At 52.4% G+C, this 57,671-nt stretch carries 47 protein-coding genes and 3 pseudogenes (2 of these 50 cut by a window edge); 17 read left to right on the top strand and 33 right to left on the bottom strand.

Going from position 1 to position 57,671, the window contains the following annotated elements; genetic code table 11:
* The 12 genes from ACLJRH_RS16940 to ACLJRH_RS16995 all read right to left on the bottom strand — a co-directional run.
* Positions 1-1,207: the 5' portion of a type II secretion system protein GspD gene (locus ACLJRH_RS16940; RefSeq protein ID WP_410958080.1), read on the bottom strand. The gene continues 167 nt to the left of window position 1, outside the view; 1,207 of the gene's 1,374 nt are visible here — the first part of the coding sequence; its start codon is at positions 1,205-1,207; its stop codon lies beyond the left edge, outside the window.
* A gap of 270 nt (positions 1,208-1,477) precedes the next feature.
* Entirely contained in the window at positions 1,478-2,737 is a 1,260-nt protein-coding gene (locus ACLJRH_RS16945; protein ID WP_410958081.1) for a zonular occludens toxin domain-containing protein, read from the bottom strand.
* A 267-nt stretch (positions 2,738-3,004) separates the two neighbouring features.
* Complete coding sequence (locus tag ACLJRH_RS16950) at positions 3,005-3,421, bottom strand: hypothetical protein (protein WP_410958082.1); 417 nt, start codon at positions 3,419-3,421, stop codon at positions 3,005-3,007.
* Positions 3,422-3,436: 15 nt separating this feature from the next.
* Entirely contained in the window at positions 3,437-5,188 is a 1,752-nt protein-coding gene (locus ACLJRH_RS16955; protein ID WP_410958083.1) for a hypothetical protein, read from the bottom strand.
* A gap of 66 nt (positions 5,189-5,254) precedes the next feature.
* The gene (locus tag ACLJRH_RS16960; protein WP_410958085.1) at positions 5,255-5,551 is read right to left on the bottom strand and encodes a hypothetical protein; all 297 of its coding nucleotides are present in this window, start codon (positions 5,549-5,551) and stop codon (positions 5,255-5,257) included.
* 212 nt (positions 5,552-5,763) lie between these two features.
* Positions 5,764-6,087, bottom strand: coding sequence for a hypothetical protein (locus ACLJRH_RS16965; RefSeq protein ID WP_410958087.1), 324 nt, complete (start codon positions 6,085-6,087; stop codon positions 5,764-5,766).
* Between the two features lie 2 nt (positions 6,088-6,089).
* Positions 6,090-6,431, bottom strand: coding sequence for a hypothetical protein (locus ACLJRH_RS16970; RefSeq protein WP_410958088.1), 342 nt, complete (start codon positions 6,429-6,431; stop codon positions 6,090-6,092).
* Positions 6,432-6,487: 56 nt separating this feature from the next.
* The gene (locus ACLJRH_RS16975) at positions 6,488-6,793 is read right to left on the bottom strand and encodes a hypothetical protein (RefSeq protein WP_410958090.1); all 306 of its coding nucleotides are present in this window, start codon (positions 6,791-6,793) and stop codon (positions 6,488-6,490) included.
* Between the two features lie 2 nt (positions 6,794-6,795).
* On the bottom strand, positions 6,796-7,233 hold the full coding sequence (locus ACLJRH_RS16980) for a hypothetical protein (RefSeq protein WP_410958091.1): 438 nt from the start codon (positions 7,231-7,233) through the stop codon (positions 6,796-6,798).
* Positions 7,234-7,268: 35 nt separating this feature from the next.
* Positions 7,269-9,407, bottom strand: coding sequence for a replication endonuclease (locus ACLJRH_RS16985; protein ID WP_410958093.1), 2,139 nt, complete (start codon positions 9,405-9,407; stop codon positions 7,269-7,271).
* 160 nt (positions 9,408-9,567) lie between these two features.
* Complete coding sequence (locus tag ACLJRH_RS16990; RefSeq protein ID WP_410958095.1) at positions 9,568-10,395, bottom strand: DNA-binding protein; 828 nt, start codon at positions 10,393-10,395, stop codon at positions 9,568-9,570.
* A 76-nt stretch (positions 10,396-10,471) separates the two neighbouring features.
* Positions 10,472-11,455, bottom strand: coding sequence for an IS110 family transposase (locus ACLJRH_RS16995; RefSeq protein WP_410958097.1), 984 nt, complete (start codon positions 11,453-11,455; stop codon positions 10,472-10,474).
* 137 nt (positions 11,456-11,592) lie between these two features.
* On the opposite strand from ACLJRH_RS16995, the gene shdA reads away from it, so the two are divergent.
* Positions 11,593-16,653: a fibronectin-binding autotransporter adhesin ShdA gene (gene shdA, locus ACLJRH_RS17000; protein WP_410958099.1), complete on the top strand. Its 5,061-nt coding sequence runs from the start codon at positions 11,593-11,595 to the stop codon at positions 16,651-16,653.
* Between the two features lie 163 nt (positions 16,654-16,816).
* Here shdA and xseA read toward each other — a convergent pair whose 3' ends face one another.
* Complete coding sequence (gene xseA, locus ACLJRH_RS17005) at positions 16,817-18,166, bottom strand: exodeoxyribonuclease VII large subunit (protein WP_000953173.1); 1,350 nt, start codon at positions 18,164-18,166, stop codon at positions 16,817-16,819.
* Between the two features lie 160 nt (positions 18,167-18,326).
* Here xseA and guaB point away from each other — a divergent pair, with 160 nt between their 5' ends.
* Positions 18,327-19,793: an IMP dehydrogenase gene (gene guaB / locus ACLJRH_RS17010; RefSeq protein ID WP_000944174.1), complete on the top strand. Its 1,467-nt coding sequence runs from the start codon at positions 18,327-18,329 to the stop codon at positions 19,791-19,793.
* Positions 19,794-19,861: 68 nt separating this feature from the next.
* On the top strand, positions 19,862-21,439 hold the full coding sequence (gene guaA, locus ACLJRH_RS17015; RefSeq protein ID WP_000138296.1) for a glutamine-hydrolyzing GMP synthase: 1,578 nt from the start codon (positions 19,862-19,864) through the stop codon (positions 21,437-21,439).
* A gap of 315 nt (positions 21,440-21,754) precedes the next feature.
* On the opposite strand, the gene ACLJRH_RS17020 is transcribed toward guaA, so the two are convergent.
* The 4 genes and pseudogenes from ACLJRH_RS17020 to ACLJRH_RS17035 form a co-directional block, all read right to left on the bottom strand.
* Entirely contained in the window at positions 21,755-22,159 is a 405-nt protein-coding gene (locus ACLJRH_RS17020; protein ID WP_000154266.1) for a DUF2251 domain-containing protein, read from the bottom strand.
* Between the two features lie 175 nt (positions 22,160-22,334).
* Positions 22,335-22,913: pseudogene (locus ACLJRH_RS17025) on the bottom strand (tyrosine-type recombinase/integrase).
* A 120-nt stretch (positions 22,914-23,033) separates the two neighbouring features.
* On the bottom strand, positions 23,034-24,497 hold the full coding sequence (locus tag ACLJRH_RS17030; RefSeq protein WP_023136454.1) for a DUF1254 domain-containing protein: 1,464 nt from the start codon (positions 24,495-24,497) through the stop codon (positions 23,034-23,036).
* A 14-nt stretch (positions 24,498-24,511) separates the two neighbouring features.
* Positions 24,512-25,990, bottom strand: coding sequence for a DUF1254 domain-containing protein (locus ACLJRH_RS17035; protein WP_023136453.1), 1,479 nt, complete (start codon positions 25,988-25,990; stop codon positions 24,512-24,514).
* 368 nt (positions 25,991-26,358) lie between these two features.
* Here ACLJRH_RS17035 and ACLJRH_RS17040 point away from each other — a divergent pair.
* Positions 26,359-26,694 (top strand): annotated as a pseudogene (locus ACLJRH_RS17040) (ATPase); the annotation flags it as partial.
* 67 nt (positions 26,695-26,761) lie between these two features.
* Here the strand turns inward: ACLJRH_RS17040 and ACLJRH_RS17045 are convergent.
* The 3 genes from ACLJRH_RS17045 to ACLJRH_RS17055 all read right to left on the bottom strand — a co-directional run bounded on the left by ACLJRH_RS17045 (position 26,762) and on the right by ACLJRH_RS17055 (position 28,252).
* Positions 26,762-27,301 carry a DUF5384 family protein gene (locus ACLJRH_RS17045; RefSeq protein WP_023136451.1) on the bottom strand — a complete coding sequence of 180 codons (540 nt, stop codon included), beginning with the start codon at positions 27,299-27,301 and terminating at the stop codon, positions 26,762-26,764.
* 15 nt (positions 27,302-27,316) lie between these two features.
* The gene (locus ACLJRH_RS17050; RefSeq protein ID WP_001009636.1) at positions 27,317-27,832 is read right to left on the bottom strand and encodes a glycine zipper 2TM domain-containing protein; all 516 of its coding nucleotides are present in this window, start codon (positions 27,830-27,832) and stop codon (positions 27,317-27,319) included.
* Positions 27,833-28,060: 228 nt separating this feature from the next.
* Positions 28,061-28,252 carry a YfgG family protein gene (locus tag ACLJRH_RS17055; protein ID WP_000075924.1) on the bottom strand — a complete coding sequence of 64 codons (192 nt, stop codon included), beginning with the start codon at positions 28,250-28,252 and terminating at the stop codon, positions 28,061-28,063.
* Positions 28,253-28,430: 178 nt separating this feature from the next.
* Between ACLJRH_RS17055 and ACLJRH_RS17060 the strand changes: the two genes are divergently transcribed.
* Entirely contained in the window at positions 28,431-28,568 is a 138-nt protein-coding gene (locus ACLJRH_RS17060; RefSeq protein ID WP_001640907.1) for a hypothetical protein, read from the top strand.
* Between the two features lie 96 nt (positions 28,569-28,664).
* The gene (locus tag ACLJRH_RS17065; RefSeq protein ID WP_000773652.1) at positions 28,665-30,878 is read left to right on the top strand and encodes a sensor domain-containing phosphodiesterase; all 2,214 of its coding nucleotides are present in this window, start codon (positions 28,665-28,667) and stop codon (positions 30,876-30,878) included.
* Between the two features lie 35 nt (positions 30,879-30,913).
* Here ACLJRH_RS17065 and ppx read toward each other — a convergent pair whose 3' ends face one another.
* The 4 genes from ppx to purM form a co-directional block, all read right to left on the bottom strand.
* Positions 30,914-32,455 carry an exopolyphosphatase gene (gene ppx / locus ACLJRH_RS17070; protein WP_001123324.1) on the bottom strand — a complete coding sequence of 514 codons (1,542 nt, stop codon included), beginning with the start codon at positions 32,453-32,455 and terminating at the stop codon, positions 30,914-30,916.
* Positions 32,456-32,459: 4 nt separating this feature from the next.
* The gene (gene ppk1 / locus ACLJRH_RS17075; protein ID WP_000529555.1) at positions 32,460-34,526 is read right to left on the bottom strand and encodes a polyphosphate kinase 1; all 2,067 of its coding nucleotides are present in this window, start codon (positions 34,524-34,526) and stop codon (positions 32,460-32,462) included.
* Positions 34,527-34,714: 188 nt separating this feature from the next.
* A complete protein-coding gene (gene purN / locus ACLJRH_RS17080) occupies positions 34,715-35,353 on the bottom strand; it encodes a phosphoribosylglycinamide formyltransferase (RefSeq protein WP_001028588.1) in 639 nt (212 codons plus the stop codon).
* Complete coding sequence (purM, locus tag ACLJRH_RS17085) at positions 35,353-36,390, bottom strand: phosphoribosylformylglycinamidine cyclo-ligase (protein ID WP_000130477.1); 1,038 nt, start codon at positions 36,388-36,390, stop codon at positions 35,353-35,355. The genes purN and purM overlap by 1 nt, the downstream gene beginning before the upstream one ends.
* A gap of 413 nt (positions 36,391-36,803) precedes the next feature.
* On the opposite strand from purM, the gene upp reads away from it, so the two are divergent.
* The 3 genes from upp to ACLJRH_RS17100 all read left to right on the top strand — a co-directional run bounded on the left by upp (position 36,804) and on the right by ACLJRH_RS17100 (position 39,603).
* Positions 36,804-37,430 carry a uracil phosphoribosyltransferase gene (gene upp / locus ACLJRH_RS17090; RefSeq protein WP_000706208.1) on the top strand — a complete coding sequence of 209 codons (627 nt, stop codon included), beginning with the start codon at positions 36,804-36,806 and terminating at the stop codon, positions 37,428-37,430.
* Between the two features lie 87 nt (positions 37,431-37,517).
* Positions 37,518-38,807 carry a uracil permease gene (gene uraA, locus ACLJRH_RS17095; RefSeq protein WP_000198344.1) on the top strand — a complete coding sequence of 430 codons (1,290 nt, stop codon included), beginning with the start codon at positions 37,518-37,520 and terminating at the stop codon, positions 38,805-38,807.
* Positions 38,808-38,901: 94 nt separating this feature from the next.
* Complete coding sequence (locus tag ACLJRH_RS17100) at positions 38,902-39,603, top strand: DnaA inactivator Hda (protein WP_061835882.1); 702 nt, start codon at positions 38,902-38,904, stop codon at positions 39,601-39,603.
* 26 nt (positions 39,604-39,629) lie between these two features.
* On the opposite strand, the gene arsC is transcribed toward ACLJRH_RS17100, so the two are convergent.
* Complete coding sequence (arsC, locus tag ACLJRH_RS17105) at positions 39,630-39,989, bottom strand: arsenate reductase (glutaredoxin) (RefSeq protein WP_000132650.1); 360 nt, start codon at positions 39,987-39,989, stop codon at positions 39,630-39,632.
* 39 nt (positions 39,990-40,028) lie between these two features.
* Entirely contained in the window at positions 40,029-41,492 is a 1,464-nt protein-coding gene (gene bepA, locus ACLJRH_RS17110; RefSeq protein WP_000489635.1) for a beta-barrel assembly-enhancing protease, read from the bottom strand.
* 207 nt (positions 41,493-41,699) lie between these two features.
* On the opposite strand from bepA, the gene ACLJRH_RS17115 reads away from it, so the two are divergent.
* Positions 41,700-42,767, top strand: coding sequence for an AI-2E family transporter (locus tag ACLJRH_RS17115; RefSeq protein ID WP_000892056.1), 1,068 nt, complete (start codon positions 41,700-41,702; stop codon positions 42,765-42,767).
* 221 nt (positions 42,768-42,988) lie between these two features.
* Positions 42,989-43,315 (top strand): annotated as a pseudogene (locus tag ACLJRH_RS17120) (glycerate kinase); the annotation flags it as partial.
* Between the two features lie 49 nt (positions 43,316-43,364).
* Here ACLJRH_RS17120 and bcp read toward each other — a convergent pair.
* Entirely contained in the window at positions 43,365-43,835 is a 471-nt protein-coding gene (gene bcp / locus ACLJRH_RS17125) for a thioredoxin-dependent thiol peroxidase (RefSeq protein WP_001068686.1), read from the bottom strand.
* Complete coding sequence (locus tag ACLJRH_RS17130) at positions 43,835-44,407, bottom strand: glycine cleavage system transcriptional repressor (protein ID WP_000189061.1); 573 nt, start codon at positions 44,405-44,407, stop codon at positions 43,835-43,837. The genes bcp and ACLJRH_RS17130 overlap by 1 nt, the downstream gene beginning before the upstream one ends.
* Positions 44,408-44,552: 145 nt before the next feature.
* Between ACLJRH_RS17130 and dapA the strand changes: the two genes are divergently transcribed.
* From dapA to tmcA, 5 genes are all read left to right on the top strand, one after another.
* Positions 44,553-45,431, top strand: coding sequence for a 4-hydroxy-tetrahydrodipicolinate synthase (dapA, locus tag ACLJRH_RS17135; RefSeq protein ID WP_000494020.1), 879 nt, complete (start codon positions 44,553-44,555; stop codon positions 45,429-45,431).
* 16 nt (positions 45,432-45,447) lie between these two features.
* Complete coding sequence (gene bamC, locus ACLJRH_RS17140) at positions 45,448-46,482, top strand: outer membrane protein assembly factor BamC (protein ID WP_000331877.1); 1,035 nt, start codon at positions 45,448-45,450, stop codon at positions 46,480-46,482.
* Positions 46,483-46,656: 174 nt separating this feature from the next.
* Positions 46,657-47,370 carry a phosphoribosylaminoimidazolesuccinocarboxamide synthase gene (purC, locus tag ACLJRH_RS17145; protein WP_023223182.1) on the top strand — a complete coding sequence of 238 codons (714 nt, stop codon included), beginning with the start codon at positions 46,657-46,659 and terminating at the stop codon, positions 47,368-47,370.
* Positions 47,371-47,500: 130 nt separating this feature from the next.
* Entirely contained in the window at positions 47,501-48,364 is an 864-nt protein-coding gene (locus ACLJRH_RS17150) for a neutral zinc metallopeptidase (protein WP_001267519.1), read from the top strand.
* A 15-nt stretch (positions 48,365-48,379) separates the two neighbouring features.
* Complete coding sequence (gene tmcA / locus ACLJRH_RS17155; protein WP_023136448.1) at positions 48,380-50,398, top strand: tRNA cytosine(34) acetyltransferase TmcA; 2,019 nt, start codon at positions 48,380-48,382, stop codon at positions 50,396-50,398.
* A gap of 26 nt (positions 50,399-50,424) precedes the next feature.
* On the opposite strand, the gene ACLJRH_RS17160 is transcribed toward tmcA, so the two are convergent.
* From ACLJRH_RS17160 to ACLJRH_RS17170, 3 genes are read right to left on the bottom strand one after another with little or no spacing between them, the layout of a single operon-like run.
* Positions 50,425-50,625: a YpfN family protein gene (locus ACLJRH_RS17160; RefSeq protein WP_000383842.1), complete on the bottom strand. Its 201-nt coding sequence runs from the start codon at positions 50,623-50,625 to the stop codon at positions 50,425-50,427.
* A 27-nt stretch (positions 50,626-50,652) separates the two neighbouring features.
* A complete protein-coding gene (gene dapE / locus ACLJRH_RS17165; RefSeq protein WP_001277825.1) occupies positions 50,653-51,780 on the bottom strand; it encodes a succinyl-diaminopimelate desuccinylase in 1,128 nt (375 codons plus the stop codon).
* Positions 51,781-51,783: 3 nt separating this feature from the next.
* On the bottom strand, positions 51,784-52,140 hold the full coding sequence (locus ACLJRH_RS17170; protein WP_000631923.1) for an ArsC family reductase: 357 nt from the start codon (positions 52,138-52,140) through the stop codon (positions 51,784-51,786).
* A 412-nt stretch (positions 52,141-52,552) separates the two neighbouring features.
* Here ACLJRH_RS17170 and ypfM point away from each other — a divergent pair, with 412 nt between their 5' ends.
* The gene (gene ypfM, locus ACLJRH_RS17175; protein WP_001386977.1) at positions 52,553-52,612 is read left to right on the top strand and encodes a protein YpfM; all 60 of its coding nucleotides are present in this window, start codon (positions 52,553-52,555) and stop codon (positions 52,610-52,612) included.
* A 101-nt stretch (positions 52,613-52,713) separates the two neighbouring features.
* Here the strand turns inward: ypfM and acrD are convergent, their stop codons facing one another.
* Complete coding sequence (gene acrD / locus ACLJRH_RS17180) at positions 52,714-55,827, bottom strand: multidrug efflux RND transporter permease AcrD (protein ID WP_023136447.1); 3,114 nt, start codon at positions 55,825-55,827, stop codon at positions 52,714-52,716.
* 184 nt (positions 55,828-56,011) lie between these two features.
* Positions 56,012-57,671, bottom strand: partial view of a nitrate/nitrite two-component system sensor histidine kinase NarQ gene (gene narQ / locus ACLJRH_RS17185; RefSeq protein ID WP_023223131.1) — the 3' portion only. It continues 41 nt past the right edge of the window; the window shows 1,660 of its 1,701 coding nt (coding positions 42-1,701); the start codon falls outside the window, past its right edge; its stop codon occupies positions 56,012-56,014.

Consider the following 57,671-nt stretch of genomic DNA (forward strand, 5'->3'; position numbering starts at 1 on the left):
TAACCGTGGTCGTTATCTGGCGGTTGGTGAAGGTCGGGGAGTTGTTAACTCCCGTTGTCGTCTCCGAATAATCGCTCAGTTGCTCGTTAATGTTCATGCTGATTAAGTCCTGAGTGATAACGGGACTGACCTGTAGTGTCACCCCGGTGTTACGGTACGCTACTGACTGCACAGGCGTGCCGTTCTCATAGCTGACAGAGCCGAGCGTGGGAACACTCGCACCGCCCGCCAGCGTGGCAGAACTGCCGGAGACAACCTGAGAATGCGCCCCCGTCACCAGTGAGAAGCGGTTATCCGTGCGGAACAACTCATACAGCGCATCAAGAGAGCCGCTGGAGAACTGTATGAAACTGCCATAGCCCTGACGGGTACCCGTGCTGATACTGAAATGACCGTTCAGCAGTTTAGCCGCCAGCGCCAGCCCGGAGCCGTTGCGCTCATCGGTGTTCACCTCATACACATAGGCCGTCACGTCCACCTGCTCAGGCCGGGTGTCAATGGCAGGCATCAGGGCGCGAATCTGCGCGATTTCCGACGCCGTACCCCGGTAGAGGAACGTATCCCCGGACTGACTCATAAAATGACCGTCCGCTGCGGGCAGGGTGGCGGATGATGTCGCCTGACCATTCCCGCCCTGAAGAGACGCACCGCCCCCGGTGGAGAATCCGCCGCCCGTTGCTCCGCTACCCATGCCGCCGACACCGTCAGAGGAACCACTCAGCACCCCGGCGATATAGGACACAGAGCGATAGCGGGGCGTGTAGACGTAAGATTCAATGCGCGGCTGCGGCACTTTCGGTATGTAGGGGGCGATGTAGTCCACCCCTTTACGGCTGTATACGCGTATGTGCATGTTATCAAGGTATCGGGTGATGAACTGGCGCTCATCGTCAGCCGGAAAGATATGCAGCGTCACCAGCCGGGAATCAGCAGCCAGTTCCGGCGCCAGCATGAAGGGCGTATGCAGCACCTCGCCCCACAGTAAAGAGATGGCGTCAGACAGGGGCATCCGCTTTACGTCAAAATCCGTGCCCTTTGCACTGGCTGCGCGGGCGAACAGCAGCATCATAAGCGCCAGCAGCGCCAGCAGCGCATACAGCCAGAGCGTGACATGCCGGAACAAATCCGGCTCAGGGGGACAGACGTAACCATCATGGCGGTCTGTATGACAGCGGTCTGCATGATTACTTTGGCATTTGTGGGACATGGGTAACTCCTCCTCAATAACACGGGCAACGGTGCGTAAGTGCTTTCCTGTCAGAGCGGGTGAAATTGCGCCTCCTCGATGAGACAGACTCGCCAAAGCTTCGCAATGGCTCCCTAATCTCATTCTGCGGCGGGCGCTGCCTCCTCTCTCTCCGGGCTGCAGGCTCTTTGTGCGGGTAATGGCTTTACAGTTGCCTGTGAGTAAGTTTGTTTAGTTAGTTTGTTGGTTTATTTCTTTTGTCTGTCAGAGTGGCGGGCGTCCCGTTCAGGGTCAGTGCGCGGCATCACCCATCCCCAGCGCGGACAGTACCGGGGCGGCGGCAGTGGAAAGCGGGCTTCCCCCGCCGCCCTGACTGCCCGGCGCGCGGTCGGCTCCCGTCCAGAACGTCACCCGCTCGCCATCCACCAGTATTTCGCTGTACACGCCATCCCACGGTCTGGAGGAGGCGATGTAGCGCACGTTCCCGGCATTGTCGCGGATAACGTAGCGGGGTTTCCCGGTGCCTGATTTGAGATATCCGGTCAGCCGCCAGCCTGTCGAGAGCGGCGGGGGTAAGGGGGCGGCCTGCACGGCTGCACCCGGCGAACCTGATGCGGTGGCAGTGGCAGACGGTGACGAACTGGCGGGCTGTACCCGGACGACAGCGGTGTCCGGCTGCTTATGCGCAACCAGAAAATACCAGCTCAGGAAGGTGCCGGAGCCAAAAAACAGGACAGTGAAGAGGCGGCGCTTGCTGATGACGGGCTTCCTGATTACCGGGTCGTTCGCGTGATACCATTGTGTAACAGTTCTTCCCGGCAGAAGGGAGTACATACAGCGCATATCACAGCGCCGGAGCTGGCCGTTAATGGTGAAGGACTCACAGCCATCTTCAAAAATATGATTGGTATCATGGATGCCGAAATACCAGTCAGCAAAGAACGAGAACTTATCAAACGGCTTGTCGCGGACGGATTTACGCTGGAAGTAAGTTTCAACAATCACCCGGTGACGGAATAACCCGGACTGTTTTTTCTGCGGTGCGCTGCCGTCGGTCGACGATTTCCCGGCAGTCAGTTTCTGAAACAGCTTACGGAAAACGCCCTGAGCACGGTCAGAGCGTTTACACACTACCAGCACTTCCCCCGTGGCAAGCGCTATCTGCTTGTCTATCATCTCCTCGTTCTGGACGATAATAAACACATCCCATCCCAGATGGCGGGAATGTATAAACCAGTCAATCAGGGCGAGGCGGTTTTTATCGCCATAGGTGCGGCTGTTAAGCCATGTTCCCGCCTCATCCAGAAAAACAGCGCCAAACTTTTCCTTCTCCTCATCAGGACAACCACGCCCCAGCGCCTGTAAATCCTGCGGGCGGGGATGCGCCGGAAGCACCGTTACCGGATTAACGGAGTCCGGGCCAAGCAGATGTGTATCCACCGGGTAATTGGTCACCACGCGGCGACCTTCCCGGTAATACTTTACCATTTCATAATCACAGTAGAGACCCTTACCCGCGCCGAGTTTTCCGGTCACCCATTTTACAGTCATTATTCTGCCCTCCGCTCTGACTTATTATTAACAGGATATAAAGAGATAAACATATTCAGATGTATTTAATTACATGTTCAGTGTCTGGTATTCAGTATTTAATATTTGGTATCTGGTATTTAAAATTAAAGGTTGTGGCGTGTTCAGTGTCAGAAAATAAAGCTGGTTTTCTGCTCAGCGGTATTAATTAATGTATTCATCAGTCATCGTTAATACAGTTACGCAGTAACGATAACTGTATTACTGCATAACAGGTAAACCCCGGCATCAGGGCTTCGGTAAACGTCCCTGACCGGGCGGAAGCTGCGCCTGAGTAAACTGCGACGTAATGAGGCGTGAAATAAAAATCTTGAAGCGGAACGTCAGATAGACCGTATAGGCCAGAAACACCGCCGACAGACACGACAGGATATTGGATGGCAGCATCGATAACCCCGTTATCCAGTAATCATTGGGCAGGGCCAGTTCCGCAATCAGACTGGTTGCCTTGTCATTGATGAAAGTCATCACGGCAAGGAAGGTTGAAATATAAAACGCCACTGACAGCCCCATAATCACATAGGAAGAGGTCGAGCGGTAAAGCAGCATTGAAATCATTTCCGGGGCAAGGTAGCGGATAGCCCAGGCACCCAGACGAACCAGCAGACCGAATAAAAAATCAAGAGCAACAGCAAGTAACGGCATAATGCGCCCTCCTCATTAATGACGCCCGTCCGTCAGGAACTCAGCCGAACGGATAAGCAGACGATGAATCACAAAGAAACTCAGTATCACCATGCAGAAATTCAGTACCGGGCGAATGTATTTGTCATACAGCAAACAAACCTGAGTTCCCACGGCATGAAAGTGATAATCAGGAATGCCAACCAGCTTAATATCAAAATCCAGCACGACCGGAATACAGCGCCCTGTAGAGGCGGCTTCGAAACCGGGCGGCAGGTCGAACGACGTTTTAATGTCCGGCAACATGGAATCAATACCAGAAAGACCTTCACCAAATGCCGCTTTTCCTGCATCCCATGCCGATTTCACGGAATCCGTGATACCACTCATGGCACCCCCGACCATGGAAGAAAATTCACCTTCCATCCCCGTATAGTCAGGGGCAGCAGGCTTTTTATTCAGGTCATCCATTAACTCCTGATGGTTTTTATTGTTATCCGCATGAAAAGCGTTAATAGCGGCGACCACATCACCATTATCATTGCTGTCAGTGCTGCCGGAACCAGAGCCACCGCCGCCACCCGGATTTAAATCCGTGGTACAGGAGCCCGCCAGCGTACCGGGCTCATGATGAGAGCCGGAAGGACAACTGTCAGGCGTGCCGCCACCGGAGGAATCAGGGTTTCCACCAGAGCCGGAGCCGGAAGAACTGATACAGGAATCAGAGGCAATGTCATAATTACCCGTAAGACAGTAAAATTTACTCCCCTGTCTGCAAAAATTGCCATCCTGTACCCAGCCGGAAGAACAGGAGGAATGAGTCACAGAGCCGGAACCGGTGTTGCCATGGCCGGAAGTATCAGGAACAACAGGAACCGGAGGTAAAGGAGGCGGGTCATCAGAATCATCAGAATCACCGGAAGAATGACATGATGCATCATCAGGATTACGCATGCAGCGGGTTATGCCATCCTTATAATCACTTTCACTCGCATAAAGCGGGTCATTAATAACCAGTGGTTTATGAAGAGGGGCGCAGTCAGTGGTCACCTGTCCGGTAGAACCATCCCCGTAAGGGCAGGAATTAACAGGTAAAACAATATCACCAAGATAACGATGTTCGCCCCCCACAAAATGAGAACTTTGCCACAAATAAATAACCGGGGAAGTATCAGTGGACAGACTATTATAATAATGCTGCCATTGTTCCATCATATTATAAACATGGTCAACTGCATAATAAGAAGGTGGAGTGACATTCGATAATTTAGATAAAAATGCCTGAGCTAATTTCTTATTCTCATCAGGTGTTAAATCAAAGTTATAAGTAAAATGATAGGCTTCATAAAGATAGTCAGGAGATGATGAATTAATACTGGAAAGTGCAGCAGAAAAACCAGAAGAGCCACCAGAAGAACCGGTATCAGGCACGGGCGGGATTACAGTTGTTCCGCCACCAGAGCCGGAACTGCCAGTATCGGGCTTATCGGGCTTGGTGTCTGGAGTCTCAGAATCGCCAGAAGAAGGATTAAACGCCTTTACAGGCTCCCAATCACCCAAACACATGTCACCAATAGCACAAAAACCAAGTTCCGAGACATTAAGATAAATACACCCCTGATAAGCCGCATAAAAATCTGAGCCTTTTTGAGCCCATTTAGACATAGAAAAATCTTTTAAAGTAGGTTTGGCCTGACATTGAGCATCTGTTAATTTCTCAGTATCAGCAGAAGAATTAAACGATAAAAGACCTCCCGTCAGAGAAATAATTAACAGTAAATATCTCATAGCTGAATCCCCGAAAGAAATAAAGCCCCCGGCGAAGGGGGCATAATTTAAAGTAAGTCATGACGCTTACAGGGCGCGGGAAATCATACCCTTGACGGCAGAGAATGCAGATTTACCCACAAGGGTAATCGTCAGCAGACCGAACGCAGACGCCACCGCCACCCCGAAGTTAGAGCCTAGCGCATTCACAATCGGCGCAATCATGGTGCTGGTCAGGGTAAACGGAGTGGGCTCACCCGCATCAACTGCAAATGCCGGAGCTGCCATAACAGCCAGACCGGCAACGGAACTGGCGGCCAGCATTGCCGGAGTGGTGTTCTCTTTCACAAATCCGGCTACTTTCGCAAATTTTTCTTTAAACATATTCAATCCTTAATCAGTCATCGACCGAACGATAAAACACATCAATTACAGAACGTAAAAAATGCGCGGATAACAGCCCCATTACCCAGGCTAAAAACCACAGTCCGAATAAAGAGCCGATTAATACATACGGAATATTCATTTACTTACTACCTCATTTAACCCTCCTTTAAAATCCGCCCTCACAGATAATCGAACGGGTAATTCATAAGCTACTCCATATATAAAAAGCCAGTAGCAAAACCAGTTACAAACGATATAAAAGTTATACCGCCAAGAAGAATGACTAAATAAAATTCAGATGAAGATATCCCGGCAGACTGTAACGACCCTGAATCCGCAGCATTCTGCTTACGCGCAGATTCAAAATCAAAATAAGGATAGCCTTTTGGTTCATGACCTTTCAGATTATCCGGTGTCTGTATAAAACAGGGATAACCACCGGACGCCGTATTATCAGCAATATGCTGGGCATGAACAGTAATCACATCCATTAAAGTCATTCCGGGCGGACATTCAGGCGGCATATCAATCATAATTACCCCGAACCTTTTGATACAGGACGCATCCCCTGTAACTGACGTCGTGCACGTAGAACCTGCTGCGTTGACAGTGGAAAAAGTGATTCCAGCTTAACGAGTTGTTCATCCGCCGTTTCAATCCATGACGAGAGGCGCAGCCGGTTAAGAATGCGAAAGCGACTGAATGGCGCAAAACGGCAGTCATCACGAAAAGATGACCAGTCAGTCATCAGCGCGTATAAAGCAGATTCATCAGGCTTGTATGCCTCCTTTAATCTGGTGCGCATGAAGCTGTCATTTTTAAAAAATGCCTCAGTTGACTTTATAAGAGAAAGCAACTGACCGCGCAGGGAATCCATACGAACATCTTCAACCAGTGACGAACGATGATACGAACGCCCCGGATTCATGTTAATCACTGGCATGCGAATTTCCTCATAAAGTCCTCACATTCTGAAACAGACTCTTTAATATCAGAAATAAGCGACGCAGTCTGAACATATAAATCTGAAACAGAATCAAGTGAAGCTAAAGAAGACTCACACTCTTTCAGAATAAAGCTGAAAGAGAGAAGCGCCTGATTAAGTCTTCCAGATTCATAAATTTCAGTTGCATGTTCATATGCAGAACGAAGGAGAATAAGTTTATTCTTCTGATAATTATAAAACAATAAATCATAATTACAACGAAAACGAAAAGGAAATTTGATTGTGTTTCCCATAATCAGCCACCTTTCTTATCAGTAATTAATTTACCGTCAAAGCGGCGGAGTGAATTCGATACGTATCTGTAATACACGCCGTGCTGAGTAGGAGAGTTACCCCAGGAGCCGGGGAAACAGACGAGATTAACCGCCTGAAACTTGAGCGACTCATAAACGGATTTCAGATATTTATAATCCTCCTCATTACAAGAGAATTTAACCGACTGTACTTCCCGACACTGAGTTTTACGGTTCTCAACGGGAGTTGCGCAGGAAAAAGCGTATTTGGGTTTATCCTCATGATTAGGATGGTCAGCAGGCAAATTCATGTTATCCGTGTTGGCAATAAACACGTTGATAAATATACCGGAGAACGACGTGCCGGGATGAAAACCATCAGGAATTTCATACGGGAATAAATCAACCATTCCTTCAGGTAACAGGGTCTTGGTGGTCATAATAATTTTCCTCTACTGGTCAGCGATAGTTATTGTCACAAGTCCAAGGCAGACGAATCAGCCGCACGTGCCGCGCTGACGCGCGTCCCGCACGTCTGCTTCATCTGCGTAAAAACACCGGGTGAAAATTGCGCATCATCTGAGCCGCAATCGTTCATACATTCAGTAAAATCAGGATTACCATTTTCAGATATACGGTTTAATAACCGGGCTATCTGTAAATACTCTGTATCAGATTTAGTCATTTTCCGGACCTCGCACGAAAAATATTTAGTCAGTATCACTTTTCCGTTAAAACTTATTCCATACACAACAGGGTTACACTCTTCACCATAACAATTTAAGCGGTTACCGGAGACCGTTTGCGGCTGGAAATAATGAGGCCGGACAAAACGCTCTGAATTAAAAAAGCCACCGTTCAGCATAATGTAAGTTTTGAAATCACCCGCATCACAGGCAAGGCGCAGCGCCTCCAGTTGTTCCACCTGCTCAGGCGTGAACTGGCGCAGCATGATATCGCCGGGGTGAAATTCAGTGCGGAACGTGCGCAACTGGCGGTAGGCCGTCACAGACGGCAGGCCGAAGAACTGGTAAAGCCGGATGCCGGACGAACGCGCCCAGACAGATACACGGCTTACCGCTTCATTGAAATCAACATTACTCAGGCGGTCATTGAGTCCGGCAGTCCCTTTGACATTCTCACAGCCGGACATCTTGATGATGTACTTCATTACGTAGCTGAAACCGTTGCCCTTGCGGTAGTCGATTTTCTCGATTTTAATACGGCGTTTCTGAGCGCCCGCTTCATCAGGGCAGTCTTTAAGCGCTTCCTCACGAAACACCTTAATGATTTTTTCGCCTTCCCCCGGATAGCAGTAAAAAAGAAAATTCCAGTGTACAGTACCGTCCTTGTGTGGCTCCACGGTACGCACACCGGGCGGGATGAGATTCATTTTATCCAGGCGCTTGCGGACACGTTCAAAAACGTCATTCAGCCATTTATGCCCCGCCTTAATGGACTCAAAACCGTTTTGCTCCCATTTGTGATTAGGAACGGTGAATTCCTTTTTGCCACGTTTTACCGTGGTGACGGAATGAAAGCGGGACGGCGTGGTAAGCACGATAAACCAGCCTTCACAACCCAGTTCCTGCGCCGCCTCACAAAGCCCCTTAGAACGAACCAGCAGTTCAGCGATGCGATTGGGCTTGTGAGATACCGAGCTTTTATAAGCATCATCCAGCGTACATATCAGCTCGCCGTTGATGTCAAAGATGCCCATTGCCTCAAGAAACATTTTAGTCTTGCGGTCACGCTCAGAATACAGGCGCATCAGCCAGTCAGTGGTATAGGGCTTGTTATCCGACAGCATACCCATAATGCGGGATGTTTCCTGAACGCGCTCAGAACGAATGGCATTGAGCAGACGGCGGACGTAAGTTTCATTACCGAAGCGGGCAAGAAAGCCGGGTATATCGTAACGGTCTAAATACTGTTTAAGCGCAGGCTCAAAGTTGTAACCGAACTGACAGTTGAACCAGTAGAGCACGTTGGCAAGGTATTGCTCTTCGTCATCAGAAATCAGCAACGGTTTATCCAGTCCGGCAACGGAAACAGTTGTCACATCACGGACAAAATCAGCCGCGAGTTCTTTCAACTGGTCATCAGTACAAAACAGGTTAAATCCGGCCCCGTCGCCGTCTGGTGTCTGAAACGCATAGCTGAAAGCCTGCTCAAGACGTTCAAGGGCGCGACGGGAGCCGGAGAACTTCACCAGACGACAGAACGCGTTAGCCACGGGTACGGAGAACGTGCCGAAGCTGGAAGCCAGCAGTGCAGCGCGTGAGCGCTCCTGATACGTGAACTTCTTACGCTCAGGCTCAAAGGTGTAAATAATACGGTCAACGGTTGAGAAAAAACGGGGCAGGTCGCGAGGGACTTCACGCACAACCTCAGCGGCGGATTGTTCGCAGTCAGCACAATCAGCCTCAGACTTTTTACGCGCGATTTCCCTTTCATCCTCAACAAAATAACGGGAGGTCTGAAACTGGAAATTTGAAACCGCAGCGCGTAAATATTTATCCGCTTTTTCCATTTCCGGCACAGTTGACGCACGGGCAAGCGCCGCTGATGCGTCGTTAAATACTGAATAGCCGGAAGCAACTGTATCGTACATATTATTACATCCTGTTAATGGGTTGACGGAACAGCAAGGTGTAAAATTGTAGTAATGTAGTAATGTAGTAATGTAGTAATGTAGTAATGTAGTAATGTAGTAATGTAGTAATGTAGTAATAATGTAGGATTACAAATTGTAGTAGTGTAATATTACAATACTACGCTACAGCACCGGACGACGGCGCAATAATATTTCCCGTTACCGTCTTACCGCGTACAGGTAAAGAGGAACCGGGCGCATTTCCGGCCGCAGCATTCTTTTTAGTTGCCGCTTTATTCTTTGCCTTACTGACTGACTGAGATGTTGCTTTAGTTTCAGATGATTCAGATTTTGATTCATTTTTATTTGCCGTTTCAGAATTAACAGAAGAACCAGCAGATGCCGGAACGTCTTTATTTTCGTTATTGTCAGCAGCAGAAGCAGGGACAGCAGCCGGAACGGTATCATTCAGCGATTTAAGAAATCTGGTTAACTCGCCTAATACAGACTCGTTATTAGCAATGATTTTATTCTGTGCCTCAATTTCAGCACGGAGGGAAATGTTTTCACGCTCAAAGTTATCTGCCTTTTCTTTCAGTTCTGCATGTTTTGCATTCAGGCAGGAGAAATCAAATTTCAGGTCATCCAGTTCAGCAGATACACGGTCAGCCGCAAACATCACATCAGAGCGCTCGTTTTCCAGTTCGGTTTTATAATCATTCAGCAACTGGCGTTCTGCGTCCATCTTCTGAGAAGCAGCAGCCATGGCAGCAGCCCACAGCGTGTTAAGCAGCTCCGTGAGCTTTTCAGGAACGTCAGTACGGGCAACACTGGATTCAAGAGAAGCATTCACGCCGGATTGTTCCGCTTTCCATTCTTTAACCATCGGGGAGATAGTGGAAAATGAGCCGCCAGTAACAGTGCGTACAGCGTCGAGAGTAACGTTTTTACCCTGAGCGTAAAGCTCATTACATGCATTAACAACGTCAGCCTTTGAAACAGCCATAATATTCACCTTATTAAGCGAAGTTAATATTCAGATTCAGATTCAATAATCAGTTTTTCAGTTCAGAAATTTAATATCAGATAACAGTGTGTAATTCAGGATTAAAACTGGTGCCGTCGCGTACCATTGCATTAATTATTCTCAGCAGCTTATGTACACAGGCGATATAGGCCAGCTTTTTAGATTTACCTTTTGCAATAAGACGGTCAAAAAATGCTTTAATAACGGGATTATAACGAGTGGCAGACATTATCCCCATATAAAGCACGTTGCGCACGTTCTGGCGACCACCGGAAATACAGCGTTTGCCGCGTCGCTTACCGGAATCATGATTGAACGGAGCCACGCCAATCACGGCACTGAGCTGGCGATTGCCAATATTCCCCAGCTCAGGAACATCACCAATCAGAAGCCCTACAGAAAGCTCACCAATTCCCGGTACTTTTGAGAGCATTTTCGAAAGGTCGGCGTAGTTTTTTTTTACGTAAACAGAGATATCCTCATTAATCTCTTTAAGCTGTGACTCAATAGATATAATCATTTTATCAATGCTTTGCTTCGCATAATCATCAGCATGAGATAACCGCTGTTTCTCCGTTGACAGCAAATCCACAACCTGACGACGACGGGCTACCATCTGAGAGAGGAATTTACGCTCTTCATCAGTTGGAGGCTTGATAAAGCGGGCACGGTCAGGACGGGTATCAATAACAGCAGCGAAATCAGCCAGGATTGCAGCATCAAGACGGTCAGTCTTGGCAAGCTGACCCATTGCGATAGCAAAATTACGGGCATGGCGGGGATTGATTACAGCAACATCATAGCCCAGCGACTGGAAACAGCAGGCGGAAGCATCTTCATAGCCCCCGGTAGATTCCATCAGAATCAGAGACACATCATAATCAGCTAACATTACTGCTATCTGGTCAAAACCTTCATCAGTGTTAGGCACCTGAAACGCCTTACCATCAACGCGGATATGTACATCAAGTACGGCCTTGCATACATCAAACGCTACCGTAGTTTTTGCCTTTTCTGTCAGTGATTTGTGCTGCCTCATCTTTCCCTTCCTTATATGCGAGCTTTGAACTCTGTCAACAATGCGGGCTTGTGGATAAGGCGACTCCTGATGCGCGGTTTGCTTAGTCACGGGCTTTTAATCCCAGGGGGGTTACAGGCTACACCAGAAGCTGCCAAATCAACTACAGGAAGAGTATAAACACATTTGGAACATATAAGGGGGGATGGCAGCCAACCTCAGGCACAGGCACGGGCGTTGTGATTGAAACGGACGGCGGCGGCGCTCTCCTCCCGGACGGTAGCAGCCATGCAGCCGCCACGGCGGTTAAGCTTACTAACGGCGCGATGCTTAATCTTACCGACGCGGTAATCACGACGTCGGGAGAATATGCTATGGGTATCGAGCTATCAGGACAGAGCAGCATAATGCTAACGGGAGGGACTCTCCTGGCCGGAGGCAATTATGGCATCATGACGCTCAGCGGCGAGTCGCAAGCGACATTGAGCGACATCAAGGTAACAGCAACAGCGGAAACCGGCAGCGATGTAGTTTCGCAAGAAGGCAGCACGCTGAACATCACGGACGGGAGTGAAATCACGCTCACGAGGGGACAACTGCGCGTGGTTGGCAGCACAACAGGCAACGCTTTCCTGAATGTGAGCGATAGTACAGTGAGTTCCACGGGTACAGACAGTACTGTTATCGCGTCCAACAAGGGCGTTCTTGATATTACGAACTCTACCGTCATGCACGATAATGCCAAAGGCGCAGCCATTGAGGCTGGTAATGCCTCAACGGTGACTATTTCCGGCGATAATAAAAGTTCGATGGTCATCAACTCCAAAGATATAGGCATTAAAAGCGCCAAATCTTCCGTCAACATTGACGGCGCCACCATCATCGCCAAAGGCGATGGCATTTTGATGACCACGGGGGGCAGCAGTTTTTACAGCAATAACTCCGGGCTGACGGTCAACAATGCGGACGTGACCTCAGACGACGCCGCCGCGCTGCACGTTGATAAAAACACGGTGATAGAAAAGCCCATTACATTAACCGACAGCACATTGACTGGCCCAACGGCTATTAAACTGGATAATGCGGCAACCGTAGAGGCCAACAACACAACGCTGAATGGCAACATTGACGCGGGGAGCACAGTATCGTCCTTGTCGCTGGCCGAAAAATCCTCACTGCAAGGGAGCGTCAACGGCCTGAACAGTTCATTGACGCTTGACGAAACCAGCCAGTGGAACATGACCGACCCGTCAACCGTCGGCAACCTGACCAACGACGGCGGCATTACGCTGGGCAACGCGAGCGGTTCGACAGGTACGCTGCTGACGGTGGACAATACCCTGACCTTGCAGAACGGCAGCCAGATAAACGCGACGCTGGATACCGCCAACAGCTCGCCAATTATCAAAGCCGCCAACGTCACGTTGGACGGGATGCTGAACCTTAGCTCAACGGCCACCTTTGTCGCGCCCGAAACCGACGAACACTTAGGATCGTTCACGCTGATTGATTCGCAAACTGCGATCACTACCGATTTTGACAGCGTAACGCTGGATGCCGACATCTCTGCTATGCCGGATTACCTTACGATCAACGCGGGCGTTGATGCGAATGATAATACCAACTACGAGTTGTCTACGGGCTTGAGTTGGTACGCGGGCGCAAATTCTACGCGCGCTGCGCATGGCACTTTTACCGTTGATGCAGGCAGTACCTTTACCGTCACCAGCGAACTGGACGAAACCACGGCGACCTCCAACTGGGATGGCAGCAAGCTAACCAAACAGGGCGACGGCACGCTGATCCTCAGCAACACTGGCAACGACTACGGCGACACTGAAATTGACGGCGGCATTCTGACCGCCAAAGACGCCGCCTCGCTCGGCACTGGCGATGTGACGATTGCAGAAAGCGCAACGCTTGCGCTGAGCCAGGGCACGCTGGATAACAACGTGACCGGCGGGGGCCAAATTGTCAAAACCGGTAACGATGAGCTGATCGTGACCGGCGATAACACTTACAGCGGCGGCACCACCATAACCGGCGGTACGCTGACGGCTGACCATGCGGATTCACTGGGCACTGGCGTTATTGCCAACAGCGGCGTGCTTCAGGTCGGCGAAGGCGAGCTGGAAAATACGCTTTCTGGCAGCGGCTCGCTGGTGAAAACCGGTACGGGCGAGCTGATGTTAAGCGGCGACAACACTTACTCCGGCGGCACCACTATTGACGATGGTGTGCTGATTGCCGCCAACGTTAACGCGCTGGGCGGCGGTGATGTCGATAACGCGGGTACGCTGAAGCTGGACGCGGAGGGCGAATTCAACCTTGCGAATGTCACAACCCAGTCTGGAGCAACGACTGAGCTGGCCAAAGGTACGACGCTCAACGTCGACTCGCTGACTCAGCAAGCCGATAGTACGCTGAATATTGACCTCAGTAAGGCCAACGGTGAAAGCGCCATTACCGCCGACAGCGTCACGCTGGGCGGCACGCTGAACGTCACCGGCATCGGCAGCGTTACAGACAGCTGGACGCCTGAGGCATACACCTACACGCTGATTGACAGCGACAGCGCCATTACCAGCGATTTCGACAATCTGACCGTCGCGGGAATGAATAGAGAAGATGTTGACTTCCTGACTATCGACGGAAAAGTCGACGAAGCAGACAACACCCACTATGATCTGACGGCCTCCCTCTCCTGGTATGCGGACAGAGACAACGCTTCTACCGACGCTCACGGTACCTTTACCCTTAGCGACCCTGACGGCAGCTTTAACGTTGCGGCTAATCTGACAGACGTTGACGACACGCTTGATCCGAATAGCACATGGGACGGTAAATCGCTGACCAAAGAAGACGCAGGCACGCTGATCCTCTCCGGCGACAACGACTACAGCGGCGGCACCACCATCAATAAAGGTACGTTGGTCGCCGCCAGTACGACGGCGCTGGGCACCGGCCTGGTCGACAATAACGCCACGCTGGTGCTGGACGCAGATGGTGAAGTCAGCGCGGTGGGCGGCATCACCACTCATAGCGGCGCGACGACCCAACTGGCGCTCGGCACCTCGTTGGATCTCGGCGACAGCGCGTTAATTCAGCAAGATGGCAGTACGCTGAACGTTGAGCTGAATAGTGACTCGGTGCAACCGCTGATTACCGGCGGCAGCGCCACGCTTGGCGGCGATCTGGTCGTCAGCGACGCCAGCCTGCAAGCGCGCGCCTCCGACGCGGAGTTCCAGTCCTTTAAACTGATGGATATGGACAGCGATATCAGCGGCGACTTTACCAGCCTGACGATGAACCTTACTGACAAGCCGGACTATCTGACCGTAACCGGGGCAATCAATCCTGAAGATGCGTCAGAATATCTGCTTACCGAAGGGCTGAGCTGGAATGCGACCGCCACGTCAGCGACGCCAGCACACGGCACGTTTACCCTGGGCGCAGGCGACAGTTTTGAAGTCACCAGCGTACTGGGCGATAAAACCGGCAACGGCGACTGGGACGGTAAATCGCTGACCAAACTGGGCGCGGGTAAACTGACGCTGAGCGGCGCGAATACCTATAGCGGCGATACCAACGTACAGGAAGGCACACTGTGGCTGTCCGGGGACGGTACGATTGGCGAAATGGGCAGCCAGCAGGCGGTGAACGTCGCCTCCGGGGCGACCTTCGGCGGCAGCAACGGTACGACCGTTAACGGTAAGGTGACCAACGAAGGGACGCTGGTCTTCGGCGACAGCGAGGAAACTGGCGCCATCCTCACCCTCAATGGCGCTCTGATCAACATGGGGACGCTCGCCAGCGGCAGCTCCTCCAGCACGCCTGGCAATACGCTTTATGTCGATGGCGATTACACCGGCAACGGCGGCTCGCTTTACCTGAATACCGTCCTGGGCGATGATGATTCGGCGACCGATAAGTTGGTCATTACCGGCGATGCCTCCGGCACCACCGATCTGTACATCAACGGCATCGGCAATGGGGCGCAGACCACTAACGGTATCGAAGTGGTGGATGTTGGCGGCACATCGACAAGCGATGCGTTTGTGTTAAAAAATGAAGTTAACGCCAGTCTGTATACCTACCGTCTGTACTGGAATGAAAGTGACAACGACTGGTATCTGGCGTCAAAAGCACAGTCTGATGATGACAGCGGCGGTGATGTCACTCCTCCAGATGATGACAGTGATGTCACGCCTTCGGACGACGGCGACAATGGCGGTAATGTCACGCCTCCGGACGATGGCGGCGATGTCGCACCGCAGTACCGTGCGGATATCGGCGCGTACATGGGCAACCAGTGGATGGCGCGCAACCTGCAAATGCAGACCCTCTATGACCGCGAGGGTAGCCAGTATCGTAACGCCGATGGTAGCGTATGGGCGCGCTTCAAAGCGGGTAAAGCGGAATCCGAGGCTGTCAGCGGCAATATCGATATGGACAGCAACTACTCCCAGTTCCAGTTAGGCGGCGACATTCTGGCCTGGGGCAACGGCCAGCAGAGCGTTACCGTTGGCGTCATGGCGAGCTACATCAACGCCGATACCGACAGCACCGGTAACCGTGGCGCGGACGGTAGCCAGTTCACCAGCAGCAGCAACGTAGACGGCTACAACCTTGGCGTCTATGCCACCTGGTTTGCCGATGCCCAAACGCATAGCGGCGCGTATGTCGACAGCTGGTACCAATATGGTTTCTACAACAACAGCGTAGAGAGCGGTGATGCGGGTTCTGAATCTTACGATTCAACCGCTAACGCTGTCTCGCTGGAAACCGGTTATCGCTACGATATTGCGCTGAGTAACGGCAATACTGTCAGTCTGACGCCGCAGGCGCAGGTTGTCTGGCAGAATTACTCAGCGGATAGCGTGAAGGATAACTACGGCACCCGGATCGACGGTCAGGATAGTGACAGTTGGACAACGCGCCTGGGTCTGCGAGTTGACGGCAAGCTGTACAAGGGCAGTCGTACGGTTATCCAGCCGTTTGCTGAAGCTAACTGGCTGCACACCAGCGATGATGTGTCGGTATCGTTTGATGATGCTACGGTGAAACAGGATCTTCCGGCTAACCGTGCGGAGCTGAAAGTAGGTCTGCAGGCAGATATCGATAAGCAGTGGAGCGTTCGCGCTCAGGTTGCCGGGCAGACTGGCAGCAATGATTTTGGCGATCTGAACGGTAGCCTCAATCTGCGCTATAACTGGTAAGTTAGTGACAAAACCGGGCAGGTATTCTCTGCCCGGTTTTGAGGCGAATGACAAACCGGTTGATCGTCAGATTATGGCTACACCTTATCCAATGTGGCGCGTAGGTTGGCTGAGGCGAAGTCGAAACCCAACATCGCGCTGCAAAGGGTGGGGGAGTGTTGGATTACGTGCCCGGCGTGACGGATTTGACTTCACTTTCAAGCCAGCCGTCCTCCAGTCTCGTGGTCATGATATCGCCTGCTTTGACCTGTTTGATCTTTTTCAGCACCTTGCCGTCCGTTGTCGTCGAAACCGTATAGCCGCGCGCCAGCGTGGCTAACGGGCTGACCGCCTCCAGATGCGTGACCGCGTTGCCAAAGCGTTCGCGCTGTTCGCTTAACCGTGAGCGGATATTCTCCGTCAGACGATACTCCAGCTGTTGGATGCGCGACTGCGCGCGGTGAATTCGCGGCTGCGGATTTTGCTGGCTCAGGCGTTGACTTACGCGCTGTTGGCGCTGAGTGGCCTGCTTAATCCTGGCCTCAAGCGCAAATCCCATCCGTTGGCGTAGACGTTCCAGGGCGGTTTGCTGACGGGCCAGACGCAGTTGCGGATGTTGCTGTTGCAGACGGTGAAAAATCTGCGTGAAACGGCGGCTACGGTTAGCGAGGTAGTAGTCCATCGCCATGCCCAGACGCTGCTGGGCGGACTGGATCTGACGCAACAACTCCTGCTGGTTACGGCTGACAATTTCTGCCGCTGCTGATGGCGTCGGCGCGCGCAGGTCGGCGACAAAATCAGCTATCGTGACGTCCGTTTCGTGACCGACGGCGCTGACTACCGGAATGCGGCTGGCAAAAATCGCCCGCGCCACGCGTTCGTCGTTAAAACTCCACAAATCTTCCAGCGAACCGCCGCCGCGTCCGACGATCAGTACATCACACTCGCCCCGCGTGTTCGCCAGTTCGATAGCACGAACAATCTGCCCCGGCGCGTCGTCGCCCTGGACCGCAGTCGGGTAGATAATAACGGGCAGGGATGGGTCACGACGCTTTAGCACGTGGAGAATATCGTGCAGTGCCGCGCCGGTTTTCGAGGTGATCACCCCCACGCAGTGGGCCGGGGAGGGCAACGGTTGTTTATGCTGCTGATCGAACAACCCTTCGGCCTGCAGTTTGGCTTTTAGCTGCTCATATTTCTGCTGCAACAAGCCTTCGCCCGCGGGCTGCATACTTTCGGCGATGATTTGATAATCGCCGCGCGGCTCGTACAGCGTAATATTGGCGCGTACCAGCACCTGCTGCCCGTGCTGCGGGCGGAACGTCACCCGGCGGTTGCTGTTACGGAACATCGCACAGCGCACCTGAGCGGTATCGTCTTTGAGCGTAAAGTACCAGTGGCCCGACGCAGGCTGTGTGAAATTAGAAATCTCGCCGCTGATCCATACCTGTCCCATCTCCTGTTCTAACAGCAGACGAACCGTCTGGTTAAGGCGGCTTACGGTAAAAATTGAGGAAGTTTGAGAGGATAACATGTGAGCGGGATCAAATTCTAAATCAGCAGGTTATTCAATCGATAGTAACCTGCTCACGGGGGATCGCAAGCACTATTTGCAAAAAAATGTAGATGCAACCGATTACGTTCTGTATAATGCCGCGGCAATATTTATTAACCTCCCAGGTGAGATATTGCCCATGCTACGTATCGCTAAAGAAGCCCTGACGTTTGACGACGTCCTCCTTGTTCCCGCTCACTCCACCGTTTTGCCGAATACTGCCGATCTCAGCACGCAGTTGACGAAAACTATTCGTCTGAATATTCCTATGCTTTCTGCGGCGATGGACACCGTGACGGAAGCGCGCCTGGCAATTGCCCTGGCTCAGGAAGGCGGCATTGGTTTTATCCACAAAAACATGTCCATCGAGCGCCAGGCGGAAGAAGTTCGCCGCGTGAAGAAACACGAGTCCGGCGTAGTGACCGACCCGCAGACCGTCCTGCCAACCACCACGTTGCATGAAGTGAAAGCTCTGACCGAGCGTAATGGCTTCGCGGGCTATCCGGTGGTGACTGAAGATAACGAGCTGGTGGGTATCATCACCGGTCGTGACGTGCGTTTTGTGACTGACCTGAACCAGCCGGTGAGTGTCTACATGACACCGAAAGAGCGTCTGGTGACCGTTCGTGAAGGCGAAGCCCGTGAAGTCGTGCTGGCAAAAATGCACGAAAAACGCGTAGAAAAAGCGCTGGTCGTTGATGATAACTTCCATCTGCTTGGCATGATTACCGTAAAAGATTTCCAGAAAGCGGAACGTAAACCAAACTCCTGTAAAGATGAGCAGGGCCGTTTACGTGTCGGCGCGGCGGTCGGCGCAGGCGCGGGCAACGAAGAGCGCGTTGACGCGCTGGTGGCGGCAGGCGTTGACGTACTGCTGATCGACTCCTCTCACGGTCACTCTGAAGGCGTGTTGCAACGTATCCGTGAGACGCGAGCTAAATATCCTGACCTGCAAATCATCGGCGGCAACGTCGCGACGGGCGCAGGCGCTCGCGCACTGGCGGAAGCCGGTTGCAGCGCGGTGAAAGTGGGTATCGGCCCGGGTTCCATCTGTACCACTCGTATCGTGACTGGCGTGGGCGTTCCGCAAATCACCGCTGTTTCTGACGCGGTGGAAGCGCTGGAAGGCACCGGGATTCCGGTTATCGCTGACGGCGGTATCCGTTTCTCCGGCGATATCGCCAAAGCCATCGCCGCAGGCGCGAGCGCTGTCATGGTGGGCTCTATGCTGGCCGGTACCGAAGAATCCCCGGGCGAAATCGAACTCTACCAGGGCCGTTCGTACAAATCATACCGTGGGATGGGCTCGCTGGGCGCGATGTCCAAAGGCTCTTCTGATCGTTACTTCCAGAGCGATAACGCTGCCGACAAACTGGTGCCGGAAGGTATCGAAGGCCGCGTAGCCTATAAAGGTCGCCTGAAAGAGATCATTCACCAGCAGATGGGCGGCCTGCGCTCCTGTATGGGACTGACCGGTTGTGCTACCATCGACGAACTGCGTACTAAAGCGGAGTTTGTGCGTATCAGCGGTGCGGGTATCCAGGAAAGCCACGTTCACGACGTGACCATCACCAAAGAGTCCCCGAACTACCGTCTGGGCTCCTGATTCTCTTCGCCCGACTTCATGTCGGGCGATTTATTTAATCTGTTTCACTTGCCTCGGAATAAGCGTCAATGACGGAAAACATTCATAAGCATCGCATCCTCATTCTGGACTTCGGTTCTCAGTACACTCAACTGGTTGCGCGCCGCGTGCGTGAGCTGGGCGTTTACTGCGAACTGTGGGCGTGGGATGTGACAGAAGCGCAAATTCGTGACTTCAACCCAAGCGGCATTATTCTTTCCGGCGGCCCGGAAAGCACCACCGAAGAAAACAGCCCGCGCGCGCCGCAGTATGTCTTTGAAGCAGGCGTGCCGGTATTTGGCGTCTGCTACGGGATGCAGACTATGGCGATGCAGCTTGGTGGTCATGTAGAAGGTTCTAATGAGCGTGAATTTGGTTACGCGCAGGTCGAAGTATTGACCGACAGCGCGCTGGTTCGCGGTATTGAAGATTCCCTGACCGCCGACGGCAAACCGCTGCTGGACGTGTGGATGAGCCACGGCGATAAAGTGACGGCGATTCCGTCCGACTTCGTGACCGTCGCCAGCACCGAAAGCTGCCCGTTCGCCATTATGGCCAACGAAGAAAAACGCTTCTACGGCGTACAGTTCCACCCGGAAGTGACCCATACCCGCCAGGGTATGCGTATGCTGGAGCGTTTTGTACGCGATATCTGCCAGTGTGAAGCCCTGTGGACGCCGGCGAAGATCATCGACGACGCTGTAGCCCGCATCCGCGAGCAGGTGGGCGACGACAAAGTAATCCTCGGTCTCTCCGGCGGCGTGGATTCCTCCGTCACCGCAATGCTGCTGCACCGCGCGATCGGTAAAAATCTGACCTGTGTATTCGTCGATAACGGCCTGCTGCGCCTCAACGAAGCCGAGCAGGTGATGGACATGTTTGGCGACCATTTTGGCCTGAATATCGTTCACGTACCGGCAGAAGAGCGTTTCCTGTCCGCGTTGGCTGGTGAGAACGATCCGGAAGCCAAGCGTAAGATCATCGGTCGCGTTTTTGTGGAAGTGTTCGATGAAGAAGCGCTGAAACTGGAAGACGTGAAATGGCTGGCGCAGGGCACCATCTACCCTGACGTTATCGAATCTGCGGCGTCTGCAACCGGTAAAGCGCACGTCATCAAATCTCACCACAATGTCGGCGGCCTGCCGAAAGAGATGAAGATGGGGCTGGTTGAACCGCTGAAAGAGCTGTTCAAAGACGAAGTGCGTAAGATTGGTCTGGAGCTGGGCCTGCCGTATGACATGCTGTATCGCCATCCGTTCCCGGGGCCGGGCCTCGGCGTGCGCGTACTGGGTGAAGTGAAGAAAGAGTACTGCGACCTGCTGCGCCGTGCGGACGCTATCTTCATTGAAGAACTGCGCAAAGCGGATCTGTACGACAAAGTTAGTCAGGCGTTCACCGTCTTCCTGCCGGTCCGTTCCGTAGGCGTCATGGGCGATGGTCGTAAGTACGATTGGGTGGTCTCTCTGCGTGCCGTCGAAACCATCGACTTTATGACCGCGCACTGGGCACATCTGCCGTATGACTTCCTCGGTCGTGTTTCCAACCGTATCATCAATGAAGTCAACGGGATTTCCCGTGTGGTGTATGACATCAGCGGTAAACCACCGGCTACCATTGAGTGGGAATAAGCCGATAACCCTTCCTGTGTTTTCATGAACAGGTGAAAGTGAATTTAACCCTCTGTTTTTGCAGAGGGTTTTTGTTTATGTGCATAGATGAGTTTTCTGTGTAGTGCACAGCTCCTGACGGTAAAGCACTACATCGACACAATAGCGGGTTTTACTGGCAGCACACAATCAAATCTGACAGTCGGCTTCGAGCGAAATATAGTCATTCGGAGTACATAGTTTATCTCCTGAGAGCCCATGAAACTGTCCGCTCCTTTCAGAGTGACATTATCAATATGGGTAGAAAATAACGGCAGGCGTTAAGCCCACCATAACTCACCGGAAAAAGTCATCTACCGAATCGCTCCACTCATGGCCGGACACAGACCATACCTTGTTTATTGGGGGAGGAAATCCGCTTCTGCAGTACCCATTTTTCCCCACGAAATCGAAGGCTCCATGCGGATATCCGTTGATAAGGAGCACGCACTTCTGACTGTCTTCTGACCAGCCGATTTTAACGTCAGAAGGAATGTGACCGTCTGAAATATCCTCGACATTGTAGATATGCACTGCATCCTGAATCGGGTTTCCTTCAACGGATTCATCGAGCGCGTAGAAATACCCGGTCTGGCCGTCATCTTCAAATACGGCGGCCAGCATCCCCTCAGGAGCCTGGCTTTTTATTATCTGCGCTTCTCCAGTAATGAGCTGAGCCTGCACCGTCACTAAAATCGTCATACCGATTACTCTCCTTTCCCTGGTTGTTTGGTTAGGCTGCTTTCTAACTGACAAACAATCTATCATAATATCCCTGTGATGAACTAATTCGCTGATCTTCAACCACTTTGTTGACACAGAATTGCTTTAGAAAGGTCGGCTTCTGCACAGAGCTGCTGTTGCAGCCCTGACGACCCTATACTTCAATTGATTCAGGGATTTCTAACGCATCATCGGCTTCAATGCCCAAATAACGGACAGCGCTTTCCCGTTTCTTATGGCCCACAGTAGTTGGATCACCCAGAGACTCTTGGTTTTCTTGTAGATCAGGTGAGGTTTTGTTCTTCTCATGGAATGTGTGCTGTAAAGCGAAGCTTCGAGACCAGGCTTTTCTACCCATCCATGAAAAATTCGGTTGTATTGCCGGGTTGATATGTGCTGATTAGTTCCGGCTCGAGACCGAAACAAGAAGTCTTTGCTATGAAAATTGCCAGGCATCTATCAAAGCAGCAACAGCTTCTCTTGTCCCTTTGGTTATTTCAAATTGCACAGGGCTACCGGTTTTTGAAACAGAGCCACCATATGCAACATCAGATACTTTGAGTTTGACCAGATCACAGCCTGGTAGTTTACTGTCCAGGGCCATATTGAACAGAGCTAAATCACGCGTTTTACCTTCCTGTTCAAGCCGGATTCGGATCCCCCAGATATGAGATATCTGAAGTGACCTTTTTTGGCCGATGATACGGTCTTTGTTCCACGGTGACGTGTTCATACTCAACTCTCCTGCAATGTGGGAGATTAATGTGGGAGATTTAAGTATGGTTGTTCCTTATGTGCGCTAAACGGAAGGAGGAAAAAAGCCCCCTGTCATAAACAGAGGGCTATAGGCGGCTTATTTAACCGTTTCAATTTTTGGCGGCTGCCAGGTACCATCCAGAATTGGTTGTTCCCCCCAATATGCTCGGATATAGAGTGACAGGTTGCCGTCAGGTGCCGGCAGCCAGTTATTCACTTTATCCTCAGAAGGGCGCTTTTTGCTCACGTAGAGGGTCAGTGAACCGTCTTCGTTATACTTCAGGTTTTTATTTTTCGTCCCCAGCGAATAACGGTTCAGTTCATTTGGGCTGAACAGATGCTTGCTGTTGTAGAGCGTAAGTGACCAGAAGCCCTTCACCGGCGGAAGCCCGCCTTTCGGGAAGGTTACCGTGTAGTCATGCTCACCTGAAAGCTGCTTACCTGTGGCATCATTGTCGGTGTAGAAATACTGCGTTTCGTCCGGCTTGTTGTCGAACATATTGGATTTGGACGTACCGGTACGGTTGTAGTAATCCACACCAAACTCGGCGTTATTTTTTGAACGGTTCCAGCCGTTGCCTGCAGGCACACCGTTGTTCTTCCATTTAAAGAAATCCGCGATGACGGTTTTGTCCGTCTCGACAGCGGCGGCATCCATCCATTTACGGATTTCCGGGTTTTTCTTGCCAGCGTCTACCAGATGGCGGAACTGCGCATACAGGGCCTCTTCACCCGGAAGTGGCGGTACTTTTTCCAGCACGTTAGCGAACTGGTCAAAGAATTTTTCCGGAACGACCCAAGGCGTTTCTCCGGCGCTGGCATCCGGTTTATCACCGATCGCCGGGATTTTGGAGTACTCATAGGATTTCATCTTGCCATCAAATTGACTCAACGGATAAGTCATCACTTCTTTGATGGGCGCCTGAATCGCCTTGCGATCTTCCGGCGTATCATCCATCTGAATACGGGGAATGACGTTCGCCATTTCTGTCGAAGACTGAATTACGCCGTTAAAGCCTTTTGGCGTTTCACCTTTCCAGTTGGGACCCACGAGCAAATAGAAACCTGGCTTCGTTCCATAGGGTTTACCCACATTACCAATCTGATCGGTACGGGCATCATAGATGGCATAAACCCAGAATCGGTCGCCAAAATCCGGCACCTGGATAACGACAGGCTCTTTATCCAGCTCAAAGAAGCCAAGTCCGTAGGCTACGTCCTGGTTCGGGCAGGTAACGAAGGTCTCTTCCGGTTTGATGTAGTCGGTGAGCATGCTGAGCTGGCCCATCGGCGCGACCGGAACCATCCCACCGTTAAGCGCCGGGTATGGCGCTTTGGTGATGGTTTCACGGCGGTTGAACTGGTTCACCATCGGCCAGCCCCAGAGGTAGGCCTGCTGTGCAATGGCCTTCACATAGCTCTCCGGCATCGTGACATCCGGTGACGGTTGCTTCAGCTCATCAAACTTGGTCGGATGCGGGATCGTCAGCGGTGCGTTCTGGGCAAAGGCTCCGGCGCTGAGCGTCAGAGCAGTCAACATCGCCAGGTGTTTCATTTTCATCTTATGTCTCACTGTTATTTATTGGTCTGAACCAGATCGTCCGGCACCCAGGTCTGGTCATAGAAACCGTCTTCGGTACCATAAAGTCGTAATGCCACGAGGAAATTACGGCCAGAAACGGTTTTAATAAACGCGCTGTCGGCGACGCCTTCTGGTTTATTCGGCCCAAACCACAGGTCGATAGAACCATCTTTGTTCTTGGGTATGTTGTAATAGCCATTGGTCGACGGCAGTAACTGGTCAGTTTCCGGCATGGTACCGTCGGTGATGTTATAAGCGGTGACCGCCCAGAACAGCGCCGCTGGCGGGTTTGGCGGCAGATGGAGTTTGTAGGTATTGCCACCATCCAGGAATTTGCCGGTATTATCCTTGACCGCATATGGATACTTAGACCCCGCCCCCGTGGTGTGCATCACCATTGCCGCGGCGCTGGAATAGGCAATCTGGAAAAATGCCGCGCGCTGATTGGCATCAAGCGTGCCGTACTGCATCCACTCCGCTGTTGCTCCCGCCCATGAGTTTTCCCACTGGCGGTCCTTGTAATACAACTGGCGTTGATCGTCCCGGCCCACCTGGCGACGCGCAAGGATCATGCGTGGTGCGGTCTCGACGGCTTTTTTCAGCATCTCTTGCTGCTTCGCCGTTGGGGTGAACGGTTTGCCTTTCACCATCCCAATGCTCAGTAACGCGCTGCGTGTTTCTTCCGGGATTGCCGTCAACGGCTCATAGTCCACGAAGGTTTTCAGTTTCTGCCAGTAGCTGGCGTCGGTCGGGTACATCATATTGACACGCTTACCGCTGGCGTCCGGGAACTGCATCGGTTTGACTTCTTTTTCAACATCCCACAGCGGATAGACGCGCGTTGTTTCCGCGCTTTTCACCGCCGGAACCGGATCAGGCTTCCCGTCACCTTTGCCCATAATGGTTCTGAAGAACAGGAACACATTGTAGGTCGAGGATTTAAACGCGTAGTACCCCTGAGGCACCGGCCCGTCGTAGTCCGGGGGCAACAACAGGTACAGCCCGCCACGGGCACGATCCGGACCAATAGCGCCCACATCGGTAATGGTTTTCTGGAAGAAGTCGGTAAACATGCCAATCACGTTCGGTGGCGCTTTGATGACCAGCGGACCGGTTTCTTTCAGATCCAGGTAGCTCATTGAATAGATAACGTCACCGTTCGGCGTTGGCACCACGGCGCGGCTGTCCATCCGCTCTTTCCAGATAGGCAGGACATTATAGCCTTTGCCAAATGCCGCCTCTGAACCATCGCGCAGGCCAATAGTGTTCAACAGCGGCAACGTCTGAATATAGGCCTGGATCGCGTCCTGATAGTAAAGTTCATCGCTGAGCGACTGTGCTTCTTCCTGAGGAAGCCAGTTGCCATTATTGAGTTGTTTCATTAGCGGCGATTGTGGGGCGTCGACTGCAGTTGCGGGCTGAGACACCATAAGTGCCAGCAAAACCGCGCTGGTGATGACTTTAACTTTCATAAACCTTTCCTGAGTGAGTAGGACGAATAATCAGAGGTAAAAATGGCTTCCAGAGTAGTAATTGTGGGGGTGATCTGACATCAAAAAGGGAACCCATTTAAGAATAGTCAAATCTGCAAAAATGTAATCTTTATAATTGGTTATTTATAAGTTACTGAAATTATTGCGTATGCATCATTTGGTTATATCATGCGTTTTTTTCGGCGCGGCGTTGGATGGCGTCAATACGGGCTTTGAGCAATGACGGTTTCGTAGATTGCAAGATATTGCAGATGTGAACTACTGGTCTATGCTCAGAAAATACAAGATCTGCCGCTCGGCTGGTTGCTTGAATAATAATGATAATTTCACATTACTCGGTGGTGGGTATGAATAAGCTTGTGCTCGCAATTATCTCGACGATGTTATCGATTATCTCGTTTTATTCTCTTGCCGCAGAACCCCGTCAGGAACCCACCGACGCAGAGCGAGCCCGTACGGTTTATATCTTCCATCAACCGATTGTGATGCTGCAGGCGAAATTTGGCCTCACTACGCCGGAAGAACGGGTGTTACGTATTCGAAATACCTTACGCAACTTCACAAAGGCGGATGTGAATGAGCCGCTAAAAATCGTTCCTGTGACCCGCTATAACCAGCAGGGACGGCTTATCGTGATGAATGGCAAACCGGTCATGTTGCTGGCACAGACCTGCCTGTCAGATTAGGTTTAGGTCTGTGCCATAGTTGTGTCAGGTCAAATCTGAGCTAATACACAAATGATTAGCAAAATCAGTTAAACCAGCCGCTTGCCTTTTCCTCACGGGCTTTACCTTCGCTTTGCAGCAGATCGCGACCGCCTTCAGATAGATTTCTGTTTGCATCAGCATGAGATTGAATAACATCTGTCTGGGCAGCTTTACTTTTCAGCTCTTGATCGATGAATTCATTTTCTCTTTTTACCCGGGCCTCTTCCTTGGCCAGCGCCAGTTTTTGTTTCTGAATTTCTAAACGACGAAGCTCATCTTCGTAGCTTTGATCGCGCGCTTTATCTTGCGCGGCTTCCGCTGCCAATTTTGCTTGCCGTGCTTTCCGTTCAGCTTCTGCCGCTTTTGCTCGCTGCTTAGCAACCGCGGCCGCATTGGCTTGCCTTTGTCTTTCCTGTTGAGCCTCTTGATCTCGTTTGGCTTGCAGAGCATCACGTTGTCTGTTTTCTTCATTTTTTCCTTGCTGTTCAGCCTGGGCTACCGCCGCAAGCTGATCCTGCAAAGAAGAAGATAAAACCGAGCCGCTTAGGGTGAATAAAACAGTGGCTAAAATAACTTTCTTCATAAAATCTCCCGATAGTTAGCTTTTCTCAGGACATTTCGTATTGGGTTGAATTCGCGTTTCGTTATCTTTGGTCGATATCACCATCGCCAGACCGGTGGTAAATTGGCACGTTTTTCCAACCTGGGTGGAGGTATAAACCTTCGTTCCTTCTTTGTAAGTCAAAGATACAGCTTCAACTAACGTTTTATCTTTAACTAATGAACCCGCCGCTGCGCCAACGGCTCCGCCGCCAACCGCGCCGGCAGTAGTACCCAAACCGCTACCTGAACCCACGTTATGACCAGTAACGCCGCCCGCTACAGCCCCAAGAATTGCGCCGAAGGTCTGAGCGGTTTTTTTATTGGCGGTGTTATCTACGGCAACTTTCGCTGGCAAAACAGAGATAATATTGACGGTCTTTGTTTCTTGCTTCGCGTTTAACTGCCCGGTTTGGTAAACATCTGCGGCATAGTCATCCGCATTGGACTGGCATCCGGCAAGAGAAAAAGAGGCAAACAAAACCAGAGGCAAAGCATTTTTTTTAAAATTCATCACAATTCCTTGTTTAGGTAATAACGCAAAAAGGAATGTATTTAAGACTAATCTTAAAAAAAGTAAACTATCGTTTCTTGTAGTTGATTGTTTTTTTAGACTAAAAAACAAAGCATTAGATAGTACGATGCTTTGTTTTTATCGGTTCATGCTAAGCCAGGGAAGGGAAAACAGAGTTCTGGATAACACAGTAAGCCTGTGACGATAATATCGCCAACGGATAACAGCTTAACGTTGTCCCGGCGTGGTGACAGAAAGCGATGACTGTTGCGCTTCTTTTTTATCCTGATGGTGCTGCCAGGCGCCGATAGAAGAGTAGACGAAACGTCCAAAGAAGAAGAGAAAACTGATAAGCAGTACGATACGGGTCATGCGAGTGTTAAATCGATGTCGTTTTCGCATACTGTTGGCCTGACTCACAAAGGGTTCCTTAACGTTGGCCCAGCGATATGGGCGGGATCAGGCTGGGTTCTTCAAGGGTATTATCAAGGCGAAGAACGTAACAAGCCTGCGTTCACTCTACATTAAGGCATACTGCGAACCGATGGTCAATTCCTCTTAATGTAAAATTGCGTCAGTTGATTTATCTTATATTGTTATGGAAGATAATTTTAGTATTTACATTAATAATAAATTAATGATAACAAAGAATAAAAAGGTGAATAAAGGTTGCAGGAGAAGGGTAATAATTGACTTAAATCAAATGTTACTTTTGTTTAATAATTACAATCGATGACTATCGTGTGATGTATATCGCATCATCAATTTAAAGTCAGGTGGGATGCCTGTCTGTTAACGCCCCTTTGGGATTGGGGGGTTCTGCTGAGCATCTATGAAACTAAATAAAACTTATATAAATATCAGAGATAAATGGTGGGGACTACCGCTCATTCTCCCTTCGATTTTACTACCTGTTTTAAGTAGCGCAAATACTTATGCGCTTACCAGCACTGGAAATGTGGTTCTTTTTTACCTGCCGTTAGCTTTTATGCTTAGTCTGATGCTCTTTTTCGGCTGGGCAGCACTGCCGGGTATTGTGCTTGCTATCTTCTGGCGCAGATACCCGCAGACAGGGCTGTATGAAACCCTTTCTGTGACGATGCACTTTATCATTACTATCGTGCTAAGTTGGGGCGGTTATCGTGTCTTTTCCCCCCGGCGAAATAATGTTTCCCACGGCGACGCCCACCTGTTGTTTCAACGAATGTTCTGGCAGGTATTTTGTTCAGCAACATTATTTCTGGTCATCTACCAGTTTGCCGCTTTTGTTGGCATGTACGAAAGTAAAGCCAGCCTGATGGGGGTAATGCCCTTTAATATCAACACGCTGATTAATTACCAGGCGTTACTGGTCGGTAACCTTATCGGCGTGCCATTGTGCTATTTTATTATTCGTACTCTCCGCAATCCGCTGCACCTGCGCGGGTATTATCAGCAATTAAAGCTACAGATTGATAGCAAGGTCACTAAAAAAGAGATCGTTATTTGGCTGGCCGTATTGACTACACTAATGTTTATACTGTGTATGCCATTGACTGATAATAGTTCAATATTTAGTACCAACTATACGCTTTCGTTATTATTGCCGGTCATGCTGTGGGGCGCGATGCGCTATGGCTATAAGTTTATTTCAATTATCTGGGCCGTCGTGCTAATTACGTCAATTCATTATTATCAGCGTTATATGCCCTGGTATTCAGGTTATGATACGCAATTAGCGATTACCTCTTCGAGCTATCTGGTTTTTTCTTTTATTGTTAATTATATGTCTGTGCTGGCCACGCGCCAGCGCGTAGTGAGTAGTCGCGCACGGCGGCTGGCCTATCTTGACCCGGTGGTACATCTTCCCAATTTACGTGCGTTAAACCGCGCGCTCCAAAATGCGCCCTGGTCTACGATCTGTTTTTTACACGTGCCGGGCCTGGAGCTATTGGGTAAAAATTATGGCGTCATGCTACGCATCCAGTATAAGCAAAAGCTCTCTCACTGGATTACGCCGATGCTGGCCTCAAATGAGTGTGTCTACCAGATGTCAGGGCACGACCTGGTGCTGCGTCTTAATACAGAGGCGCATCAGCAGCGTATTGAAGCGCTGGATAAACATATTAAGCAGTTTCGGTTTATCTGGGATGGACTGCCGCTACAGCCGCCTGTCGGCGTGAGCTACTGCTGCGTGCGTTCTCCGGTTAGCCACCTTTATCTGCTGTTGGGCGAATTAAGCACCAGTTCCGATCTTTCGTTGACGACTAACGCGCCGGAGGATTTACAGCGGCGCGGCGCAATGCACCTGCAGCGCGATTTGAAGGGCAGAATTGCGATGATGAATCGCCTGCAACAGGCGTTGGAGCACGATCATTTTTTCCTGATGGCGCAGCCTATTTTCGGTGTTCGCGGGGACGTTTACCATGAAATTTTACTGCGACTCAGGGATGACAACGGCGACGTTATCAACCCGGACAATTTTTTACCCGTGGCGCATGAGTTTGGTTTGTCTTCCGCTATCGATCTCTGGGTGATTGAAAACACGCTGCGGTTTATGGCGGCCAGCCGGGAATATATGCCCGCGCATCGTTTTGCCATTAATCTGTCGCCAACATCGGTATGCCGCGCCCGTTTTCCTGCAGAAGTTAAGCAGTTGCTTACGCAATATCAGGTTGAACCCTGGCAACTGGTTTTTGAGGTAACGGAAAGCAACTCTCTCACCAATGCTGAGCAGGCGCAGTTGACGCTGGGACAGCTACAGCAGTTTGGCTGTCAGATAGCGATTGATGATTTCGGTACAGGCTACGCCAGCTATGCGCGGCTGAAAAACGTTAACGCCGATATTCTTAAAATTGACGGCAGTTTTATTCGCAATATAGTGTCAAACAGTCTCGATTATCAGATCGTGGCTTCTATTTGTCATTTAGCGCGAATGAAAAAAATGCAGGTCGTCGCGGAGTATGTCGAGAGCGAAGAAATACGAAGCGTCGTGCTGTCGTTGGGGATCGACTATCTTCAGGGATATTTAATTGGCGAGCCGCAGCTATTATCTGAGATTCAGTAAAGGCAGACGCCGCGGCGCGGCGTCTGATCCACAATTTACGCGGCGATCTCCGGCGAGCTTTCTTCCTCAATATTGAGACGCCAGCCAGTTACCGCTTCCCAGTACTGCTGTTCTTTTTCCAGATCAAGCAGTACCAGCGCATTCTGGCTGAACCAGTCATGCGGAAAACATAACGTCCAGTGGCTGTCATCGGTCGTTAGCCGCAGCGTCGGCGGCGTGGTGGTCGCCTGCCGCTGGTTGTTCAGTAATACGCCCAGCCGAAGTAGCTGAATTAACGGCAGATACTGTTTTTTCTTAAACAGCGTAAAGCGGGGCATATCATCCAGTTTTATGGCTTTACGATGATAACGCACCAGCGTCGCCATCATCATTTGCTGCTCCTGATTAAAGCCGGGCAAATCGCTGTGTTGCAGAATATAAGCCGAATGGCGATGTAAACCGCTGTGATTAATATTCAGTCCAACCTCATGCAGCATTGCCGCCCAGCGGAGCAACGCTTCAAGCTGCGGATGCGCCAGTTTTGGCTGCTGGGCTTGCCACTGCTCGTACATTTGCATGGTGGTTTCCAGCACGCGTCTGGCCTGTTCTCTGTCAATGTTGTATTGATTGGCCAGACTTTTTGCGGTACGGCTGCGAACATCCTGATGGCGGAAGCGGCCTTCCATTTCATACAGCACGCCTTCGCGCAACGCGCCGTCGGAAAGGCGAAGCTCGCGGATAGCCAGAGCATCAAAAACGCCGCACAGAATCGCCAGGCCCGGCACAAAGACCGCTTTTCGTTCTTCAGACAGACCCGGCAGGCTGAGCGCATTAAAGGAGCGGTGCTTCAACACTTCTGACTTCAGTTTATCGAGGCGCTCCGGCGTAATGAAGCCATCTTTCTCACCCAGCGCCAGGAGAACTTCATGAGCGGCCTTAATCGTACCGGAAGCGCCCATCGCCACGTTCCAACCCTGAATACGATACTGCCAGGTTAAGGTTTCCAGTTTTTGCGCCGCCGCCATTCGGGCGCGCTGGAAGTTTTCTTTATTGATAACGCCGCCGGGAAAGTAGAGCTGCGCGAAGCTCACGCAGCCCATACGACGGCTTTCAACCAGCTTGGGTTCGAAGTTTTCGCCAATGACCAGCTCTGTTGACCCGCCGCCGATATCGATCACCAGCTTGCGGCCTTTTTCCGGCTGCGTATGTTCTACGCCCATAAAAATCAGGCGCGCTTCTTCGTTACCGGAAATAATCTCTATCGGGTAGGGAATAACCTTTTCCGCGCGTTTGAGAAAATCAGCGGCATTTTGCGCCTGACGTAACGTATGGGTGCCTACGATACAGACGCTGGAAGGGGAGAAACCTTGTAAGCGTTCAGCAAACAGCGACAGACAGCTAAGCCCCCGTTCCATGGCTTCTTCGCTGAGTTTGTTATCCGCGCCCAGCCCGTCCGCCAGATGGACGCGCTGTTTTAAGCGCCCGATAATCTGCATTGCGCCGTCAACCACGCGGGCAATGACCATATGAAAGCTGTTTGAGCCGAGATCGACCGCAGCGAACTCCTGCGGGCGAGGGGATTTATCGTAAATTGGCATAGCGTTAGTCTGGTTGCTCGAGTGATTTGATGTAGTCATAAATTGCCAGCTGCGCCTGAACTTTACGGCGATTGCCGCGCGGCACGTAGCGGTTGCTGAGTTCTTTATCGATAAAACGCGCTTTTACCGTGTCGCTAAACAGAATGTCAATGATATCCAGGACGCGTTGTTTAAGCCGCGGGTCGAGGATAGGCGTAGCGACTTCGATACGGTAGTCAATATTACGCGTCATCCAGTCAGCTGAAGAGAGCCAAACTTGCTTATCACCGCCGTTTTCGAAAATATAAACCCGATCGTGTTCCAGATAGCGATCCACGATGCTAATCGCGCGAATATTATCGCTAATGCCTTCCAGCTGCGGAATAAGAGAACACATACCGCGCACCAGCAGATTGACCTGGACGCCCGAACCCGACGCGGCGTATAGCCTGTCGACCAACCCTTTATCGACCAGGTTGTTAAGCTTTAACGTAATCCCTGACGGTAAGCCTTGCTGGGCATTGGCGATTTCACGATCGATCATCTCATACAGCAGACGCCGTGAGTTTTGTGGAGAAACCATCAAATAATCGAAAGTGACCGGGCGATAGGGGTTTTCAATAAAATTAAAGACCCGACGCACTTCATTGGTAATGCGCGCATCGGCGGTCAGCAGCGAATAATCGGTATACAGCCGCGCTGTTTTTTCGTTGAAGTTACCGGTGCCGATATGCGCATAACGCACCACGTCATCGCCCTCTTTTCGTGAGATGAGGAAGAGTTTGGCGTGAATTTTCAGCCCGGGCGCAGAGAAAATAACATGGACGCCCGCTTCGGTTAACCGCTTGGCCCAGTGAATATTCGCCTCTTCATCGAAGCGCGCCTGCAACTCCACCACCACGGTGACTTTTTTGCCGTTATGGGCGGCATGGATCATCGAGTCAATAATGCGCGAGTCTTTCGCTACGCGATAAATATTGATTTTGATCGCCAGCACGCTTGGGTCAAACGACGCCTGGCGTAGCAGTTCCAGTACATGTTCAAAGGTGTGATAAGGATAATAGAGCAGCACATCACGTTCACGAATCGCGTCAAAACCGTTACGAAACTTCTCTTTATCAAACCAAAGATGGCGTAACCGCGGTAACGGTTTATTGACCAGGTTGGCTTTACCGACATTCGGAAAATTAATAAAGTCTTTAAAATTGTGGTAGCGCCCGCCGGGTACGATTGAGTCATACCGGGAGATCGTCAGTTTTTCCCGCAGCACGTCGACCAGCGCGGCGGGCATATCGCGTTGATAGACAAAGCGCACAGGTTCAGCGGTCAGGCGCTGCTTCAGGCTGGAAGACATCAGCTCCATCAGACTGGATTCCATCTCATGCACCAGGTCATATTCGGCATCGCGGGTCATTTTCATCGAATAGGCATTAAGCGCGTCATAGTCGAAGAACCCTTTAAAAATGTCATCCAGGCAGTAGCGCAGAATATTATCCAGAAGGATCATCGGCTTGCGTCTGCGCGGTGTCTCCGGCGGCAGATTAACGAAGCGTGGGACTTTGTCGGACGGTATCTCCAGCAGCGCATAGTTGATGGTATCGCCGCGGATAATCTCCACCGCCAGATAGGTGTAATCATCTTTTAAAAACTGAACAAGATCCGTCTCCCGGTTAATGAGAATCGGGGTAATATGCTGGCGCAAATAGTGCTTAAAATAGTGGCGCAACCAGCTTTGTTGGTTCACCGAGAGCTGACGCTCGTTGATCAGAAAGATTTGATTACGCGCCATTTCCAGCAGTAATTCGTTGTACAGGCCGTCGAACTCCTGGTCTGCTTTCAACACGCGGGACTGAATTTTGCCTAACAAATGGCGTGAATGAGAATTTGAACCCTGTTCTTCGCTGATAATAATGCGTCGTTTCAATTCAGCGAAACGCACTTTGTAGAACTCGTCGAGGTTATTAGAATAGATTCCCAGGAACCGCATCCGCTCAATCAACGGGTTGGATTTATCCGCTGCTTCCTGTAACACGCGTTCGTTAAATGCTAACCAGCTCAGTTCTTTCTCGATATATAGCTTTTCCTGACCCATTACTACCTATACTCCGTTTTATTCACGGGACACTGCCTGATGATTATGGCGAGCATTACGCGTTAATGTCCAACTGCGCCAGAAAAATATGACAATAAACTGATAGCATAAAGGAAGGGAAAAGAGTAGGCCGGATAGGCATTTATGCCGCCATCCGGCAAGCAGACGCAGTCCTGTCCGATGACGTATTATTCGTCAGACGCATAACCTTGCGGCGGCAGACGACGCCCGTCCAGCCAGGCGGCGTTATCGCGCATCTTTAGACGCCCCTGCGCAAACCAGCCAATCACCAGCGGATAAATCGCATGTTCCTGAGTTTGTACGCGTGCGGTGATATCATCTTCGCTGTCGTCGGCAAAAACCGGCACCTTCGCCTGGAGAATGACCGGGCCGCCGTCGAGTTCGTCTGTCACGAAATGCACCGAGGTACCGTGCTCCTCATCGCCGTTTTCCAGCGCCTGGCGATGGGTATGCAACCCCGGATATTTTGGCAGCAGGGAAGGGTGAATGTTCAGCAGACGCCCGTAGTAATGCGCGACAAACATCGGACTCAGAATACGCATAAAACCGGCCAGCACGACCACATCGGGCGCATACGCGTCTATCTTGCGAATCAACTCGCGATCGAAGGCGTCGCGGCTGTCAAACCGATCGGCAGTCAGCGCTTGCGCCGGAATGCCGGCTTCTCTGGCGCGTTCAAGGCCGAACGCGTCGGCCTTATTGCTGAATACTGCCCTGAGGGTGCCTTTAATTTTCTTCGCTTCGCAGGCATCGATAATCGCCTGTAAATTGCTTCCATTGCCGGAAATCAGCACCACAATATTCATTATTCAATAACCACACGCTGTTCGGAATCAGAGGCTTTGATGATACCGATTTTCCATGCGTTTTCACCTTTCTCGTTTAGCAGAGCAAGCGCTTTGTCCGCTTCCGGAGCGGAGAGCGCAATCACCATGCCGACGCCGCAGTTAAAGGTACGGTACATTTCATGTCGGCTGACATTACCGGCGGTTTGCAGCCAGGTAAAGATGGCGGGCCACTGCCATGACGACTCATTAATTACCGCCTGGGTATTCTCCGGCAGAACGCGCGGAATATTTTCCCAAAAGCCGCCGCCGGTGAGGTGGGCGATAGCGTGTACATCGACGTTTTCAATCAGTTCCAGAACCGATTTTACGTAGATACGGGTCGGTTCAAGCAGATGATCGGCCAGCGGCTTCCCTTCCAGCAGAGTGGTTTGTGGGTCGCAGCCGCTAACGTCAATAATTTTCCGCACCAGCGAATATCCATTCGAGTGCGGGCCGCTGGAGCCGAGCGCAATCAGCACGTCGCCTTCGGCAACCCGGGAGCCGTCGATGATTTCTGATTTTTCGACTACGCCGACGCAGAAACCCGCCACATCGTAATCTTCGCCGTGATACATGCCCGGCATTTCCGCCGTCTCGCCGCCAACCAGCGCGCAGCCGGATTGCAGGCAGCCTTCGGCAATACCGTTGATCACGCTGGCGGCGGTATCGACATCCAGTTTACCCGTGGCATAGTAATCGAGGAAAAACAGCGGTTCCGCGCCCTGAACGACCAGATCGTTTACGCACATCGCCACCAGATCAATACCGATAGCGTCGTGACGCTTTAAGTCCATCGCCAGGCGAAGTTTGGTGCCTACGCCGTCAGTGCCGGAAACCAGTACCGGTTCACGATATTTTTGCGGCAACGCGCACAGCGCACCGAAACCGCCCAGACCGCCCATAACCTCCGGGCGGCGAGTTTTCTTCACTACGCCTTTGATTCGATCAACCAGAGCGTTACCCGCATCAATATCGACGCCGGCATCTTTATAGCTAAGAGAGGTCTTATCGGTCACTGCCTGGTTCCCCACGTTTTTTCTTGCGGTAAAAGTTAAATTCGGCGCAATTCTAACAGGGAAAGCAAACGTTTGCGAGCGTGGTCTGCGCCCTGGATATCCGGGCGATTTTTTTGGCATGGTTTCGGTCGCTGCTTGAAAATTTCTCTGTTGGTAAAAAAGAAAAGGATATCCAGCACTTGGTTTACGACAGGTGGTCTGGACAGGCCATTCATCCTTAAAATTGCTAAGATTCAAACGGTTGTTAGCCTTTATCGCCTGTTTCAACGTGAGTGATTTATACTCACTTTTCCGCTATCAGCGCTTTTGGTTGATCCAGGTCAAGCATACATTGTGTTGCGCCAGAGAGGAAAAGCGGTATAATCCGGCGATTTTTTTTGTGGTTGCCAGTCATCTGAGGATAGGAGAAGAGTATGAAGATCGTGGAAGTCAAACACCCACTCGTCAAACACAAGCTGGGTCTGATGCGTGAAAACGACATTAGCACTAAACGCTTTCGTGAACTCGCCTCAGAAGTAGGCAGCCTGCTGACGTATGAAGCGACAGCCGACCTGGAAACGGAAAAAGTCACCATCGAAGGCTGGAATGGCCCGGTGGAAATCGACCAGATCAAAGGTAAAAAAATTACCGTTGTGCCGATTCTGCGCGCGGGCCTGGGCATGATGGAAGGCGTTCTGGAAAATGTACCGAGCGCGCGTATCAGCGTAGTCGGGATGTACCGTAACGAAGAGACGCTTGAGCCAGTACCTTATTTCCAGAAACTGGTATCGAACATTGATGAGCGCATGGCGCTGATCGTCGACCCGATGCTGGCGACTGGCGGTTCTGTCATCGCGACCATCGACCTGCTGAAAAAAGCAGGCTGTAGCAGCATTAAGGTGCTGGTGCTGGTCGCCGCGCCGGAAGGCATTGCGGCGCTGGAAAAAGCGCACCCGGACGTTGAACTGTACACCGCCTCTATCGATCAGGGGCTTAACGAGCACGGATACATTATTCCGGGGCTTGGCGATGCCGGCGATAAGATTTTTGGTACCAAGTAAGTGAATAAATAATTAAAAGCCGACTTTAAGAGTCGGCTTTTTTTTGAATAAAACAACTCATAACAAACACACTTAGAGGAAAACACTATGACGCGCCGTGCTATCGGGGTGAGTGAAAGACCGCCGCTTTTACAGACAATCCCGCTTAGTTTACAGCACCTTTTCGCCATGTTTGGCGCGACCGTGCTGGTGCCAGTTCTGTTTCATATCAACCCCGCGACGGTGCTGCTGTTTAACGGTATCGGAACGCTGCTGTATCTCTTTATCTGCAAAGGTAAAATTCCGGCCTACCTCGGATCGAGCTTTGCCTTTATTTCCCCGGTACTACTGCTGTTGCCGCTGGGTTATGAAGTGGCGCTGGGCGGTTTTATTATGTGCGGCGTGTTGTTCTGTCTGGTTTCTTTCATCGTTAAAAAAGCGGGCACCGGCTGGCTGGATGTGATGTTCCCGCCTGCGGCAATGGGCGCAATCGTTGCCGTCATCGGTCTGGAGCTGGCTGGCGTCGCGGCGGGGATGGCCGGATTGCTGCCTGCGCAAGGGCAGTCGCCGGACACGAAAACAATTATCATCTCCATGGTCACGCTGGCGGTGACGGTGTTCGGCTCCGTACTGTTTCGCGGTTTCCTGGCGATCATTCCGATTTTGATCGGCGTGCTGGCAGGCTATGCGCTGTCATTCGCGCTGGGAGTGGTCGATACCACGCCCATTGCCCAGGCACACTGGTTTGCGCTGCCGACCTTCTATACGCCGCGTTTTGAATGGTTCGCGATCCTGACGATTCTGCCCGCGGCGTTGGTCGTGATCGCCGAGCATGTCGGTCATCTGGTGGTGACGGCGAATATCGTCAAAAAAGATCTGGTGCGCGATCCCGGTTTGCACCGCTCGATGTTCGCTAACGGACTGTCGACGATCGTCTCCGGTTTCTTCGGCTCCACGCCGAATACCACCTATGGGGAAAATATTGGCGTCATGGCGATCACCCGCGTTTACAGTACCTGGGTTATCGGCGGCGCGGCGATTTTCGCCATTCTGCTTTCCTGCGTCGGCAAACTGGCGGCGGCGATTCAGATTATCCCGTTACCCGTGATGGGCGGCGTCTCACTGCTGTTGTACGGCGTTATCGGCGCGTCGGGGATTCGCGTCTTGATCGAATCGAAAGTCGATTACAACAAAGCGCAAAACCTGATCCTCACCTCGGTGATTTTGATCATCGGCGTGAGCGGCGCGAAAGTGCATATCGGCGCGGCAGAATTGAAAGGGATGGCGCTGGCGACCATCGTCGGGATTTGCCTGAGCCTGATTTTTAAACTGATTAGCCTGTTGCGTCCGGAAGAAGTGGTACTGGAGGCAAATGATGCGGAGTCTCCGCATCAGTAACGGGTTGCCGGGCAGCGATGCTGCCCGGTTCTATCTCAAGGGAATTATGTGGTAAACTCAGCGCGATTTTATGTCATCCTGGGTTGAGGTATCTCTGAACACACCGGCACAGCTCTCTTTGCCACTTTATCTTCCTGACGACGAAACTTTCGCAAGTTTCTGGCCGGGGGATAACGCCTCTCTACTGGCCGCGTTACAAAACGTGTTGCGCCAGGAACATAGTGGATATATCTACCTTTGGGCGCGTGAAGGCGCGGGCCGCAGCCATTTGCTGCACGCCGCCTGCGCTGAACTGTCGCAGCGTGGAGATGCGGTAGGCTACGTCCCGCTCGATAAACGCACCTGGTTCGTGCCGGAAGTGCTCGACGGTATGGAACACCTCTCGCTGGTGTGTATTGATAACATTGAGTGTGTTGCTGGCGATGAACTGTGGGAGATGGCGATCTTTGATCTTTATAACCGCATTCTGGAGTCCGGTAAGACGCGGTTATTGATCACCGGCGATCGTCCGCCAAGACAGTTAAATCTGGGCTTGCCCGATCTCGCTTCCCGTCTGGACTGGGGGCAAATCTATAAACTCCAGCCTCTTTCCGATGAAGACAAACTTCAGGCGCTACAGTTGCGCGCCCGGTTACGGGGGTTTGAACTGCCGGAAGATGTCGGGCGGTTTTTACTCAAACGTCTTGATCGCGAAATGCGCACGCTGTTTATGACGCTGGATCAGCTCGATCATGCGTCGATCACTGCCCAGCGAAAACTGACGATCCCGTTTGTCAAAGAGATCCTGAAACTGTAATACGCCGCGACGGCGGCGTTCAACGGTTAACCGAGGATGTCCAGCACCTGCTCAGGCGGTCGGCCAATGCGCGCCTGACCATTTGCCACCACAATGGGGCGCTCCATCAGTTTAGGGTGTTCAACCAGCGCCTGGATTAACGCCTCTTCACTCAGCTGGCTATCCGCCAGATGAAGCGTTTTATAGAGATCTTCTTTCTGGCGCATCAGTTCGCGCGCGCTGGACATGCCCAACATACGCAGCAGTTCTCGCACGGTGGCGGCGTCAGCGGGCGTATCCAGATAAAGCACCACTTCCGGTTCCACGCCGTTAGATTTCAGCAGGTTCAGCGTGTCGCGGCTCTTCGAACAGCGCGGGTTATGGTAGATTTTAATCGTGTCGGTCATGAGTTCTCCTTGTGACGCCATCCGGCTAATAAACGGCGATTACATTTTCGTGTATGGCTTGAAGCGTTCCTGTAACTGGCGCAACTGGTCGATACGCGCATCGTAACGCGCCTGTTGCTGGCTACCCAGTTTTGCCTGGGCGCTGGCGCTACTGAGCAGTGAAATTGCCTGATCCAGTCGTCCCGCCAGCGCATAACTTTCAGCGCGCGCCGCCAGCTCCTGATCGCGGTTGTTCAGCGCGGCTTCGGCCTGAGCAAGCAGATCCCAGCCGTTACCGTCATCTTTATGGCTAAAGGTGTAGCGATTCAGAATGGTTTCCGCCGCTTTCGGCTGGCCTCCCTGGAGGTACGCATTGGCGAGGTTTAACTGCAGCACAGGATTAACGCGCAGATCGCGGGCATTTTTCAGGCGATTAATCGCGTCGTTGGCTCTTTTCTGCCCCAGGTCAATATCGGTGGCGAGGTCAAGATACCAGGCATTGTTCGGCTCCGCGCTTAATAGCGGCTGCAACGTTTTGCGCGCTTCATCGTACTTGCTCGCTTCCATCGCCTGCAACGCCCGGCCATATTGCGCCGCATGTTGCTGACGCACGTTGCCTTTAGACCACTGATCCAGCAGGTCGCTGGTGAGCTGGTTACGTCCGGAATTGTACATTCCCAGGGCGCGCGCTTTGGCGAGATAAAAGTCGGCGGAAGATTGCACCACGACCGGGCGCATCTGGTTGGCACGGTTGCGGGCATCCGCAAGGCGGCTTTCCGGTAAGGGGTGAGTGAGCAAAATTTCAGGCGGACGCGTGGAGTAACGCGCCTGGTCGAGCAGTTTTTCGAGGAAAGAGGGCATCGCCTGTGGGTCAAATCCGGCGCGTTGCAGTACCTGAATACCAATACGGTCGGCTTCTTGCTCATTTTGCTGGGTGAAACTTATCATTCCCTGGCGCGTTCCCGCCAGAGTACCGGTTAGCGCCGCCATACCGGCCTGTGGGCTGGCCATGGCCAGCAAAATGGAACCCAGCGCGCCCACCCAGGTAAGCGGCGCGCTGCGCTTTTGATCTTCCATCGCGCGCGCCAGATGGCGCTGCGTCACGTGGGAGATTTCATGCGCCATGACTGAAGCTAGCTGGCTTTCGTTATCCGCGTAGCGAAAAAGCGCCGAGTGCAGCACCACATTGCCGCCAAAGAACGCGAACGCGTTGATTTCGTCATTATTGATCAAGAAAAAATGGAAGGGCGTTTTGACGGAGTCGGCGTGCGAGACCAGACGCATACCCAGCGTGTTAATGTATTGCACCAGCAGCGGATCGTTGATTAACGGCGCGCTGCCGCGTAGCTGGCGCACATAAAAGTCGCCCATTTGCATCTCTTGTCCGATAGAAAGCGTGCTTCCTGCCGAGGTTCCCATATCGGGCAGCGTGTCGGCAGGGTCGGCAAATGCGGGCGCGACCTGACCGAGAGCCAATGCTGCAATGAGGGTTGCCACCAGGTTTTTTTTCAACTGCCTGAACATAACCTCTATCCTGTTGTTTTGAGATAGCCCTTTGACCAACGTCGTGAAATATCGTTCCACGCTCCGACACTTCATAAGTGTAACTGTGATGAGCACAGACTCACTGTTTTAGTTTCCTGAATCAACGATAAAAAGCGAAGTCTTTTTTGTGACATTTCGATACAATTCGGCATCACAATCCCGCAGTTGAGTTCTGGGAAGGGTTTTATGCTCGAAATGTTAATGCAATGGTATCGCCGTCGCTTCAGCGACCCGGAGGCGATTGCCTTGCTGGTCATTCTGGTGGCTGGTTTTAGCATCCTCTTTTTCTTTAGCGGCCTGTTAGCGCCGCTGCTGGTCGCTATCGTACTGGCCTACCTGCTGGAGTGGCCGACGGCGCGCCTGCAGGCGATTGGCTGTTCCCGGCGCTGGGCAGCCTCCATTGTCCTTATCCTCTTTGTCGGCATTTTGTTATTAATGGCGTTTGTGGTGATGCCGATTGCCTGGCAGCAGGGTATTTACCTGATTCGTGATATGCCCGGTATGCTGAATAAACTGTCCGATTTTGCCGCGACCTTGCCGCGACGCTATCCGGCGCTGATGGATGCGGGCATTATTGATGCGATGGCGGAAAACATGCGTACCCGGATGCTTAACATGGGCGATTCGGTGGTGAAGTATTCGCTGGCTTCGTTAGTCGGGCTACTGACGCTGGCTGTATATCTGGTGCTGGTGCCGCTGATGGTCTTTTTCCTGGTAAAAGATAAAGAGCAGATGCTGAATGCCGTGCGCCGCGTGCTGCCGCGTAATCGCGGGCTGGCGGGGCAGGTGTGGAATGAGATGAATCAGCAGATCACCAACTATATCCGCGGAAAAGTGCTGGAGATGGTGGTGGTGGGCGTAGCGACCTGGCTGGGCTTTTTGCTGTTTGGCCTCAACTATTCGCTACTGTTGGCGGTACTGGTGGGCTTTTCGGTTCTGATCCCCTATATCGGCGCCTTTGTGGTGACAATTCCGGTGGTGGGCGTCGCGCTGTTTCAGTTTGGCCTGGGGACGGAATTCTGGAGCTGTTTTGCCGTTTATCTGATTATTCAGGCGCTGGATGGCAATCTGCTGGTACCGGTACTTTTCTCCGAAGCGGTGAATTTGCATCCGCTGGTGATTATTCTGTCAGTGGTGATTTTCGGCGGTCTGTGGGGTTTCTGGGGAGTGTTTTTCGCCATTCCATTGGCGACGCTGATTAAAGCCGTTGTCCATGCCTGGCCGGATGGTCAGGTGACGGATGCCTCATCCTGAGCGGTCTGTACGAAAGTCGTAAAGCGTGAACGACATCATAGTGCCCTGCCGCCATTTTGCGCACGCCTGATGAGGGACAAGCGCTTAGAAAGCCGCTCTTTTTTTAATGCCGCGCCGTGTTGCGGCATTTTTATTGTCGGAACCTACAAAATTCTCGCTGCTGAAGGAAAACTGTATTGTAGAAATTGATTCCGCTACCGCTACCGCCAATCAGCTTAAAGGCGTGCGATGTCAACAATCCGTTGTGTGGTCCCCAGGGCGCATCGGCCATCTTTGGCCCACAAAAAGGGGCGACAGCGGAAATGGTGAACACCCTGGACGAGGCGCTGGAAAACTGGGGCCGGCATATTTATCAGGCTACGGGACGTGAGGTGATTAACGCTCCCGGCGCGGGCGCGGCAGGTGGAATGGGCGGCGCGCTTTTAGGATTGCTCAATGCGGAGTTACGCGCCGACGTAGAGATTGTCGTGGAAACGCTACAGCTTGAGCAGGCGGTTAAAGATGCCGATCTGGTGATTACCGGAGAAGGGCGTCTGGCGCGGCAAGCCTGACGGCACATTCCCTTTCCAGGCCGCACATCAGCGCGGCCTGAGGCTTTTACGCGTTTTCTTTCAGCCAGTTCAGCACCACATCATGGTGATTGCTGGTTTTAAAATCATTAAAGACGTGTTCAATCTTACCATCAGCGTCAATCAAAAAGCTGATGCGGTGAATGCCGTCATACGTTTTGCCCATAAACGACTTTTCGCCCCAGACGCCGAACTGTTCACACACCTGATGGTTTTCATCGGACAAAAGGGTAAAGTTCAGCAGCTCTTTTTCAGCGAAACGGGAGAGTTTTTCAGGTTTATCGGTGCTGATGCCCAGCACGTCCACGCCTGCTTTTTTGAGCTCGTCCATGTTATCGCGTAAGCCGCAGGCCTGCACGGTACAGCCGGGTGTCATGGCTTTTGGGTAGAAATAAACCAGAACGCGCTGTCCCTGGAAGTCGGTCAAATTTACTTGTTCCCCGTCTTGATCCGGCAAGCTAAATTTCGGTGCGATATCACCGGCTTTCAGTGGATTCATTACTTAACTCCATCCTGTTCATCATGTTGTGAGTAATTGACGACGTTTATACTGCCTTGCGCATTGAGTTCTGTACATAGTGCTTTAAAGGCTTGCTCAATATTTGCGGAATTTTGCGACGCCGGGCTATGTGCGGTGATTTGAATAAATAATTGCGCAGCTTTATCACCTTCAGCCGGCTGTGTGCGGGAGACCAGCTCCGCAATATTCATTTCATGACTATTAAACAGCGCGGTGAATCGCTCAATTAAATGCGGGGAGTCGGCGACCTCAACCTGAACCCATACCGTCGCGGGCATTGCCGGGCGGGGGCGGTCGGACGTCCGTTTCATCACAATCAGCAGATCCAGCTCCGCGCCTTTTAACGGCAATGTCGATTCAATCAAGGTAATCGCGTTCCACGTGCCGGACAACAACATAATAAACGTGAATTCATCGCCCAGCATCGCCAGTCGGCTGTCTTCGATATTACAGCCGCAACTGCTGACATGGCGAGTAATGGTATTCACAATACCGGGCCTGTCGGCGCCCAGCGCAGTGATAACCAAATAGTGTTGTGATGACGGTGTCAAACCAGTTATTCCTTTGAGCGGTGAGGTAATCTTAAGGAAACCATAAAAAAAACCTGCATACAACAATCAGAACGGCTTTGGTCGCTTGCTTTTATTGCCATACCAAACGTACCATTGAGAGACTTGTTTGCACAGAGGATGGCCCATGTTCACGGGAAGTATTGTCGCGCTTGTTACGCCGATGGATGAGAAAGGTAACGTCAGTAGGTCTTGCCTGAAAAAACTCATTGATTATCATGTCGCCAACGGTACCTCGGCGATTGTTTCGGTTGGCACTACCGGCGAGTCTGCCACGCTAAGCCATGATGAACATGGCGATGTCGTGATGATGACGCTGGAACTGGCTGACGGACGTATTCCGGTTATCGCCGGCACGGGCGCAAACGCGACCGCGGAAGCGATTAGCCTGACGCAGCGTTTTAACGATAGCGGCATTGTTGGCTGCCTGACGGTAACGCCGTACTACAATCGCCCCACGCAGGAAGGTTTGTTCCAGCATTTCAAAGCCATCGCGGAACACACTGACTTGCCGCAAATTCTGTATAATGTGCCGTCCCGTACCGGTTGCGACATGTTGCCGGAAACCGTGGGTCGTCTGGCGGAAATAAAAAATATTATCGCTATCAAAGAGGCGACAGGGAACTTAACCCGCGTTCACCAGATCAAAGAGCTGGTTTCAGACGATTTTATTCTGCTTAGCGGCGATGACGCGTCTGCGCTGGACTTTATGCAACTGGGTGGTCATGGCGTGATTTCCGTTACGGCTAACGTAGCGGCGCGCGAGATGGCTGACATGTGCAAACTGGCGGCGGAAGGGCAATTTGCCGAGGCGCGCGCTATCAACCAGCGTCTGATGCCGTTACACAACAAACTATTTGTCGAACCCAATCCTATCCCGGTGAAATGGGCATGTAAGGCATTGGGTCTTGTGGCGACCGACACGCTGCGCCTGCCAATGACGCCTATCACAGACCATGGTCGTGACATCGTCAAAGCAGCGCTTCAGCATGCTGGCCTGCTGTAAAGTTTAGGGAGATTTGATGGCTTACTCAGTACAAAAGTCGCGCCTGGCGAAGGTTGCGGGTGTTTCGCTTGTTTTGCTGCTCGCTGCCTGTAGTTCCGATTCGCGCTACAAGCGCCAGGTAAGCGGCGATGAATCCTATCTGGATGCCGCGCCGCTTGCTGAACTTCACGCCCCGGCAGGAATGATCCTGCCGATAACGACCGGCGACTACGTTATTCCGGTCACGAAGGGGAGCGGCGCGGTTGGTAAGGCGTTGGATATCCGTCCGCCGGCGCAGCCGTTAGCGTTAGTGAGCGGCGCGCGTACCCAGTTCTCTGGCGATACCGCTACGTTATTGGTGGAGAATGGCCGGAGCAGCACGCTGTGGCCGCAAGTCGTCAGCGTGATTCAGGCGAAAAATTATCCGATTGAAAAACGTGACGATGCCAGCCAGACCCTGACGACCGATTGGGTGAACTGGAACCGCCTGGATGAAGACGAACAGTATCGCGGACGTTATCAAATCTCGGTGAAGCCGCAGGGCTATCAGCAGGCGGTAACGGTAAAACTGGTTAATCTGGAACAGGCTGGCAAGCCGGTCGCTGACGCGGCGTCGCTGCAGCGCTATAGCACTGAAATGATGAACGTCATTTCCGCCGGTCTGGATAAGACCGCTACGGATGCGGCAAATGCCGCGCAGAACCGTTCCGCCGCAACGATGGATGTGCAGAGCGCCGCTGATGATACCGGTTTACCTATGCTGGTCGTTCGCGGTCCGTTCAACCTCGTGTGGCAACGCCTCCCGGCCGCGCTGGAAAAAGTGGGCATGAAAGTCACCGACAGCACTCGCTCTCAGGGCAGCATGGCGGTAACGTACAAACCGTTGTCTGACAGCGACTGGCGGGATCTGGGCGCTAGCGACCCGGGCCTGGCATCCGGAGACTATAAATTGCAGGTCGGCGATTTAGATAACCGCAGCAGCTTGCAGTTTATCGATCCTAAGGGGCATACTCTGACGCAAAGCCAGAACGACGCGCTGGTTGCCGTCTTCCAGGCAGCGTTCAACAAGTAATTTAACAGGGCTGGAGTAATCCGGCCCTTTTTTCTGATAAGATACGCAAACGTGTGCGTCGGTACAAAAACGCGATTTAACCGCTATTTCGCACCACAATTACAGGCCGACGTCTCCGGCAGGCGTAGCAGGAAATGAATACTTATCGTTAATTCACACCCAGGAGTGTTAAAGATGCAAAAGCAAGCTGAGTTGTATCGTGGTAAAGCGAAAACCGTATACAGCACGGAAAACCCGGACCTGTTGGTGCTCGAATTCCGCAATGATACGTCAGCAGGGGATGGCGCGCGCATTGAACAGTTTGATCGCAAGGGCATGGTAAATAACAAATTCAACCATTTCATTATGACCAAACTGGCCGAGGCGGGCATCCCGACCCAGATGGAACGTTTGCTGTCTGATACCGAGTGTCTGGTGAAGAAGCTGGAGATGGTGCCGGTTGAATGTGTGGTGCGCAACCGTGCGGCTGGGTCGCTGGTCAAGCGTTTGGGCGTGGAAGAAGGCATGGAGCTTAACCCGCCGATATTCGATCTGTTCCTGAAAAACGACGTGCTGCACGACCCGATGGTGAATAGTTCCTACTGTGAAACGTTCGGTTGGGTAAGTCAGGAAAATCTGGCGCGTATGAAAGAGTTAACCTACAAAGCCAACGACGTACTGAAAAAACTGTTTGATGACGCGGGTCTTATCCTGGTGGATTTCAAACTGGAGTTTGGCCTGTATAAAGGCGAAGTGGTGCTGGGCGATGAGTTTTCACCGGACGGTAGCCGCCTGTGGGATAAAGAGACGCTGGACAAAATGGACAAAGACCGCTTCCGCCAGAGTCTGGGCGGTCTGATTGAAGCCTATGAAGCCGTCGCGCATCGCCTGGGCGTGAAATTAGATTAATTCCGCTTCTGACCGGGGGGCAACCGCTCTCCGGTATCATCCTTTCCTCATTCTGATAGCGTTTACCTGTGGTAATCCTGCGCCTGACCGCCTACGATCATCTGTATAACAAAGAGAGAATGAGGTGATTATGCGCTGGCAAGGGCGTCGTGAAAGCAACAATGTAGAGGACAGACGTAATCGGCCAGGCGGCCCCTCTCTGGGTGGCCCTGGCTTTCGTCTTCCGCGCGGAAAAGGCGGCATCATTCTGTTGGTGGTGGTGTTGGTCGCGGGGTACTATGGGGTGGATTTAACCGGTCTGTTGACCGGTCAGCCGATTTCGCAGCAGCAGTCGACGCGTTCGATAAGCCCCAATGATGATGAAGCGGCAAAATTTACCTCGGTGATTCTGGCGACGACCGAAGATACCTGGGGGCAACTCTTTCAAAAAATGGGGCGCGGCTATCAGCAGCCAAAACTGGTGATGTACCGTGGTATGACGCGCACCGGCTGTGGTGCGGGTCAGTCCGTGATGGGGCCGTTTTACTGCCCGGCGGACGGCACCGTCTATATCGATCTCTCATTTTACGATGATATGAAAAATAAGCTGGGCGCGGACGGTGATTTTGCCCAGGGTTATGTCATCGCCCACGAAGTCGGCCACCACGTACAAAAACTGTTAGGTATTGAGCCGAAAGTACGCCAGTTACAGCAAAACGCGTCGCAAACGGAGGTGAATCGCCTTTCGGTGCGCATGGAGCTACAGGCGGATTGCTTTGCCGGCGTGTGGGGACACAGTATGCAGCAGCAAGGCGTACTGGAGGCGGGCGATCTGGAAGAGGCGCTCAATGCCGCACAGGCTATCGGCGACGATCGCTTACAGCAGCAGGGGCAGGGGCGCGTCGTGCCGGATAGTTTTACCCACGGCACCTCAGAACAGCGCTACAGCTGGTTTAAGCGTGGATTTGACAGCGGTGACCCGGCGCAATGTAATACGTTTGGCAAAAACTTTTGATAAACCGGGGCAGGGATGTCTGATATCGATGCGCTACAGGCGTTAACGTCGCAAATGACACAGGAAGGCATTCGCCGTTTACTGGTCATCAGCGGCGATGCGGCGTGGTGCCGGGAGCGGGCCGAGGCGATACGCGCTGCGCTGCCCGGTGACTGGCTGTGGGTTGCGCCTGACGCGCCCGCGCAGCCGCGCTGTACGCCACAGGCGTTACAAACGCTGCTGGGCCGTGAATTCCGTCATGCGATATTTGATGCCTGGCAGGGCTTTGACGCCGCAGCGTTTGCCGCCCTGAGCGGGACCTTGCAGGCCGGAAGCTGGCTGCTTCTGCTGATGCCGCCGTATGAGACGTGGGAAAGCAGGCCTGATATCGATTCACTGCGCTGGAGCGACTGCGCGCAGCCTATCCCCACACCGCAGTTTGCACAGCATCTTAAACGGACTCTTTCCCGCGATCCGCAAACGCTGCTTTGGCGACAGCGCCAGCCGTTTTGCTGGCCATCTTATCCTTCCCGTGAACGCTGGCGACCCGCCACCGGCGAGCCGCAGCCGGAGCAGGCGGCTATCTTATCGCGTTTACGTGAAATGCCGCCCGGCGTGGCGACGGTGATTGCCCCCCGTGGGCGCGGCAAATCGGCGCTGGCCGGGCAATTCATCTCCCGGATGGCGGGCACGGCTATCGTGACCGCACCGGCGAAAACGGCAACGGATATCCTTGCAGCGTTTGCCGGTGAGCGGTTCTGCTTTATGGCGCCGGATGCGCTGCTGGCGAGCGGGGCAAGAGCCGACTGGCTGGTGGTTGACGAGGCGGCGGCAATCTCCACGCCGCTGCTGCTGCAACTGGTTTCGCGCTTTCCCCGCATACTACTCACCACCACCGTTCAGGGCTACGAAGGCACCGGACGAGGTTTTTTACTTAAGTTTTGCGCCCGTTTTCCGCAGCTTCACCGCTTCACGCTTCGTCAGCCTGTCCGCTGGGCGCCAGAATGCCCGCTGGAAAATATCGTCAGCGAGGCGCTGATATTCGACGATGAAGCGTTTGCGCAGGCGCCACATGGCGCGATAGCAATCTCGGCGTTTTACCAACAGGCCTGGGGGGAGACGCCCGCGTTGCCGAGGGCTGTGTATCAGTTACTGTCGGGGGCGCACTATCGTACTTCGCCGCTGGATCTGCGCCGAATGATGGATGCGCCAGGACAGCATTTCTTGCAGGCCACGGCGAATAACCGTGTGGCGGGTGCCCTCTGGCTGGTCGAAGAGGGCGGGTTATCCGCAGAACTCAGTCAGGCTGTATGGGCCGGTTTCCGGCGTCCGCGTGGAAATCTGGTGGCGCAGTCGCTGGCGGCGCACGGTAGCGACCCTTTAGCCGCGACGCTGGTCGGGCGTCGCGTAAGCCGTATCGCAGTGCACCCCGCTCGCCAGCGTGAAGGCATCGGTCAGCAGTTGATTGCCTGCGCGTGCATGCAGGCGGCGCAGTGTGATTATCTTTCCGTCAGCTTCGGCTATACGCCGGAGCTGTGGCGTTTCTGGCAACGTTGCGGCTTTGTGCTGGTACGGATGGGCAACCATCGGGAGGCGAGCAGCGGTTGCTATACGGCGATGGCGTTATTGCCGCTGAGCGACGCGGGAAAACGGCTGGCGCAACAGGAACACCGGCGTTTACGCCGCGATGCGGATATCCTGACGCAGTGGAACGGCGAGGCGATACCGCTGGCGGCGTTACGCGAACAGGCGCTTAATGATGAAGACTGGCGTGAGCTGGTCGGTTTTGCGTTCGCGCACCGCCCGCTACTGACATCGCTAGGTTGCCTGCATCGTTTACTGCAATGCAGCGCATTGCCGTTACCGGCGCTGAGAGGACGGCTGGAGGAAAAAGCCAGCGATGCCGAACTGTGCGCCCGGCTACGCATTTCAGGCCGTAAAGCTCTGCTGGCGTTGCAGCGTGCGCAGGCGGCGCAGGCGCTGATTGTGCTGGATGCCGGACGAACGCAGCGTTTACGCGACGTAATGCCCGGCGGTGGGGACCATGCCGGATAGCGATACCTGTCCGGCATGTTATCCGGTTACTTTTTCGGCTGATCTTTCTTCGGCCAGTCTTCTTCATCGTCCCACTTATCGTTAAAATCGCGATGCGGGGGCAGCTCAGGTTTATTGGCAAGGAATTTCTTATGGTCGATGCGTTTGAGATCTTTGATCACATTCAGCAGTACGCCTACCAGAAACACCAATACCAGAATCCACCAATATTTTGCCAGCCAGTCCATGCTTATTTCCTCTTACAGGAACGCTCATCAGGCGACGAGCTGTTCCATAATACGTTGATACATACGAGCCAGTAGCTGGAGATCGGCGGCATTCACACATTCATTAATTTTATGAATGGTGGCGTTCACCGGCCCCAGTTCTACCACCTGCGCTCCCATACGGGCGATAAAACGTCCGTCGGACGTACCGCCCGTCGTCAGTAATTGCGGTTTAATTTCATTATAGTGCTCAATGGCGTTTACCACCGCGTCCACCAGCTTGCCGCGTGCGGTCAGGAACGGCTGGCCGGAAAGCCACCAGTCTACGGTATAACGCAGCTGATGCTTCTCAAGCAGCGCATGTACCCGCTCTTTGATCATCTCATCGGTCAGTTCCGTGCTGAAACGGAAGTTAAACTGCACGAACAGTTCGCCCGGAATGACATTATTGCTGCCGGTGCCTGCCTGGATATTGGCTACCTGCATACTGGTGGCCGGGAAAAAGTCATTGCCCCGATCCCACTCGATAGCGACCAGTTCATTAAGAAAAGGCGCGGCGCGATGAACAGGGTTATCCGCCAGATGCGGATAGGCGACGTGCCCCTGAACGCCATGAATAGTGAGGTTACAGGTGAGGGAACCGCGACGCCCGTTTTTGACGACATCGCCCACAATTTCAGTACTGGAAGGTTCGCCGACCAGACAGTAATCCAGCCGCTCGTTACGGGCCATCAGCGCTTCAACCACCTTTACGGTGCCATTTTTTGCGCTGGCTTCCTCATCAGAGGTAATCAAAAACGCGAGGCGGCCCCGGTGATGAGGATGCTGCGCAACAAAACGTTCAGCAGCCACCACCATGGCCGCCAGTGAACCTTTCATATCCGCCGCGCCGCGACCGAACAACATTCCGTCGCGAATCGTAGGTTCAAACGGCGGATTGATCCAGCGATCGACATCGCCAGCCGGTACGACGTCAGTATGCCCGGCGAACGCCAGCGTTTCGCCACGCCCACGCCATGCCCAAAAATTTTGCGTGTCGCCAAAATCCATATGCTCAATGGTAAAACCGATTTTACGCAGGCGTTCAATCATTAATGCCTGACAGCCTGCGTCATCCGGACTCAGGGAGGGGCGACGAATAAGTTGCTGTGTCAGCTCAATAACCGGGCACGACATAGACTACACCTCATCAAAAAACTGCTGATAACGGGATTCACTGAAACCAAGCAGCATAGGCTTCCCGGGCGCGCAGAGCAATGGGCGTTTGATGATTGCCGGCTGTTCAACCATGAGAGCAGCGGCGGAGTCGGCATCGGTAATCCCGCTGCGGTCGCCTTCATCCAGTTTGCGCCATGTTGTGCCGCGCGTATTCAGTAAAGGCTGCCAGCCGAGTTCGGCAATAAAGGTATTAAGAAGAGGGAGGTCTATGCCATCCACACGGTAATCGTGAAAACGATAATCAATGCCATGCTCCTCCAGCCAACGGCGCGCTTTTTTGATCGTGTCGCAATTCTTAATGCCATAGAGGGTAATCATATTGAATCCTTTAACGCGAAATTCGAATAAATAATCAATAGTATCGTCTGCGGGATAATAAGTGTGGCTGTTAATGGTTATTTATCCAGCGCTGATCGGCAATCAATATAACATTGTTGAGTGAATGTGAATAATGATTCCAAAACGTTCCAAATGTGGCTTGTTTATAATTCGCGGGACAAATCCTATTTTGTGCACATGCAATTGATTGTTTTTTAACCCGATTTGATAAAGTAGTAGAAAAGGTATTAATGTTGCTAAATATTGCAGTAAGTCACATAAAATTTACGGCTACAGCGCCATAGTAATATCATAGACAGCGTAACCAGAGGATATCGCAACAATCGGTTAAATGAACTTCTCTCTATACCGCTAACTACGTAGAATACCCATAATAATAAGAGAGGCTATTATGATTGAACGTGAACTGGGGAACTGGAAAGATTTTATCGAAGTCATGCTTCGTAAATAAATGACTGGAAGGCACCGCGCTCCCATAGGGGATAAGAAAAGGCGACTCAACGAAAGTCGCCTTTTTTGTGCCCGACACCTCGTATCAGGCTGGCCAGGAGCTTATTCCGGGCGCGGCTTCAGCGGGAAGCGGCGACGTATCAGCACGAAAAACAGGGGGACAAAGAAGATAGCCAGAATGGTTGCTGAGATCATTCCCCCCATCACGCCGGTTCCGACAGCATGTTGGCTACCCGAGCCTGCCCCGGTGCTGGTGGCCATCGGCAATACGCCAAAGATAAACGCCAGCGAAGTCATCAGTATCGGTCGCAGGCGCTGGCGGCTGGCGTACAGCGTGGCGTCTAACAGCGCGTGTCCCTTCTGATTCATTTCGTTGGCGAATTCCACAATCAGAATCGCGTTTTTCGCCGAGAGGCCGATAACGGTCAACAGCCCCACCTGGAAGTAAACATCGTTTTCCAGCCCGCGCATCCAGGTGGCGAGTAACGCGCCGATGACCCCGAGCGGCACAACCAGCATCACCGAGAAGGGCACCGACCAGCTTTCATACAATGCCGCCAGACACAGGAAGACGACTAATAGCGAAATAGCGTACAGCGCAGGCGCCTGCGCGCCGGAGAGCCGTTCCTGGTAAGACATGGCTGTCCATTCCAGGCCAAAACCGCCCGGTAGCTGATGTACCAACGACTCCATGACATCCATCGCCGTCCCGGTACTGACCCCCGGCGCGGCCTCTCCGACAATTTCTACCGCCGAATAGCCGTTATAGCGTTCCAGACGCGGCGATCCGGTTTCCCAGCGCGAGGTGGCGAAGGCGGAGAAGGGGACCATGCCGCCGTCTTTGTTACGGACATACCAAAGATTAATATCATCCGGCAACATACGATATTTCGCTGCGGCCTGAACATAGACCTTCTTCACGCGGCCCCGGTCCATAAAGTCGTTGACGTAGCTCGATCCCCAGGCTGTTTGCAGGGTGTCGTTGATATCGTCAATTGATACGCCCAGCGCCTGCGCTTTTCGTTGGTCAATATCAATTTGCAGTTGCGGGCTGTCGTCCAGGCCGTTGTGACGCACGCGGGTCAAGGAACTGTTTTTCCCGGCCAGCTCAATGAGTTGATCTCGTGCGGCCATCAGCGCGTCATGGCCTGCTCCGGCGTGATCCTGTAATTCCATATCAAAACCGGCGGAGCTGCCCAGACCGCTAATTGCCGGCGGGCTGCTGGCGAAGACGCGAGCTTCTTTAATCTGGTTAAACGCTTTTGTCGCCCGCTCAATAATGGCGAACGAGGAGCCGGTGGTGGGATCGCGCGCGTCCCAGTCTTTCAAGCGAACAAACATGCGCGCGACGTTTTGCCCATTCCCGCCAGGGCCGGAACCTACCGTCGAGAAGACCGACATAATGTTGTCTTTCTCATGGGTGAAGTAATAGTTTTCAACCTTTTCAACGACTTTCAGGGTCTGCTGTTGCGTAGAACCGCTCGGTAGCTGGATAGACGTAGTGAACATGCCCCGATCTTCTTGCGGTAGAAAGGAGGTGGGGAGACGCAAAAACAGGAACACCATGCCGCCAAGCAACAGAACATAAATCAGAATCCAGCGCAGGCTGCGATGCAAAATTTTCGCTACGCCTTTCTCATAACGTTCGGCATTACGATTGAAGGTACGGTTAAACCAGCCGAAAAATCCGCGTTGCCCGTGTTGTTCGCCTTTGTTCAACGGTTTTAATAACGTTGCGCACAGCGCCGGCGTCAGGATCATGGCGACCAGCACCGACAGCACCATTGCCGAGACAATGGTAATAGAAAACTGACGATAAATCGCCCCGGTGGTACCGCCAAAGAACGCCATCGGCACGAATACCGCAGACAGCACCATCGCAATACCGACCAGCGCCCCCTGGATCTGCCCCATGGATTTGCGCGTCGCTTCACGCGGCGTGAGCCCTTCTTCGCTCATGATACGTTCGACGTTTTCCACCACCACGATGGCATCGTCGACCAGGAGCCCGATCGCCAGCACCATCGCGAACATGGTTAATGTGTTAATACTGTAGCCAAACGCGTAAAGCACGGAGAAGGTGCCCATTAATACCACCGGCACGGCGATCGTCGGAATCAGCGTGGCGCGAAAGTTTTGCAGGAACAGGTACATCACCAGGAAAACCAGCGCGATAGCCTCCAGCAACGTTTTGACCACATCGATAATCGAGGCTTTAACAAAGGAGGTGGTTTCATACGCGATCTTGTATTCCAGGCCGTGAGGGAAGTACTGCGCCAGCTCGTTGAGGCGATCCAGCACCAGCTTCGCGGTCGCCATTTCATTCGCGCCGGAAGCCAGCTTAACCCCAAGACCGGAAGCCGGATTGCCGTTAAAACGGCTGAGGTAGTCATACTTTTCCGCCCCCAGCTCCACGGTGGCGACATCGCCCAGTTTGACCTCGGAACCGTCCTGATTAACGCGCAGGGTGATATCGCGAAATTGTTGCGGCGTTTGCAGCAGTGACTGCGCATTAATGGTGGCGTTCAGCGCCTGCTTGTCGACCGAAGGCGTACCGCCAAGCTGCCCGACGGCGATTTGCGCATTCTGCGACTCAATTGCATCGGTCACGTCTTTCGTGGTCATCTGAAAACTATTCAATTTGGCCGGATCGAGCCAGATACGCATAGAGTACTGTGAACCATAAGCGTCAATATCGCCCACGCCGTTGACGCGGCTGAGCGGGTCCTGAATATTACTGGCGACGTAGTCGGCGATATCCTGCTTGTCCATAGAGCCGTCGGTAGAGACGAAAGCGATGGTCAAAATATTAGTATCGCCCGTTTTGCGTACCGTGACGCCTTGATCCTGTACTGCCTGCGGCAGTTTACGCATCGCGGACTGTAACTGGTTTTGCACCTGCTGAACCGCCTCATCAGGATCGGTTCCCGCAATAAAGCTCAGGGTGATGGTCGCCTGCCCGGTTCCGCTGCTTTGTGATGACATGTACATCAGATTATCGAGGCCCGTCATATTCTGCTCAATAACCTGGGTTACGGTATTTTCCAGCGTTTGCGCCGACGCTCCCGGATAATTCGCGGTAATACGTACGTTGGGCGGCGCCAGATCGGGATATTGTTCAACAGGTAAAGAAAAAATGGCTAACGCCCCTGTCAGACACAACAGGATAGCCAGCACCCAGGCAAAAATGGGGCGATCGATAAAAAAATTCGCCATTAAAGGGGAACCTCGTGTTTCTACATATCGTTATAGATTTGAACTGCTTCACTGTAGCGGCAAGCTACGAGCCAAACGTGGAGAAATAAAGGAGATAATGTAAATTATCATGCGCTTTTACAGCATACTTTTTGTGCCAACGCCGGAAAGCCTGACATCTGGCCTTCCGGCGATTTGCCGTTCTTTACGTTAACTGACTCTCTTCCTTGCTGGAGGAGCGAAAACTGATACTGACCAGTGTGCCGCCGCCGGAGGGTTGCGAAAAATTCAGCGTGCCGCCAAGGCGCTCCGCGCGCTCACGCATTATATTCAGACCATAGTGTCCGGCAGGCTCATGCGGTTCGCCGATACCAATGCCATTATCGCGAATATAAACAGTATGATCGCCGTCAGGCGCGGTGACGCAGCTCACGGCGATTTCGCTCGCGTTGGCGTGTTTAATGGCGTTCAGGACCGCTTCACGCACAATTTGCAACAAATGCACCTGCATTTGCGCATCCAGTGCCAGCGTGGGTAAACGGCAATCCAACGTGAGTTTGGCTGGGGTCTGACTCTGTAAATCTTCCAGCATCTCATGCAATGCGGAGGGTAAATCGGCCTGCTGTAACGTCAGACGGAACGTGGTGAGTAGCTCGCGAAGCTGACGGTAGGCGTCGTTCAGCGCTCTGGAAAAATCCGCCATGATGCTTTGCGCGCCGGCGTTATCTTCTGGAATGGCGCGCTTCAAAAGCGTTAACTGAATACGTAAATAAGAAAGTACCTGCGCCAGCGAATCGTGTAGCTCACGGGCAATTGTCGCGCGCTCTTCCATTAACAAAAGTTGCTGAAAGTGTTTTTGCGCCTGATTAAAGTACAAACCACGCCCCAGCATCGTGGAGACGCTGTTCAGCAGCGGCGTAGAGGCATTAACGTTGGGGCTTTGCCAGTGGAGTTCGCCATAGACCGTGTCCTGCATCGTCACTGGCAGCATTTGCATCGGCAGGTCGGGGCTTTGCGTGCCTTCGCTAATCCGCCAGTTATCGCCCACGGTTAACTCCAGATACCAGGCGGCGTCATGTTCACGGACAATTTGCAAAATATGGCGAAAACAGTGGACATCGATTTGGCTGGTATTCAGCGCCTGGGAGCACTGGTATAACACCTCCAGGCGGCGATGCGCTTCGTGCAGATCGTGCGTTTTTTCTTCCACCGAGGCTTCCAGCGAACGGTAAAGTTTATGCAGCTCGCTCGACATCTGACTAAACGTTTTCGCCAATAATCCCAGCTCATTGGGTAAGCTGGTATCCAGCGGCAGCGGGGCGAACTGACCATGTTCAATACGCTGACTGGCGGTGACCAGTTGATTCAGCGGGCGAACGACCTGCTGGCGAATACGCCGTAGGGTAAAAAAGACCAGCGTAAATATGCCGATACCGCCCGCCAGCGATATGGCGACGACCAGCATGACTTTACGCTCGGCGTAATGCTGTAACGCCAGAACGAAGAGATCAATTTGATCGACGTAATTGTTGATATTGATCTGATACCAGGCAATGTCGCCGTCCTGTAGGCGGCTATTCATCTCCAGCCAGTTGGCGTGCAGGCGCGCGTAGCGAGTTTTCACCGCCTGCGGCACATACCAGGCGTTGAGATTTTGCAGTACCGGCGAGTTGAGCGCGTGCTGGAAAAGTTGACGATGCGCATTAATCTGCGGGCTACGGCTTTGCAGATCGTAACCCAGCCGATAGCTCTGCATTCGTAGCGAACCGGCGATATTGATCGCTTCGGCATCCCGTAAACTGCTGGTCAGCGTCAGTAATGCGCTGCCGGTGGACAGAATAGACAACAGCACAATATAGAAAAAA

The organism is Salmonella sp. SAL04162, assembly GCF_046551535.1.
Classification (GTDB): domain Bacteria; phylum Pseudomonadota; class Gammaproteobacteria; order Enterobacterales; family Enterobacteriaceae; genus Salmonella; species Salmonella enterica.

Coding starts and splice junctions, on each gene's coding strand:
- ACLJRH_RS16945 (WP_410958081.1), bottom strand. CDS start 2,737: ATGACTGTAAAATGGGTGACCGGAAAACTCGGCGCGGGTAAGGGTCTC.
- ACLJRH_RS16950 (WP_410958082.1), bottom strand. CDS start 3,421: ATGCCGTTACTTGCTGTTGCTCTTGATTTTTTATTCGGTCTGCTGGTT.
- ACLJRH_RS16955 (WP_410958083.1), bottom strand. CDS start 5,188: ATGAGATATTTACTGTTAATTATTTCTCTGACGGGAGGTCTTTTATCG.
- ACLJRH_RS16960 (WP_410958085.1), bottom strand. CDS start 5,551: ATGTTTAAAGAAAAATTTGCGAAAGTAGCCGGATTTGTGAAAGAGAAC.
- ACLJRH_RS16965 (WP_410958087.1), bottom strand. CDS start 6,087: ATGATTGATATGCCGCCTGAATGTCCGCCCGGAATGACTTTAATGGAT.
- ACLJRH_RS16970 (WP_410958088.1), bottom strand. CDS start 6,431: ATGGATTCCCTGCGCGGTCAGTTGCTTTCTCTTATAAAGTCAACTGAG.
- ACLJRH_RS16975 (WP_410958090.1), bottom strand. CDS start 6,793: ATGGGAAACACAATCAAATTTCCTTTTCGTTTTCGTTGTAATTATGAT.
- ACLJRH_RS16980 (WP_410958091.1), bottom strand. CDS start 7,233: ATGACCACCAAGACCCTGTTACCTGAAGGAATGGTTGATTTATTCCCG.
- ACLJRH_RS16985 (WP_410958093.1), bottom strand. CDS start 9,407: ATGTACGATACAGTTGCTTCCGGCTATTCAGTATTTAACGACGCATCA.
- ACLJRH_RS16990 (WP_410958095.1), bottom strand. CDS start 10,395: ATGGCTGTTTCAAAGGCTGACGTTGTTAATGCATGTAATGAGCTTTAC.
- ACLJRH_RS16995 (WP_410958097.1), bottom strand. CDS start 11,455: ATGAGGCAGCACAAATCACTGACAGAAAAGGCAAAAACTACGGTAGCG.
- xseA (WP_000953173.1), bottom strand. CDS start 18,166: ATGTTATCCTCTCAAACTTCCTCAATTTTTACCGTAAGCCGCCTTAAC.
- guaB (WP_000944174.1), top strand. CDS start 18,327: ATGCTACGTATCGCTAAAGAAGCCCTGACGTTTGACGACGTCCTCCTT.
- guaA (WP_000138296.1), top strand. CDS start 19,862: ATGACGGAAAACATTCATAAGCATCGCATCCTCATTCTGGACTTCGGT.
- ACLJRH_RS17020 (WP_000154266.1), bottom strand. CDS start 22,159: ATGACGATTTTAGTGACGGTGCAGGCTCAGCTCATTACTGGAGAAGCG.
- ACLJRH_RS17030 (WP_023136454.1), bottom strand. CDS start 24,497: ATGAAAATGAAACACCTGGCGATGTTGACTGCTCTGACGCTCAGCGCC.
- ACLJRH_RS17035 (WP_023136453.1), bottom strand. CDS start 25,990: ATGAAAGTTAAAGTCATCACCAGCGCGGTTTTGCTGGCACTTATGGTG.
- ACLJRH_RS17045 (WP_023136451.1), bottom strand. CDS start 27,301: ATGAAGAAAGTTATTTTAGCCACTGTTTTATTCACCCTAAGCGGCTCG.
- ACLJRH_RS17050 (WP_001009636.1), bottom strand. CDS start 27,832: ATGAATTTTAAAAAAAATGCTTTGCCTCTGGTTTTGTTTGCCTCTTTT.
- ACLJRH_RS17060 (WP_001640907.1), top strand. CDS start 28,431: ATGGAAGATAATTTTAGTATTTACATTAATAATAAATTAATGATAACA.
- ACLJRH_RS17065 (WP_000773652.1), top strand. CDS start 28,665: ATGAAACTAAATAAAACTTATATAAATATCAGAGATAAATGGTGGGGA.
- ppx (WP_001123324.1), bottom strand. CDS start 32,455: ATGCCAATTTACGATAAATCCCCTCGCCCGCAGGAGTTCGCTGCGGTC.
- ppk1 (WP_000529555.1), bottom strand. CDS start 34,526: ATGGGTCAGGAAAAGCTATATATCGAGAAAGAACTGAGCTGGTTAGCA.
- purN (WP_001028588.1), bottom strand. CDS start 35,353: ATGAATATTGTGGTGCTGATTTCCGGCAATGGAAGCAATTTACAGGCG.
- upp (WP_000706208.1), top strand. CDS start 36,804: ATGAAGATCGTGGAAGTCAAACACCCACTCGTCAAACACAAGCTGGGT.
- uraA (WP_000198344.1), top strand. CDS start 37,518: ATGACGCGCCGTGCTATCGGGGTGAGTGAAAGACCGCCGCTTTTACAG.
- arsC (WP_000132650.1), bottom strand. CDS start 39,989: ATGACCGACACGATTAAAATCTACCATAACCCGCGCTGTTCGAAGAGC.
- bepA (WP_000489635.1), bottom strand. CDS start 41,492: ATGTTCAGGCAGTTGAAAAAAAACCTGGTGGCAACCCTCATTGCAGCA.
- ACLJRH_RS17115 (WP_000892056.1), top strand. CDS start 41,700: ATGCTCGAAATGTTAATGCAATGGTATCGCCGTCGCTTCAGCGACCCG.
- bcp (WP_001068686.1), bottom strand. CDS start 43,835: ATGAATCCACTGAAAGCCGGTGATATCGCACCGAAATTTAGCTTGCCG.
- dapA (WP_000494020.1), top strand. CDS start 44,553: ATGTTCACGGGAAGTATTGTCGCGCTTGTTACGCCGATGGATGAGAAA.
- bamC (WP_000331877.1), top strand. CDS start 45,448: ATGGCTTACTCAGTACAAAAGTCGCGCCTGGCGAAGGTTGCGGGTGTT.
- purC (WP_023223182.1), top strand. CDS start 46,657: ATGCAAAAGCAAGCTGAGTTGTATCGTGGTAAAGCGAAAACCGTATAC.
- ACLJRH_RS17150 (WP_001267519.1), top strand. CDS start 47,501: ATGCGCTGGCAAGGGCGTCGTGAAAGCAACAATGTAGAGGACAGACGT.
- tmcA (WP_023136448.1), top strand. CDS start 48,380: ATGTCTGATATCGATGCGCTACAGGCGTTAACGTCGCAAATGACACAG.
- ACLJRH_RS17160 (WP_000383842.1), bottom strand. CDS start 50,625: ATGGACTGGCTGGCAAAATATTGGTGGATTCTGGTATTGGTGTTTCTG.
- dapE (WP_001277825.1), bottom strand. CDS start 51,780: ATGTCGTGCCCGGTTATTGAGCTGACACAGCAACTTATTCGTCGCCCC.
- ACLJRH_RS17170 (WP_000631923.1), bottom strand. CDS start 52,140: ATGATTACCCTCTATGGCATTAAGAATTGCGACACGATCAAAAAAGCG.
- acrD (WP_023136447.1), bottom strand. CDS start 55,827: ATGGCGAATTTTTTTATCGATCGCCCCATTTTTGCCTGGGTGCTGGCT.